The sequence below is a fragment of the Rickettsia canadensis str. McKiel genome (genome assembly GCF_000014345.1).
Lineage (GTDB): Bacteria > Pseudomonadota > Alphaproteobacteria > Rickettsiales > Rickettsiaceae > Rickettsia > Rickettsia canadensis.
The window spans coordinates 848871-906541 of the sequence record NC_009879.1; the positions used below are offsets into that span (position 1 = coordinate 848871).

Genomic DNA, 57671 nt, shown 5'->3' on the forward strand with positions numbered 1-57671 from the left:
TACTTCTTCAGGCGGCATACCGAGATCAGCTTGCATAACCATAAGCTTTAACTGCTCAATTGCCATAGCAGGACTATCAGCATGCAGTGTCGATATTGAACCGGGATGACCGGTATTAATAGCACGCAAAAAACTAAAAGCTTCTTTACCTCGAAGCTCACCAACTATAATTCTATCAGGTCTTAAACGCAAACAGGCTTCTATTAAATCTTGAGTAGTAACATTTGCTCGTCCCTGTCCTCCTTTGGAGGCAAGTAAATGTACTCTGTTAGGATGTCTTGATAGTACAACTTCACGAGCATCTTCTACAGTAATCAATCTTTCTATTACAGGTATTGCAGTAAGTGCCGCATTTGTAAAAGTAGTTTTACCGGTTGAAGTACCACCGCTAATTATAATATTTTTCTTTGAAATAACTGCATGTTTAATAAATTCTTTAATCTTTTTTTCAGCTAAGAAATTATTTAAAATTACTGTATCTTCATCGACTAAACTCTCTGTTGCAGTTTCATCAAATGCCCCCATTTTAGCGTACTCATCTAAAGTGAAATTCATACCGCTAGGCTTTCTGATAGCATAAATGATTTGTCCTATTTCACAAGCAGGAGGAAACACTATTTGAATACGGTAACCATTTGGTAAAGTTGCAGAAAGTAAAGGCTTTTCTTCTGAAATCATCTGTTCGGTAGATTGAGCAATTAAACGTCCTAATGAAAGTAGATGTTCGCTATCCAGTTCCGGTATTGGCTGAGAGTATATATCGCCTTTCCTTTCAACCCATACTTCTCCAGGCTTATTAACCATAATTTCATTAATACCGTCTTCAGCAAATAAATTTTTAAAAGGAAGTAAAAATGTCTCTAAGGCAGCAAATTCTAAATTCATTTCATTACCTTCGATTTTAATAAAATGGCTTTTGGGAATTTATAATCCTTATTAACGTATATTCTAACCGGCGTACCTTGATTAACCGTCGTTGTCGGTTTAAACTGCTGCTGAGTTATCATATTTTGTACAACATTTGTAACATCTGTAAAAGCTTTAGTAGAAGCTTGCTGTGCTTTCGTCGGAGTTGATACTATAGACGTAGTAGTAAGCAAACTTGAAGCTGCCTTATTAACTGCCTGTACTAACGTAGATAATCTCTGATCGGCAGTATTCGCTGACGAAGGATCTTGGGCTGTTGTACATGCTTGAGTCATAATAGTATAAGCGTTTGAAGTTTTATCGGTAATAGCAGCAAGTACGTTAGTACAAATTGTAACTATCCTCATATTTGGATCCATTGAGGTATTAGATGCAATAGTTTGAGCAGTATTTAATAATTGTGTAGCTGTAGCACTATTAGTTGCTGCAGCTTGCGAGTTTATAGGAGGCGGCACCAACTTATCAAGGACTTTAGCAAGACCTATATTAAAGCCAGATTGTAAAACTGCATTTACAAATTGTTCTTTATATTTATTATCGACTCTTCCTTGTATCCCAGGTCTACCTAAATTATCAACTGTAGGTGAATCAAATTCTATAGTATAACCATTGGTTAAATCTATTCTATCCCATATTATAGAAACTCTACCGTAACTATCTGATGAAGTTGAGGTTGCATATTTACCAAATATTTTTGATCCTTTCGGTATCAATATAACTTTACCTTTCTCAGAAAATACGTCTCTACTAATAATGGCTCTTATTTCACCGCCGAGATCACTATTTATTGCCGTCTCAAGCACTGCATCAATTAATTTACCGCGTCCGAGAACCAAAGACATATCACCGCGATCTTTAAATGTTGCTTCTGCCGTAATCTGTTCCGATGCTTTTTTAAGCTCTACACCACCAACCAACACTATAGCTGATTTTCTTTTTGCTTCACGACGTTTCTTTGCTTCATCAGTCTCAATTAGCGTTCCTGAGGTCGAAGGCAACGAAATCGGCGGCAAAGGAAGTGTTTTGTCTTTCTTCTCTTCTACAGGAGTAGTAGGAGGTAAAACTGGTGGCATCTTTACTACTGGAGGAGGCGGTGGAGGAGGAATGGGTGTCTCAAGCTTCGGCGGATCAGGTAACTTTGGAATCTCTGGAATATTATCCTCAACATCTGTAACAGGTTTTACAATACTACTCGACACCTGAGTCTTCGGTATCTCTTCTTTTATAGTACCGAAAAAAAGAGTATAAAAAATATATATAAAAATACCACAAATTACAACTACTATTGCAATACTCTTATTAAAGCTAACTGAAATTTTTGATAATTCTCTTTGTACTTCAGGCGAATCTGCTCCTGATAAAGAACCGGTATTAGTATTATTATTATTTTGCTCTTCAGCCATATCTAAATTATATTAGTTAAAGTGTTTTTTTATTATTTAAAAAATTGTCATACCTTGGCTTGCCTATATACTGTACAGACGTTTAAGATATCATTCTACATGAACAATCTTTCATAGAACAACTAGAGTGATCGTACTAAAACCTTACCATGTAGTTACTGTTTTTCTTAGGATAGTAAAATTTAATTACATATACTAAATCCCTTTCGTTACCCATCATAAGTTCTGTAGAAGCGATATCAAATTCATATGTTCTTTTATTAGTTATAATAGTCATATTTGTACGAATATCTTTTTCAAGCGGTTTTATAAATAATCTATTTGCCAGAGGAGTTATTTTCCATGCATAAGAATCCCCAAGAATTATATTTTTGATTTCTTCGTTTTTAGCAAATTCTATATGTGATTGAAAACCAAAATGCAACACTAACAAATAAACTTCATTTGGATTATATATATAAGTTTTTATCCTATTATCTTTAGTTATAGATAAATCATCTACATAATAATTATTACTACTATTACTATATGGATCCTCTTCTATAAGAGGACATTTAGCTTGAGATATAAAACTACTAAATAATCCAAACACTAAAAAACAAAATCTAACTATTGTCATCATCTACCCTATATCCGTTAACTTGGAATCCTACCGGATTTATATCAAGTTCTGAATCTGTTAATTGCATAGGTACATAAGCATAACTTACTACTGCTATTTTATTATAAACTAATTGGTTTCCTGATGTTTCATTTACGGAAAATCTAACTATATATTTATCTGCTGCGATTTTTGACCATGATTTTATTACTAAAAATGTAGTATTATCTTCTTTATATTTTAAAATAGGATCAAAATCTTTATTTCTTATATAGCTAAGATAATTATAATAAACACTGCTTGTTGACAATAATCTTATTGTTGTACGAGCTAAAGTAGTAAAATCAACCGGATTATATGTTTCTCGTGCCGTTATATATTTCTTGATAAAATACCTTGTAAGAGACTCATCTGCTGTTAATACCGGTGATGACATAGGTTCTACCACCGAGGCACGTCCGGTATTACTATTAAGCTGAATAACAAAAGGATCAAACTGTTTAGATTTTACTACAAATGCTATTACTAAAGTTGATATAACCATAAAAATGGTTAGTATTATTATTAATATGATAAGTAAGTTACGTTGAACAATTAACTTATCAGATCGCTCTTCATACCAATTCTGAGTAATTTTTAAAGGATTAGCCGATTTAATACTTTCTTGATTTTGTGTATCTCCAACACGTTGCGAGTTATTACTTGATTTAAAGAAACCAAATATATTATTCATATCAAAGGTATTTTATTAAATTGTTATTGTGTAAAACTATTGCGTTTATGCTATATTCACTGAATTAACTGGTCTTCTTATACAAGGATTTACGCTTAAACTCGATCGATCATCTATATCAGCAGAAACGCACGGACTTTTAATTTCATAAGGAGCTGAAGGGGTGCATGACAACAATTGAGCAAGCATAATTAATATTAATAAAAACTTTAATGATTTTAACATTCTAATTATACATTATTAAATTATCTTGTTACTGTTTTAAAATTACCTTACTATACAACACTTCACAAGCATTTTTTAAAAAAATTTATTTATAAATATAAAAAAATATTAAAAAGATTGTAAACTAGTGCGAATATAGCAAATTATTCTCAAATGATTTGGAGAATTGGAATGTAAAATGAGGAGCAAACACACACAGCTATACTTATTTTATAGTTAAGCATGTAAGTTCCACGAAGTTTTGTAGAACCGATTCTGCAAAACAGCATGAGTATACAATAATAACTATAATCAATAATTATTATTGTATAATTTATTTATTTTCATTTTAAAGTTAAATACAATTTGGTATTGTAACAATAATATAAACTTATTTTATATTTATATTATTAAATTAACAAATCATAATCATATTATAAATAATTATGATAGACTTAAAACAAAATAAAATTAGCTATTAATCAATAATAAATGTGAATAGCAAGTTACTTTTGTAATTTGTTATTACCTATTTAGTAATTATGGACCCATTAACCAACGCAATACAAGAATATATCAAATCTGGTGAATATTTTATTGATGCAAGACAATGGTATAATTTTAAGTATATCTTACCGTTAAGTCATAGAAGTCTTCTACTTTTAATATGCACGGTTTTTACCTTATTATTGATCTTAATTTGTATAAATATCAATATATTGCTACCAATAAACGAAAAAGTAAGTTATTTAATAAAAGATGATGCCGAGCAACAAGCTACCATTACTAATACTAAACATTCATCATTAGTAAACCCTTATATTGCCGTTGCAAATATTATGCTTCAGAATTATGTAAAACAACGAGAAGAATATAATTATGATACATTAAAAGAACAATTTATCTTTATCAAAAATACTTCTACGAGTATTGTTTATATGCAATTTGCTAATCTTATGAATATAGATAACCCATTATCACCGGTCATAAGATATCAAAAATTATATAAACGCTCAATTAATATATTATCAATTAACAATATAAATGATAATAAGGCAGTTGTTACTTTTGAATCATTGGCAAAGAACAGTACAGGTGAAATCTTAGAAAATATGCTGTGGGAATCAAGGATAGGGTTTATAATGGATGCTATAGGTATAAATATATCGCCAGATACAGCGTTTAATTTTACCATTACTAGTTATAAGCTAAAATTATTAAGGAATATAAATCAGAAATAATATGCAGCAACTAATAATATTTTGTACTTTTATACTACTTACATTAGATGTATTGGCTCTTACTGTATCACGACCTTTAGGTCGAGACCCACGTCTAAGAGTTATGACTTATAACCCTGATGATGTTTTTAAATTTACAGGATATTACGGCTATCAAGCCAGTATAGAACTAGCAAGAGATGAGGAAATAGTAAGTATTTCTATGGGAGATACTACTTCATGGCAAATAGTGCCTGCCGGTCATAGGATTTTCATCAAACCGATGGAACCGGATGCTACTACTAATATGACTTTAATTACTAATAAACGGACTTACTTCTTTGAACTATATGCTGCAGAAACACTCGATATGCGTGACCCTGAAATGGTCTTTAACGTAAAGTTTCTTTATCCGGATGACGAAAATGACAATATGAGCGGTCATATGCAAACATTTTCTGCTTCCTTTGCAAGTCCTGATCTTACTCATCCTGAAAAATATAACTTTAATTACTATATTAGCGGCAGCGAAGAAATAGCTCCTATTAAAATTTTTGATGACGGTGAGTTTACCTATCTTCAATTTAGGGATAAAAACGCTGAAATTTCCGGTATTTTTGCTGTAGATGATTCACTTCGAGAATCTTTAGTAAATTATCACCTTGCTCAAGATAATCCCAATATGGTAATTCTTGAACAGGTTTTTCCTAAGCTTGCTATACGTAAGGGTAAAAAAGTCACATGCGTATTTAATCAGTCTTTCAAAGCATACTAGTAATGTCGCATTTAATATATTTCTTTGCCTTGATTTTACTAACTAATGGCTTATTTATAATGCTTACAAGCCGTAATTATATTCATAAAATTATCGGGCTTGGGATCTTTCAAAGTTCGGTATTAGTATTTTATTTAAGTCTTGGAAAAATTAAAACAGGTGGTGCACCTATTTTACAAGAGGGTATTACTACTTACACTAGTCCTTTGCCTCATGTATTAATGTTAACTGCTATAGTAGTTGGTTTTGCTACTCTTAGCGTAGCTTTAAGTTTAATATATCAAATTTATAAACATTTTGGTACAATATCAGAAAGTACAATTAATCTTGATAAATGATTGTCTCAACTATGTCATTCTTGCGGTCGTTGATTTCATTCCTTCAAACAAAAGCAGGAATGGCATCGGTTCCATGCAACAATGCCTTACAGGAATAACATATAGTATAATATAAGTTTTGAATAAAGTTCCATGATCCTAGCTAACCATTTCCCTATCATACAAATATTACTTCCTTTATGCGGGGCTTTACTCTCAATAATATCTTTTCGCTTTACTACCTTTGCACGAGTAATTACTACAGTTTATATTTTATCTAGCCTTTTGGTCAGTATTTATGGATATAGCATTATACAAAATATGGAACTATCTTATACAATGGGAGAATGGAGTTCAAAAATAGGCATAGAATATCGACTAAATTCGTTAAACCAAGCTATTATTATTTATCTTAATCTTGTCTTATTATTCTTTTTAGTTTTTTGTCATAAGATTACTAATCAAACAATCTTAAAATACATTAACAACAATAGAAAATCTTTATTTTACGGTATATTATTATTTGCTCACACCGGCTATTTAGGAATGATTGCTACTCACGATTTCTTTAATCTATATGTATTTATAGAGATTTCGGCACTTAGTAGCTATATCTTAATAGCACAAGGAGCTAATCCAAAATCTTTAATTGGAGCTCTTGATTATTTAATCATGGGTAGTATCAGTGCAACTCTTATTATGATATCTATAGGATTTTTATTAAGCATTACGGGCAGCTTAAATATGTACGATGTTGCAGCTTATTTACAAGAACATCATAATTCTCGTATAACTACTATAGCTATCGGTTTTTTCTTAATAGGTGCTATTTTAAAAACAACTTTATTCCCTATGCATTTTTGGATGATGAGAGCTTATAATAACACGGCTTCAGTTATTTTAGTATATTTAGCAGGGATTTCTACTATAATAGGAATATATATAATATATAAATTTACTTATACTATTATAGGCTATGAGACAATTAAAACAGCTATTACAAATTTTATCAGACCTACCGCTTTAGCTACTCTTATTATAGCCCCGTATTTTGCTTACCAGGCAAAAAACTTCAAGAATATTATCATTTATTCATGTTTTACTCAAATAGGTTATGTATTCCTATTATATGTTACTGGGGGTAGTATAATACTTTTACCAAGTTTATTACTTGTAGATAGTATAAATAAAATAGCTCTTTTCTTGATAGATGCTTATAATGAAAGCTATAAAAGAAATCCTAACAAAGTTTTAATAATAATTGTTATTATTTGCAGCTGCGGCTTACCTATCAGCCCGTTATTTTTTATCAAAGTAAATATTCTTGAATTATTATTAACGCAAAATCTACTATTAGATTTTGTTATAATTGTACTCAGCTCTGTAGAATCATTATTTTACCATTATAAAATGGTGAAAGTTATTTTTTGGAAGAATTAATGAACCTTTGACATTCTGGTACAATAGATCATAATTAACTAGACAATAGACCAGTTAATTATATGTATAATTCTATTACCACATTCGATACTCAAACTCATTGTTCTAAATTATGAGATCGTGCTAGTAAAGGCAAAGAAATTCTAAAAAGTAGTGGCAAAATTGTTCAAATCAATACAGAATATAATATTGAAACTTCAAGAATAGCAGTAATCAGACTGCAAAAACTTGCTAAAGAAATTAATTTACAACCTTCTGCTTTTGAAGAGTGGTGATAGAAATGAAAGTAAAAATGTCATCTTTTGTTTTAGGTTCCTCAGTAACTCTTGCATGGTTTATGCCTTTGAAACAGCAAATTTAGAAATATTAGATAAAACTGTAGCAGGAAAAGTAATTTTCCCTACTATTTGGTGGCTTGTGATATGCAATGTTTTATTGTATGCTAAACGTGCAAGGACATCTTGCAACAAAACAACGGCATCAAGCAATTTATACTCTAAAAGATATATACATCAAAATTGATCAAATAACTTTAGAGCATGCTTGGTTTAAAACAATGGGCATACACAATACGAATTAACTCTTTATAACGCTAGCTATTTGGAATTAGCATTACATTATATGGAATACCTATAGCAACACTTGATAAATCCTTAAAGCGAGCAAGGCAATATTGTAGGAATTATCACGATTTAAACACCTGGTTAGCTTATCATGATCACACAATTTACTACTCCGAGTCTCTTAATCTTATCAACTTTGCTAGTTGGTGCATTAAATTTAACAAGTCCGTATGCAACTAGAAAAGATAGTCTGATACGTAATTTCTTACTTATTATTATCGCTATTTTTTTCTTCGTTAATATTTTAATTATTGATTGGTTATTTTTAAAAGGTATTAGAGCAGGATTTGAATTTAATATATTTGCTAATTATTCCATAGGTTTTCATCTTGAACCTTTAGGGCTTATATTCTTGAGCTTAATAGGCTTTTTATGGATTTGCGCTTTACTTTACACTCAAAAATATCTTGCTATTAATAATATAGAACACTCTTCTAGATTCTTATTTTTCTTTAACTTAACTATTCTGATCGGAGTTTTAATTGCTTTATCTAGCAATTTATTCACGATGTTTATTTGCTATGAGCTTTTAACTATTTCTACTGCTTTTTTGGTAGGACATACCAAAAATAATATAGTACTTAGCGGGTTATACCAATATCTAAAAATTCTGATGATTTCTGCCACAATATTATTTTTACCGGCAGTGATAATTATTTATGCTAAAACCGGTAACGGAGATTTTACAAGCAGTAGTCTAGTAGAAAATTATTTTTCTAAAAGGCAATCAATTATTTTATTATTAATGTTTATTTTTGGAATTGCCAAAAATGCAATTTTTCCAGTACATTTGTGGCTTCCTGCCGCTATGGTTGCACATTACCCCATTAGTAGTTTACTACATGCTGTAATTGTGGTTAAAACCGGATTATTTTGTATTTACAAAATCCTATTATATATATTCGGTTTATCATATTTACAAAGGGTATTTGCTGAGTTTAACTGGTTAATTTTTATACCGATAGTAAGCATATTTTACAGCTCAATCAAGGCACTAGGCACGAATAATATCAAAAAAATACTTGCCTATTCTACTATAAATCAACTAAGCTTAGCATTGCTTAGTGCTTTCATGTTAACACCTAAAGCGCTTGGGGCTGCAATCTTACATTTAGTTTCACATTCTTTTACAAAAATCTGCTTATTTTATAGTATGGGAAGTATTTATAGTTTAAAGAAAACTGATCAAGTACAGGATTTACATGGTACATTCAAAGAATTTCCTTTAATTTCTTTTATTATATCTATCTCTTCATTATCACTAATCGGTATACCTATCTTTAGCGGATTTATTAGCAAATTCTCAATATTACTTGCCGCAAGCGCACAGAATCAAATCATCGTTATGATTGTCGTAATAGCTAGTAGTATATTATCAAGCCTTTACCTTCTTAAAATATTAAGCTCTATTTATAAACCTTCTTTGATAGAATCCAGAGTAACAACTATACTTCCATATTCCATGCGAATCAGCATAATAATCTGTGCTTTAGCTATCACATTATTTTACTTTATTCAAATCTTAATAAGAAAATTTTTAGCTTATATTACATAAAACATATTTACATAATTTATGTATAATCATATAACATGTAAATATGGTAGTTATTTTTGAATATGGCACAAATTATTAGAGCAACAGAAGTTGTACGATCTTTTTCGGATATTATGAATAGAGTTTACTATAAAGGTGAGAGCTTTGACGTTCAAAAAGGTAATAATGTTGTAGCAAGAATTACGCCCACAGAAACCAAGCCTTCTATATACTAAAGTAAGGAACTTAGAGGAAGCCTTTAAAAATGGCTCCACCTTTGATCCTGAAGATGCTGATCAATTCTGAAAGATATTGAAGAAATAAGAAGCAAAACCAGAGTAGACATTAAAAAATTATATCAAAAATGGGATTAATAATTGATAACTCAATATTTATAGCTTTAGAACGAGGAAAAATCAATACTAAAGCTTGGTTAAATTATGATAAAGCTTTTATCAGTCCTATTACATTAATAGAATTGTTAATGGTAATTGATAGAGTAGATAACGACAATAGGCGTATAAAACATTTAGATTTTATAGAGTACGTAAAAAGCTTATTTATTATATTACCTTTTGGCATCAAAGAAGCATATACATACGCCCGCATTATTCATAATTTGTATGAAGCAAATATCGCTATTAGTACTCATAATTTACTAATTGCTACAACGGCCATTACAAATAATTGTAAAAAACTTTCAAAGGATTCACGGGCTAGAAGTGTTAACAGTTTGTTCTAAAGATTAAAATGTTTATTCAAAACACCATATTTGCATTGCCACTCGCTAATTTTGAACTTGCTTTTGACCTTACCCCTCAAAATCAATTAATAGCATTAGCATTCTTAATTGTTACCACTATCTTAAATCTTTATACAATTTCTCAAAATAGAAAATTTGAGACGCTAATAGGTAGTTTATACTGTTTATCATCTATTATATGTGTATTGGCAGCTGATTTTATTTCTATGATCATTGCGTTTGAATTCATGACGATTTTTGCCTGCATAATTATTTTTTGTTACCAATTAAAGATAAAACCGGTACGCCAATATTTTCTTACACATTTATTCAGTAGCGGGTTAATTTTAATTGGCATGACTCGTCTAATTCAAACAACAGGTAATACAACTTTTATCCCCTTAAATGAGTTAGTATACAATGCTGAATTACCTGCAATATTCATACTTGCAGGTTGTTTAATTAATGCCTCAGCGATTTTTGTAAACGGATGGGTTGTTAATTGCTATCCTATAGCTTCAAGTAGCGGTGTTGTATATTTAATTAGTTTTACTACTAAAGTTACTTTAATTATCATTTTAAAATTATTTAGTGGTCTTGAGATACTTAAGTTTTTTGGAATATCAATGATCATTTACGGGTTAGTATTTTCTCTAATTGAGAAAAACCTTAAACGATTGATATGTTATCTTACTGTATCACAGCTTGGTTTTATATTAACAGCTATTAGTATAAACTCACCTAGTATTGCTTATCTTATTACAAGTTTTATATTCATACATATATTATATAACGGACTATTTGCTTTATATTTCACTTATATAGAAGATGAGTACAATATTAAAAATTACCAAGATCTTAAAACTACCACCAATCCTATTTTACTAATTGGATTTATAATTAGTATATTAATATATACCTCTATACTACCTATTAGCTCTTCTTACATCAAAGATGAAATAGCTAATATTTTAAACGCAAATAATGTAATGCTATTTGCCAAGATAGTAACTTGTACCGTGTTATTTCGGTTGTTGTTGGAAAGTATAGGTGATTTATCATACCACGACTTAATCGCGATATCTAGAAAAAAAATAAACAATGATAATAAATATTTATGGATACTGCGATCAAGTCGTGGTATGATAAGTGTGGTCTACCTCTCTTTCTGCATCATAACTTTATGCGTATGTTTATTCTATCCTGTTCAAATACCACATACTGCTAACTTCAAGCTAGTCATTCCTGCAATCTCGCTATTATTAGCTTTAATATTTAGAAAAATACCACGTATTTCAACACAACACATCAATCTTGACTTATATCAATATATTGAAAAACTTATATATTTTAGTATCGCTAAATATAAAGAAACTGCAGACAATAACGAAGATACAGAAGAATATCTTAATTTTAAAGTTATTTGGGTTAACATTTTAAGTAAAATATTTGCTTGGCATAATCAACAAACTGCTATATTTATTGTATTATTTCTATTAATTAGTTTGATTTTAACATTGCAATATTAATTACATATGAAACCACCAGTAACAGATAAACAAAATTATAGCTTTGAGCTTCATGGACAAATAATAAACGATGATTATCACTGGTTGCGTGATCCTAAATGGCCAAAGGTAGAAGACTCTAAAATTTTAGATTATTTAGAAGCCGAGAATAAATATACTGAAAATTTCTTTGCTGATCTGCAAAAAGATAAGGAAAAGATTTTTGAAGAATTAAAAGGACGGATCAAATTAGATGACGAATCGGTTTATGTTAAGAAAAAAGATTATTACTATTATACAAGAGTAGAGGGGGATAAAAATTATCCGATATATTGCAGAAAATATAATAATATTAATGCTCCTGAAGAAGTAATATTAGATGCTAACCTTCTTGCTCCAAATGGTGGTTTTACTGATGTTGCCAAAGTTGCAATGTCACCTGATCACAATCTAATGGCTTATAGCGTTAATTTTACAGGTAACGAAAAATACGATATCAAAATATACAATCTTAAAGAACAAAAATACCTATCTGATAATGTAAAGGATATTGCTCCTACGATAACTTGGCATGAAAAATTAAACGGCTTTTTCTATATTACTATTAATGATAATCAACGTTGGGATAAAGTAATGTTTCATCGTTTAGGTGAAGATGTTTCTCAGGACAAATTAATATTCGAGGTAAAAAACCCTCTTCATTTCATTAGTAGCAAGAAATCAGCAAGTCGTGAATATATTTTTATAAACTCAGGTGATCATAATGAAAATGAAATTTACGTAATTGCTATGCAGGATGATCATTTCACGCCTAAACTAGTACGACCTGCACAAAATAAAATATTCTATGAAATAGAACATGAAAGCGATTATTTTTATATTAAAACTAATTATAAAGCTAAAAATTTCCATATTGTAAAGCTGCCAGTAAATAATTTTGAAAACACTAGCCTAGATGATATTTATATTACCGAAGAACAGGATAAATATTTAAAAAGCTTTAATATTACAAGTAATTATTTAATCTTAAATTATCGTGACCAAGGTTTACCGCTAATTAAAATAAAGCAATTCAAAAATCTACAAGAAAAAATAATTCATTTTCCCGACGAAATTTTCGAAGCAAGTAGTTTTTCTACAAACTTTGAGGAAGACGATATCAGGGTACATTACTCTTCTCTAGCAAGACCAAGTACCACTTATAGCTACGATTTTGACAACAATCAATTAACGATATTAAAGCAGCAGGAAATACCTTCAGGCTTTAATCCGGAGGAGTATAAAGTAGAGAGAATATTTGCAGATAGTGATGACGTAAAAGTACCGATTACTTTATTCTATAAAAAATCTTTATTTAAAAAAGACAACTCAAACCCTTTATATCTAATGGGATACGGAGCTTACGGAATTAGCATACCTGTCAATTTTAGAAATATGGCAGTAACCCTTGCCGATCGCGGCTTTATTTACGCAGTTGCTCATATTAGAGGCGGTGATGATCTAGGTCATGATTGGTATGAAGCAGCGAAGTTTTTAACTAAAAAAAGAACCTTTGAAGATTTCATAGCTTGTAGTAGAACTTTAATTCAAGAGAAATATACAAGCAAACAAAATATAGTCATAATGAGCGGTAGTGCCGGCGGTATGCTAATCGGTTATGTACTTAATGAAAAACCGGAAATCTATAAAGCGGCAATCGCTCATGTACCATTTGTAGACGTGCTAAGTACCATGCTTGATGAGAGTTTACCGCTAACTCTCTTGGAATATAATGAGTGGGGTAATCCGAAAGAAAAAGAATATTTTGAATATATTAAATCTTACTCTCCTTATAATAACATAAAAGCACAAAACTACCCTGCTCTATTCATTACTTGTGGCATATCCGACCCACGTGTAGGTTATTGGGAACCTGCTAAATGGGTAGCAAAATTACGAGAGCTAAAAACGGACAATAACCCATTATTATTAAAAATAAATATGTATACAGGACATACCGGTTCTGCCAGCCGTTTTGATTATCTGAAAGAAACAGCTGACGAATTAGTATTTATTTTTAGAGTGTTTAATGTGGAAATTTAAGAAGTATATGTCATTCATGTGTAGAGGCACGACGAATCCATTTATCCCCAACGTCATACTGTGGCTTAACCGTGGCATCCAGAAATATAACTTTCAGTGTATACTTTTGACATTTTAACTGGACCACGGGTCAAACCACGAGGTGACAATGGAAGAACTTAGTAACAATTACCTAATATAAACCAATGCATAAAAATTATCTAGAACAATTACAAAAATTACCGATTACTTTAATTGTACTAATTAGCTTAATTTGCTGCATTGGTTTCATTGTGCTGTATTCTGCAGCAAATAGCAATTTGCATCCTTGGGCTTACAAACAAATGATAAATTTTTGTATATTCTTGCCCTTAGCTATTATTATTGCATTAATTAATTTGCGGATAATCTTTAGATTATCGTATATCTTTTATTTTTGCGTACTGGCTTTACTAGTAGCCGTAGAGCTTTTCGGCTCGACTGCCATGGGTGGTAAAAGGTGGATCGATATCGGTATAGTTAAACTTCAACCTTCCGAACCAATAAAAATCGCTGTTGTATTAATGCTTGCTAGATATTTTCATTCACTAACAATTGACGATCTTACAAAACTTTATAAAGTTATTATACCGATAATAGGAGTTTTAATACCGACTTGTCTAATAATTAGAGAGCCAGATCTAGGTACAGGAATAATTGTTTTAATTGTTTCGGCAATTATATTATTTGCAGCAGGTTTTAGAATAAAATATTTTATCATACTAGGCCTTGCTGCTCTTGTTAGCCTGCCTATTGCTTGGAATATGATGTATGATTATCAAAAAAAACGTGTGCTGGTTTTTTTAGATCCGGAACATGATCCACTCGGTGCTGGCTATAATATTATTCAATCCAAAATCGCTATAGGTTCAGGTAGCTTATGTGGACGCGGTTTAAATCAAGGTAGTCAAAGCCATTTAGATTTTCTTCCCGAACATCAAACTGATTTTATCTTTGCTACCTTTGCTGAAGAATTCGGCTTTATAGGAGGAATGTTTTTATTAATATTATATTTTGCACTTATAACTATTTCTTTATCAATTGCCACAAATTGCCGAGAGATTTTTAGTAAATTAATGGTAATAGGTATCACTTCAATTTTATTTAGTCACGTATTTATTAATATAGCTATGGTGATGGGCTTACTTCCAGTAGTAGGAGTACCTCTACCGTTTATTTCTTACGGCGGGACAATGATTGCATCTATGCTAATCGGTTTTGGACTTGTAATGAATGCTCAGGTACACAGACATACAACTTTAAACTAAATGCAATTATATCTATAAAAAATTAATTTTTATAAAAAAAACTATTCTAGACTACAAAAAGGAGCAAAGAAGCTTAACAGAGCAATTATACATGTACTTTATTTTTAGTTTAACCAAGCCCATACTTATTGAACCACGTAAGTTCTGTAACTGAGATTTTTATAATCCAAATTCTTACCATCTTATCTTACTTAGAACTGATGTAGCTTCAGCAATAATAGATAGGATTTTTAATCCTTTGGTATTTTAACAACTATCATTTTGCTTTATTAGCTGCTTTAGCTTCTACTTTCTGCTTCAACTTATACTTTGATATTTTTGCTTATACATAGTTGAAAAACTAGTAAGAATAATGGCAAAAGTTAAATAATGAAGAAGCAGTTCAAATCCCGATTTCTACAACCTTTTAATCAATAGCAAACTACATAAGTAATTTGCTATTGGCAATAGATAAGGCTAATTAGCTCGAAAAAACTACATATAACTCGGTACCACAATATAGAATTGTTACGTAGATATCGAATCTTCACGACGAGCATTTGCTCAAAACTTGGCAATCTAGAAAAAGTAATAAAAAATGCTAAAAACTTTTGATTGGTGGGCGATGAGAGATTCGAACTCCCGACACTCTCGGTGTAAACGAGATACTCTACCAGCTGAGCTAATCGCCCATATTTTTTATTAATTAGTAAAATAACATTATTCTCATTAATAAGAAGTATGTATCAATACTTAGCAAATTTTTATTAGTTTTTGCTTTTAAATTAGCTATAAAGTATTATTTACTTTTATCCATACTTTGTATTTGTCTTGATAATCTGCTGATTTTTCTTGAGGCAGTATTTAATTTAATTATATTTTTTTTCACACCTTGCATTATCTTAGATTGAGCAACAGATAAAGCTAAGTTAGCATTTTCTTTATTACCAAGACTGATTTCATTTACAACTTTCTTTATAAAAGTTTTTATTGCACTAGATCTTTTCTTATTGATTAGAGTTCTTTTTACTGTTTGCCTAGCAGCTTTTTTTGCTGAAGAATGATTAGCCATTACTGAGTTCCCTTACATTTAATTTTTAGTATCTTCATTAACATCTTGCTTGATATTTCCTTTAGCATTAACATCTCTATCTATAAATTCAATATATGCTATCGGTGCTAAATCACCATAACGAAATCCAGCTTTTATTATTCTAGTATAACCACCAGGTCTATCTTTATATCTAGTACCTAAAATATTTATAAGCTTTTCTACTGCTTTTTTATCTTTTATTTTTGATAAAACGCTTCTTCTTACCGCCAAATCAGCTTTTTTAGCTTTAGTGATTAGAGTTTCAATGTAAGACCTTAATTCCTTAGCTTTTGGTAGAGTAGTTTTAATTTGTTCATGGGATATAAGTGCTACAGCCATATTAGCAAGCATTGCTTGCCTATGACTACTTGTTACATTTAACTTTCTACCTTTAATTTTATGTCGCATTTTTATTAGTCCTTAATTATCAGAATCTTCATAACGTTTAGATAATTCCTGAATATTTTCTGGTGGCCAATCTGGTACATCCATACCAAATCTTAAATTTAATTTTGCCAATATTTCCTTAATCTCATTTAAAGATTTTCTACCAAAATTTGGAGTTCTCAGCATATCGGCTTCTGTTCTTTTTACTAAATCCCCTATATATATTATATTATCATTTTTCAAACAATTTGCTGATCTAACTGATAATTCCAATTCATCAACTCTCTTAAGTAAATAAGGTGAAAATGGTAAAGCATCAGTTTTAACTTGCTTATCTTCTTCCTGTTCTTCAAAAGAAATAAATAATTGTAATTGCTCTTGTAAGATACGTGCAGCTAACCCTACAGCCATCTCAGGTAATAAATCACCGTTAGTTTCAACAAACATAATTAATTTATCATAGTCGGTAACCTGACCTACCCTAGTATTTTCTACCTTATAAGTAACACTCTTTACCGGATTAAATAAAGCATCTATAGCTATTTCACCAATCGGTAAATTATCCGCATAACTATTTGTGCTCAGTACGTATCCTTTACCAACCTTACAAGTTAACTCCATTTCAAGCTGCTTGTTCTTAGCTAGATTACAAATGACATGATCCGGATTCAGTATTTCTACATCATGCCCTGTTTCAATCATACCGGCCGTTACAACACAAGGTCCTATTGCTTTTAACTTTATGATACGTTTTTCCGCAACATACATTTTTACTTCAATACCTTTAATGTTTAAAATCATTTCCGATACATCTTCTTTTACACCAGGTATAGCAGAAAATTCATGTTCTATAGCAGGGATTTTTATAGAAGTGATAGCCGCTCCTTGTAAAGAAGAAAGTAATACTCTTCTCATAGCATTACCTAAAGTTAAACCAAAACCTCTTTCTAAAGGTTCAACTACAATTTTAGCTTTATTATTAGTTTCCGAAACATTTTCATAAGCGACTTTATTCGGCTTTATTAAAGCATTCCAATTTTTACTTAACGATAACATTTAATACCTATGATTCTCTTATACCCTTCTTCTTTTTGGCGGTCTTACTCCATTGTGAGCAATTGATGATACATCTAAAATTGATGTAACTACAAAATTTTGTCCGAATAAAGCTCTCATTGCCGATTCACGCTGAGCTCCAGGTCCTCCAATCCTAATAGAAATAGTTTTTAGTCCATATTCTTTTGCTTTTTCTGATGCTCTATCAATTGTTACTTGAGCTGCATAAGGTGTTGCTTTTCTTGCCCCTTTAAACCCATTACTTCCTGCTGATGCAGAAGAGATAGTATTACCTTGAATATCAGTAAATGTTACTATAGTATTATTAAATGATGCTCGGATATGCACAACACCAAGAGTGATAGTTTTTTTCTTTTTCTTAACTTTAATCGTCTGATTCATTTTTATACTCTATACCTAAACTATTATTTTACAGCTTTTTTCTTTCCGGCTATTGCAACAGCTTTACCTTTTCTAGTTCGAGCATTAGAATGCGTGTTCTGTCCTCTTACCGGCAATTTACGTATATGTCTAAGCCCTTGGTAACATCTTATATCTTTCTTCTTCTTAATATTAAGCGTAACTTCTCGCCTTAAATCACCTTCAACTTTATATTCACTTTCAATAATATTACGTAAGCTTATTAATTCTTGATCCGTAAGTTCTTTAACTTTTTTATCTTTCGATATTTTTGCTTTACTACAAATCTCTGCTGCCATAGTAGGCCCAAGACCGTAAATGTAAGTTAAACTCACAACTAAACGTTTATTATCGGGAACATTAACACTTGCAATTCTTGCCACAAATAATCTCCAAATTTTACTAGTCACTAAAAATAATATAAAAATCTTTAATAAAGTCAATTTATTTTTAGTATTTTCTGTATATCAATTTCTATTTCTTGTTCATTTTTACTTCCATTAACTATATAAAAATGACCACTATTTTTATAATAATCTATTAACGGATATGTTTCTGTTTTATATACTTTTATCCTTTTTTTTATTACTTCTTCAGTATCGTCTTTTCTATAATCAAATGTACTTGAACCACAAACATCACATACACTGTCAGTTTTAGGCTGTAAGAAGTAACTATTATATATTTTACCGCAATTTTTACAACTATATCTTCCCAAAACTCTTTTAATTAATAATTCATCTAAAATATCAAAATATATTATTTTAATTTTTTCTGTAATAAATGACTCAAAGAATTGCGCTTGCTCTAAATTACGCGGATATCCATCTAATATATAACCATTTTTATATTCAGAGGATAATAAAAAATTTTTGATTACTTGATTAACTATTTCATTAGGTATAAGCTCTCCTTGCCTAACATAATTATTAATTAATTCTGCTTCACTAGTTGATGTTTTTATAATTGTTCTAAATATATCACCAATTGCTATATGTGGTACATTAATTTTTTTAGCTATCTTTTTTCCTTGTGTTCCCTTGCCGGCTCCTGGAGGACCTAAAAAAATTACTATCACTACTTAAGCTCATTTTTAATTTTTTAATTTTACTTTCTTCATTAAACCTTCATACTTACTACTAAATAAGTGAGTTTGAATCTGAGTCATAGTATCAAGTACCACATTCACTACAATTAAAAAACTTGTACCTCCTAAAGAAAGAGAGATTACATACTTATTCATTAATAGCTCCGGAATTACACATATTACACTTAAATACATCCCCCCTATAACGGTAAGCCTTGTAAGTATATAATCAAAATAATCAGACGTATTTTTTCCTGGTCTTTTACCAGGAATATAAGCACCGTATTTTCTTAAATTATTAGCAGTTTCTTCAGAATTAAATACTATTGCAGTATAAAAAAAACTAAAAAATATAATTAATGCTACATACAATAAAATATATACGGGTTTGCCATGCCCTAAATAATAAGTAAGCATACCCATAGTTTCTGAATTACTATTAGAAAAATTAGCAAGCGTAGCAGGGAATAGTAAAATTGAACTAGCAAATATTGGAGGTATTACACCCGAAGTATTTAATTTAAGAGGCATATGCGTTGTTTCTCCCCCATAAATTTTATTGCCTACTTGTCTTTTAGGATACTGAACCAATAATTTTCTTTGGGCTTTTTCAAAAAAAATAATTATAGCTATTAATACAACTACTCCAATACAAACAGCGATCGCTATTAAAGGTGATAAGGCTCCTTTTCTTGATAATTCAAACATACTAATAATAGCACTAGGTACTCCCGAAACTATACCTATAAATATAATTAAAGATGTACCGTTACCTATTCCACGTTGCGTAATTTGTTCCCCTAACCACATTAATAGCATGGTGCCTACAACCAAAGTAATTACGGTTGTAACTCTAAAGAAAAAACCCGCTAAAATTACTACAGGACCGGTATTTGTTACAATTGACTCTAAACTTATAGCAACCCCATAGGCCTGAAAAGAAGCAAACAGAACTGTTAAATATCTCGATAACTGATTTACTTTCCTTTTACCAACTTCCCCTTCTTTTTTTAAATTTTCCAAAGGTTTATATGCAACTGACATTAATTGGATAATAATTGAGGCGGTAATATACGGCATAATTGCTAAAGCAAAAACAGACATCCTACCTAGCGATCCTCCAGATAGCATATTGAACATTCCGAGTATTCCGGATTGATTCTTTTCAGCTACACTACTTAAAGCAATTGAATCTATACCGGGTATAGGTATAAAAGAGCCAAATCTACATACTATAAGAATGAGAATAGTAAAAACAACGCGACTAACTAAATCATTGCCGGACTTTTGAGAAAAATTTTGACCCATATACTATAACAACTTGCCACCTGCTTGCTCAATGAAATCCTTAGCTTTAGAAGAATATGCATCTAATTTTAATGATAGAGGAGTAGCAAAATCATCACTACACAGAGATAATAATTTCACTAATTTCTTATTGTTTTTATTATTAACTACTCCGGCTTCTATCAATTTTTCCTTAGTAATAATATCAGCAACACTTAAACGCCCATCGGCTAATGCTACTTCAATATTGTAAATATTTACTATATTGTATTTTTTAGTTGAAATACAATTAAATCCTCTTTTAGGTAGTCTTTTTATTATAGGTGTTTGACCACCTTCAAAACCTTTTATTGCAACGCCGGATCTAGATTTTTGACCTTTAATTCCTCTACCGCCGGTTTTTCCTTTACCACTACCAATACCACGTGCTATTCTTTTCTTCCTTTTTTTAGCACCTATATTATTATATAATTCATTTAATTTCATTTAAAAACTCTAATTACATATTTTCTATTTTTAATAAATGCTTTACTTTTTCAACCATTCCTTTGATGGAATTAGTATTTTTAAGAATAACAGTCTTATTAATTTTGTTTAAACCAAGCCCAACTAACGTCAATCTTTGATCATACTTACGACCTATAGCACTTTTAACTTGGGTAATTTTTATATGATTGATATTATTATTCATAACTTCACCTTACTTCACAATGTTATTCATTAACTTAAACATCATAAGATTTTACAGATATTTCATTTACTCTTTTATCTCTTCTCATAGCAATAGATTTTGGTGATGCCAGTTTATTTAATGCATCAAATGTTGCAGAAATCATTGCATAAACATTCGTTGAACCTATTGATTTAGCAACAATATCATGAACACCTAAAGAATGAAAAATTGCTCTCATAGACCCTCCGGCTATAACACCTGTACCTGCTTTAGCTCTTCTTAAAATCACTTTAGCAGCTCCACTTTTACCAATAACATCATGGTGAATAGTCCTATTTTGATATAGAGGCACTTTCATCATCCTCTTTTTAGCAGCTTGCTTTGCCTTTCCTCGAGCTTCGTTTACTTCTTTAGCTTTTCCGTGTCCTGCTCCGACTCTGCCAGCTTTATCACCAACAACCATACAAGCAGAAAAAGCAAATCTTCTACCACCTTTTACGACTTTTGTAATTCTATTTACATCAACTAAAACTTCGCTTAAAGTCTCTTCATTTTTTTTAACTTTAGACATTACTACAACCTTATAACCTAAAATTTTATTTTCTCTCTAGCTGCATCAGCTAGAGCTTTTACAACACCGTGATACTTATATCCGCCTCTATCGAATACGACTTCTTTTATTCCAGCAGAATCAGCTTTTGTTGCTATTGCTTTACCTACTTTGATAGCATTTTCAATATTACAATGAGATTTTTTTAATTTTTTAATTTTTGCATCTAAAGTTGAAGCGGAGGCAATCGTTATAGACTTAGAATCATCTATAATTTGTGCATATATATGCCTACATGACTTAAATATTGATAATCTAACTCTATTAGATGTTTGAGATATTTTATGTCTTATTCTACTTCTTCTTTTTTCAAATTTTAGCTTAGCACTACGCATATTTAACTCTTAAATTTAATTTTTCTTACCTTCTTTACGTGGTATAAATTGATTTTCAAATCTAATTCCTTTTCCTTTATAAGGTTCAGGCGGTCTCTGTTTTATAATAATTGAAGCAAATTGTCCTAACTTTTCTTTATCTATGCCCTCAAGAATAATAATATTTTGCTTAGGCACATCTATTTTAATATCTGGAGGTATTTCAATTTTTGTATTATGACTTTTCGCAAGCATTAAATTTAAATATTTACCTTTTACCATTGCCCTATAACCGACACCGTTAACTTCAAGTTTAAGTTGAAACCCTTCTTTAACGCCAGTAACCATATTCGATATTATGCTCCTTGCAGTACCCCACATAGCACGTGCATTTTTACTTACGGCTAAAGGTTTGACTAAAAGCTTGTTTTCTGCCAATAAAACTACTATATTACCTTTAAAAGTTTTTGATAATTCACCTTTAGGTCCGGATATTCTTACTTCTAAATCATTTAAACTAACTTTCACACCTTCAGGTATAGTAATCGGCAATTTTCCAATACGTGACATTTTTTACCTTAAAATACTTTACAAATTACTTCGCCGCCGACATTTTTAATATGAGCTTCTCTATCAGACATAACACCGTAAGGTGTAGAAAGAATATATATACCCATATTATTATAATATCCTTTCAAATCTTTAATAGCAGAATATACTCTTTTTCCAGGCTTTGATACTCTATGAATTTCACATATAGAAGCATCACCATTAACAGAGTATTTTAAAGCTACCTCAGTATAACTAATATTATTTTTGTGAGTAATTATATAATCCTTTATATAACCTTCTTTTTGTAAAACATCTAAAATTGAAGTTTTAATTTTAGAACTAGGAAAAGAAACATTTATCAATTTACTTTTATAAGCATTTCTAATTCTAGTTAACATATCTGCTACATTATCCGTCATTGACATATTATTTACCTATCGACTTTTACCAACTTGACTTAACTACACCGGGAACTACGCCTCTACCTATTAATTCCCTAAGCTTATTCCTCGATATACCAAATTTTCTTGTAACACCTCTTGGTCTACCTGTCAACTCACACCTATTTCTTATTCTAGTAGGTGATGAATTTCTAGGTAATTGTGCCAGCAACATTACCAAAGAAAAACGCTCTTCTAATGAAATATTTTTATCATAAATTTTACTTTTTAGTGCTACACGTTTATTATGCAAACTTTGTGATTTTTTTTTCCTACTTTCGTTTTTTTTTATCAAACTTACTTTTGCCATTATATATATCCTAAAAATTATTATAAAAAGGGAAATTAAACCCTGACAATAAAAATTTACTTTCTTTATCCGTTTTAGCAGATGTAACAATTGTAATATCCATACCCCTTATTGTATCAATTTTATCATAATTAATTTCAGGGAATACTATCTGCTCTTTTAATCCAAAAGTAAAATTTCCTTTACCGTCAAAACTTTTATAAGAAAAACCGCGAAACTCTTTAACACGAGGTAATGCAACAATTACTAGTCTTTCTAAAAAATCATACATTCTGTCTTTACGTAATGTAACCTTACAGCCTATTTTCATATTTTCACGTAACTTAAAGGTTGCAATAGATTTTCTTGCTAACGTTACAACTGGCTTCTGACCCGAAATCAAAGTAAGATCATTTACTGCATTATTAATTACTTTAGAATCGGCTATTGCTTCCCCTACTCCCATATTTATAACAACTTTCTTAATTTGTGGTATTGCGTGTTTATTTTTATAAGAAAATTCTTTTTGTAAGTTTTCAATAATTTCTTGCTGATATAATTCTTTAAATCGTAACATTATTTACCTTCCTTACCGATAATTTCGCCTGACTTCTTTGCTACTCTAACCTTAGAACCATCTTCTAAGAATTTAAAAACTACTTTGGTAGGTCTACCGGTTTTTGGATCGATATGTGCAATATTTGAGATATGTATAGGTAATTCTTTAGTTCTTATTCCACCTTCACTCATTTGATTAGGCTTAGTATGCTTTTTTACTAAATTTACTCCAGCAACAATTACTTTACTGTCTTCAGGAAAAACTTTTAATATCTTACCTTTTTTTCCTTTGTGCTTTCCGGTAATAACAATAACTTCATCACCTTTCTTTACTTTTAATTTAATCATTTATAATACTTCCTCTGCAAGCGACATTATTCTAACATATTTTTTTGCTCTCAGTTCTCTTGTAACAGGGCCAAAAACTCTAGTACCGATGGGTTCGTCTTGTTTATTCAAAAGCACCAATGCGTTTTTATCAAATTTTATTGTACTACCATCAGGTCTTACTACTCCAGTCTTTGTACGAACTATCACACCTTTATAAACATCACCCTTTTTAACCTTACCACCAGGTATAGCTTCTTTAACAGATATAACTATAACATCGCCTAGCTTGGCTACCATATGGTGAGAGCCACCTAAAACTTTAATACACATAACTTTTTTAGCACCGGAATTATCTGCAACTTCCAAGATACTCTGCATTTGAATCATAAACTACTTCCAATTTTTATACACGAGAGATAAAATAAACAACCTACCTTATAAAGTCAAAGATTAAAAACTTTATTTTCCATTTACCACTATCCATGTTTTGGTTTTTGAGATAGGACGACTTTCAATTATACTAACTTTATCTCCTTCTTGATATCTATTTTCTGAATCATGAGCAGCATATTTTTTAGATACTTTCACGAATTTTTTATAAATAGGATGCTTGAATTTTCTTTCTACTTTTACTGTAACAGTCTTATCAGCTTTTGAACTTATAACCACGCCTTGTAACACTCTTTTTGGCATTTTAATATTCCTCACTATTAGATCTTTTTGTTAACTCAGTTTTAATACGTGCTATAGACTTTTTAACTAACGAAAACCTACTAGTATTTTTTAACTCACCTAAAGCTTGCTGAAATCTTAAATTAAATAATTCTTTCTTTAAAAGATTAAGCTTTTTATAAAGCTCTTCTATTGTTTCAGTAGATAACTTACTTCTTAATAATTTCAAATCATTCATAACGTCTCACTATCCTTGTTCTAACAGGTAATTTTGTACTTGCAAGTTCCAAAGCTCTAATTGCAATATTTTCTTCTACCCCTGCAATTTCAAACATAATTCTTCCAGGTGCAACTCTAACTGCAAAAAATTCAGGAGAACCTTTACCTTTACCCATTCTTACTTCGGCAGGCTTTTTAGAAACGGGGACATCTGGAAAAATGCGAATCCATAATCTTCCTTGCCTTTTCATACATCTAGTAGCAGCTTTTCTTCCTGCTTCTATTTGTCTTGCAGTAACACGCCAACTGTCTATAGATTTTAGACCAAATGATCCAAAAGCAAGTGTTGTCCCTGCTTTTGCTTTTGAAACAACTCTACCCTTATGAGCTTTTCTAAATCTTTGTTTTTTCGGAGCTAACATTTTAGTACTTAAAATTAATTATATCTTTTATTTGCTGTATATTCACCTTTATAAATCCACACTTTAACCCCTATCACTCCATAAGTAGTTATAGCCTCAGCTGTCGAATAATCAATATCAGCTCTTAAAGTATGTAACGGCATTCTTCCTTCTATATACCACTCAGTTCTAGCAATTTCAGCACCTCCAAGCCGTCCTGAACAACTAACTCTTATACCTTGTCCACCTTGTTTAAATGAAGCCTGAATTGCTGTTTTCATGGCTTTTCTAAAAGAAACTCTTTTTTCAAGCTGCAATGCTATAGTTTGAGCTACTATAGCAGCATCTATATTAAACTTTCTAACTTCATGAATATTTATATAAACTTCTTGTAAATAAGTCATTTTCTCAATAGCTTTTTTTAGCTTATCAATTTCATTACCACTTCTACCAATAATTACATTTGGTTTCTTGGCATTAATATTAATGATAATACTTTTGTTAGAAGGACGTTCGATTAAAACTCTGCTAATCTGAGCTTGATTAAAACTATTATTTATTAAATCTCTAATTTTTAAATCTTGTATAAAAAGAGTTTTATAATGTTTTTCTGCATATAATACGGAATCCCAACCTTTAATTAAAGTCGGCCCAACTCTAAAACCATGTGCACAAACTTTCTGCCCCATTCTAATTATCCTCTTTTTCTGTAACAGTTATATAAAGATTACTAAAAAACTTATTTATTCTAGTTGCTCTTCCTTTTGCTCTCGGCATAACTCTTTTCATTACTAAAGCCTTACCTACCGTCGCTTTAGTAACAACCAACCTATCTATATCTAGACCTAAGTTATTTTCGGCATTTGCAATAGCAGATTGTAAGCAAGTTTTTACAACTTTTGCAATTCTTTTAGGAGAGAAAGTCAACTGTACTAATGCTTCAGATACTTTCATATTTCTAATAAAAGCCGCAACTAAATTTAACTTTCTTGGACTTACTCTAATAGATTTAGCTTTTGCTGTAGCAAAATTTTTGTTTTCCTGTACCATATAAATTTTTATTTTCTTTTGACTTTCTTATCTGCTCCATGACCATAAAATGTTCTAGTAGGAGCAAATTCACCTAATTTTCTTCCAACCATTTCCTCATTTACAGAAACTGGAATAAATTTATTTCCATTATGAACAGAAAAGGTAAACCCTACAAAAATGGGTAAAATTGTTGATCTTCTAGACCAAGTTTTAATCATCTCAGATTTACCTGATTCCATTAATTTTTGAACTTTCTTGATTAAATAACCGTCTACAAAAGGCCCTTTCCATATTGAACGTGCCATACTAATACCTAATTAATTTAGAATCTATTTTCTTTTCTTTACAATAAATTTTGAAGTACGTTTATTTTTACGTGTCTTCTTACCCTTTGTCGGGAATCCCCAAGGAGTAACAGGATGGCGTCCTCCTGAAGTTTTACCTTCACCACCACCATGAGGGTGATCTACAGGATTCATTGCTACACCTCGAACATGCGGTCTCCAACCGAGCCATCTATTTCTACCTGCTTTGCCTAAATTAATATTTTTTTGATCCGGGTTAGATATACTACCTATAGTAGCTTTACAATCTAAAGGTATCAACCTAAATTCACCTGATCTTAATTTAATCTGAGCATATCCTGAATCTTTACCTACTAAATCTACTGAAGTACCTGCAGACCTTGCAATTTGACCACCTTTACCAACTTTCATTTCAACATTATGTACAGTAGTACCGATAGGAATAAACTTTAAAGGTAAACAATTTCCTATTTTTATATCAGCATCTTGACTTGATATTACTTTATCACCTACAGATAATTTTTGCGGTGCTAAAATATAAGAATATTGCCCATCTTCATATTTTATTAAAGCAATAAAAGCAGTTCTATTAGGATCATACTCTATTCTTTCAACAACGGCAGAAATATCTATTTTATTTCTTTTAAAATCAATAATACGATATAATTTTTTGTGTCCTCCTCCTCTATGCCAAGAAGTAATTCTACCATGATTATTTCGTCCACCGGTTTTAGATATACCTTTGGTCAAAGATTTAAACGGTCTGCCTTTCCATACACTAGTTTTATCAACTTGAACTAGCGCTCTAAGAGAAGGAGTAATTGGATTAAAGTTTTTTAAAGCCATTTATTTAATTCCTCCGGCAAAATCGATATTATTGTCTTTTTCTAATGTAACAATAGCTTTCTTTCTATTGATTTGAGTCCCTATAATTCCTTTAAATCTTTTGTTCTTACCTTTAACGTTTAAAATATTTACTTTTTTTACTTTTACTTTAAATATTTCTTCTATAGCCTTTTTAACAGTAAGTTTTGCAGCAAATTTATCTACATAAAAAGCATACTTATTTTGTTCTGAAAGAGCCGTAGTTTTTTCTGTAATAATAGGTTTTCTAATTAAATCATAATATTTATAAGAACTCATCTTAACCTCTCTTCTAAAACGTTCACTGCTTCTTGTGATAATAGGACATATTCATGTCGTATTATATCATAAACATTTGCTCCTATTTGTGGAACAATCACGGTATTATAAATATTTTTTGCAGCTAAAGAAAAATTAATATCTACTTCGTTTCCATCTATTACAAAGAAACTTTGCCCTTGAAATTTGTTTAATATATTTACAAGAAAAGAAGTTTTAGGCTTATCTAGCTTTAAAGAATCTATTACCAATAATTTTCCTTCAGCGAATTTCTCAGATAAAGCATGAATTAAACCCAGTTTTCGTACTTTTTTAGGTAATTGTGTTGCATGACTACGTACTATAGGTCCGTGAGCTAAACCACCACCACGCATTTGTACCGATCTAAGTGAACCTTGTCTTGCATTACCTGTACCTTTTTGCTTAAAAGGCTTTTTTGTGGTTCCTGATACTTCTGATACTGTTTTAGTTTTGTGGTTACCAGACATTGCTTTAGCTCTCTGCCAATCAATAACCTGCTTTATTATATCATCTCTGATAAATTCAACAGCAAATATATCTTTATTTAAGCTAATCTCACCAACTTCTTCATTAGCAAGACTTAATATTTTAGTCTTCATCTTTATTTAACCTTATACAGTTATATAAAACTTTTATATAACTAAATTATTGCATAGCATTTTGTTAACTTAATAATCTTTAACATTAACAAACATGTCTCAATATATATTATATAGTTATTGAAATCTTTTTTATTGCATCTTTTATTGAAAGATACGAATTTTTGTGACCGGGTATACTACCCTGAATCATAATAAGCTTACGGTCTTTATCAACAGCAAATATTTTCAAATTTTGAATAGTAACTTGGTTACATCCCATATGACCGGCCATTTTTTTGCCTTTAAAAACCTTTCCTGGATCTTGTCTTTGCCCTGTAGAACCGTGCGAACGATGGGATATCGAAACACCATGAGAAGCCTCAAGACCTCTAAAATTATGTCTTTTCATGCTACCGGCGAATCCTTTACCTATAGTAATTGCCGTTATATCCACAAACTGTCCTGCCATAAAATGGTCTACTTCTAGACTTGCTGCTACATCAATAAAATTCTCTTCAGAAATTCTAAATTCTTTTAATTTAGTTTTAGGAGATATTTTAGCATTAGCAAAAACCTGTTTCATAGGTTTGGTTACTCTAGATATTTTTTTATCTTTTACACCAATAACCAAAGCATTATATCCATGTTTTTCCAGAGTTTTATGCCCTACTACTTGACAATCATCAACTTTTACTAATGTTAAAGCAATTCTCTCTCCTTTATCATTAAAAACACTAGTCATCCCAATTTTTTGAGCAATTATACCGGTTCTCATTTATTCCCCACTCTCTAATTCAATCACTACATCAACACCTGCTGCTAAATCAACTTTACTTAAAGCATCAACAACCGCCGGATTTGGATCATCTATCACTAATAATCTTTTATGCTTTCTAATTTCAAATTGCTCTCTTGACTTCTTATGTACATGAGGAGACCTATTTACAGTAAATCTTTCAATTTTTCTAGGTAAAGGAATAGGACCATTAATATTAGCAAACGTTCTTTTAATAGCACTAACTATCTCCTTTGTAGCTTGATCAAGAATACGATGATCAAATGATTTTAAACGAATTTTAATTTTATTTTTCATTTAGCAAACCTATGTTTTAAACAGCAAGATGTTTAATAGACATCTTAAAATATAAATACCTATTATTAAAATAATAGGTATTTATAAAATCAATTAATTATTTATTTTAGTTACTACGCCGGCACCCACTGTTCTACCACCTTCACGTATAGAGAATTTTAACCCTTCCTGCATAGCAATTGGTTTAATTAATTCCACTGTAAAAGTAGCATTATCTCCAGGCATAACCATCTGCTTATCAGCAGGCAATTTTATTGTACCGGTAACGTCTGTTGTTCTAAAATAGAACTGCGGACGATAGTCATTAGTAAATGGGGTATGACGTCCACCTTCTTCTTTACTAAGCACATATACTTCAGCTTCAAACTTATCATGCGGTTTTATGCTACCCGGTTTTGCAAGAACTTGCCCTCTTTCAACTTCTTCTCTTTTTGTACCACGTAGTAATACACCGATATTATCTCCGGCTTGCCCTTCATCAAGCAATTTTCTGAACATTTCTACACCGGTACAGGTAGTTTTCTGTGTATCTTTTAGACCAACTATTTCAATTTCCTCACCTACCTTAATTATTCCTGACTCTACTCTACCGGTTACAACAGTACCTCTGCCTGAAATAGAGAACACATCCTCTATCGGCATTAAGAAAGGCTTATCCGTAGCTCTTACAGGCTGCGGTATATAGCTATCTACTGCATCCATTAACTCATTAATAGCTTTTTCACCTTCAGGTTTGCCTTCTAAAGCTTGAAGTGCAGAACCTTTAATAATAGGTATTTCATCACCTGGGAAACCATATTTTGATAATAATTCCCTTACTTCCATCTCTACTAGTTCTAATAGATCAGGATCATCCACCATATCTACTTTATTTAAGAATACTACCATAGCAGGTACACCTACCTGTTTTGCTAGTAATATATGTTCTCTTGTTTGAGGCATAGGACCATCAGCAGCAGATACTACTAATATTGCACCGTCCATTTGAGCAGCACCTGTGATCATGTTCTTTACATAGTCAGCGTGTCCCGGACAGTCTACGTGTGCATAGTGTCTATTTTTAGTCTCATATTCTACGTGTGCAGTAGAAATAGTTATACCTCTTTCTTTTTCTTCAGGCGCAGCATCAATTTGATCATACGCTGTAGCTTGTGCTCCACCTGTCTTAGCAAGTACTATAGTTATTGCTGCCGTTAAGGAAGTTTTACCATGGTCTACGTGACCGATCGTACCTATATTAACGTGCGGTTTAGTTCGTTCAAATTTTGCTTTTGCCATATTATCACTCTCTACAATTTTTTAGATTTAATACAAGTTAATTTTTTATAAGTGCATTTTTTGCTAAATTTATTTGTTACCACTCTCTCTGGAGCGGGTGATGGGAATCGAACCCACACAACCAGCTTGGAAGGCTGGAACTCTACCATTGAGTTACACCCGCATTGTGGCACTGTTAATAAAATAACTTCAAAGCTATTTTGTTAGCAGTGCTATATCAACTTTATTCAGATTTATAAATATACACAATTATGTTTTATTTTTAAATAAAATTAAACATATATACATGAAATTCTTTAAAATAAAATGATATGCTTCCCTGAACCATTTAAGTGGTGGAGGGAGAAGGATTCGAACCTTCGAACGCTTATGCGGGCAGATTTACAGTCTGCTGCCATTGACCACTCGGCCACCCCTCCTAAAGAACTTTACTGTATTAATATAGACTATAATGCACTGTAAAATACAATATTAATTAGTATTAGGACTTAATAAAACTTCTTGCCGAATCATCAAATAAACAATATAGCAGCTTGCACATTTATTTAGTTGTAACTTTCTATAATAAATAGTAGTTTCTGTCAAGAACAAATTACTAAAGGTTTTCAATAAGATGCAAAATAAAAAACTTGATTCTAAAAATTGTTATTATATGTATGGGAAACATCCTGTATTTTCTGCTCTAAACAATCCAAAACGTCAAATTGAAAATGTTTTATGTACTAGGGAAATTTTTGATGCAAACAAAAAATTAATAGGTACTAGATCTTATGAAATTGTTAATAACGATATTTTATCTAAATTACTAGAAAATCAAACACATCAAGGAATAGCCGCAAAAGTTAGACCAATTTTTTCTTACAATCTAGAGGACATAGATATAAAAAACCCAAAATGTAAAATTACAATTCTTGATCAAATAACAGACACACAAAATATTGGAGCAATTATTCGCAGTGCTGCTGCTTTTGATATAAATGCTATACTATTACCTCAAGATAATGCGCCAAATGAAAGCGGTGGCATAGCTAAAGCGGCGTGCGGTACTTTAGAATTAATACCTATCATTAAAGTTACTAACTTACGCTCATGTATGAATTATCTTAAAAAACACGGCTTTTGGATTATAGGTCTAACAGGTTCTGCAAATGACTACTTTACCAATAAATTCATTACCAATAAAATAGCACTAGTATTTGGTTCGGAAGATAAAGGCATGCGAAAATTAGTTGAAAAAACATGTGATTATTTAGCAAAAATCCCTATTTCTAAGAGAGTAGAAAGTCTTAACGTATCAAATGCCGCTTCTATAATTTTTCACTTATTATATTAGATATTACATCTAAAAATCTTTTTAATAAATCAAATATTGTTTTTTGTTTACTTCGATAATAAATATTTATTCTACTTAAGGAACTAGGTTCTATGAAAAAATTAATAAGATTTTTTCTGAAATAGTTATTCCTATTTTAACAAAATCTTATAATTTGTGGCAAAAAAGAACAAAAATAGATTAATTTAATTTTCCACACACAAGAAGCTAAATTTTAAATCATAACTTAGTTATATCAATTAATATGAGAGCAAAGTTATGAAAAGGCAAGCAAATAAACAAATTATCGAGAGTTTTGAAAAACAATTAGAAATATTTATAAACGAATTTGCAGAAGAAGAGATAACACAGGATATATAAACAATTTTTTAATAAAGTAATCAACAATCTTAAAAATGAAAGATTAATTAATAATACTATATTTGATATATATAAGGGTAAAGCAATAATTACTAAACCTATATATTCCAATTATATCGAATCTTCCAAACCTAAATATAACGAACATTGGCAAAAATTTATAGTTTTAATCGTAATCTTATGATAGAATGATAGAAAGCACATTAGTATTTATTGCCAAGAATCTAAAAAGTGTTTTTAAAAGATAAATTATATTATTACTAAATTAGCCAAGCAATTAGATTAAATGCAGTAAGTGATCATTTTATGAACAAAATAGATAATTATATAATAATTTAACAATTTATGAAAAATTATAGAACCGAAAGCGATTCTTTTGGAGAAATTCAAATAGAAGAAAAATATTATTGGGGGGCTCAAACTCAAAGATCTTTAGAAAATTTTAAAATAGGCAGGCAAAAAATGCCTGAAATTTTAATTCGTGCTCTTACTATTTTAAAAAAATGTGCAGCACAGGTTAATCATGAGTTTGGTGATTTAGAAGCTAAAATCGCTACAAGTATTGATAAAGCCACGACTAGAATTCTAAGTGGTGAATTTAATGATAATTTTCCTTTAGGAGTTTGGCAAACAGGTTCAGGTACACAAACAAACATGAATATGAACGAGGTTATTGCCTCTATTGCCAATGAAGAATTAACAGGCAAGAAAGGCGGTAAATCTCCGGTACATCCTAACGATCATGTTAATAAAGGACAATCATCCAACGACTCTTTTCCCACTGGTATGAATATAGCAACCGTACTTGCAACTAAGCAGCAACTGATACCGGCTTTGAATAATTTACTTACCTCTTTGCAAGACAAGTCAAAAGATTGGGATAAAATTATAAAAATAGGACGTACACACTTGCAGGATGCTACTCCTTTAACTCTTCAACAAGAATTCTCCGGATATATTACACAAATAGAGTATGCTTTAGAACGCATAGAGGATGCATTAAAAAAAGTTTATCTACTTGCGCAAGGAGGAACGGCAGTCGGTACAGGTATTAACTCACGGATAGGATTCGATATAAAATTTGCTGAGAAAGTAGCAGAGTTTACCAAACAACCTTTTAAGGCAGCTCCTAACAAATTTGAAAGCCTAGCTGCCCACGACGCACTAGTAGAATTTTCGGGGACTCTTAATACTATAGCAGTTAGCTTAATGAAAATAGCAAATGATATAAGGCTGCTTGGTTCCGGTCCAAGATGTGGTCTTGGTGAGCTGCATTTACCTGAGAATGAGCCTGGTTCTTCAATCATGCCAGGTAAAGTAAACCCTACGCAAGTCGAAGCTTTAACAATGGTTTGCAGTCAGGTGATGGGGAATCATGTTACGGTTACTATTGCCGGCTCAAACGGACAGCTTGAACTTAACGTATTTAAACCCGTAATAATATATAATATCCTACAATCTATTGAGCTACTATCCGATAGCATCAATAGCTTTGTTACTCACTGTATTAAAGGTTTAGAACCTAACATAGCACGTATTAATGATTTACGTAATCAATCTCTAATGCTTGTTACAGCTCTTAATCCACATATCGGCTACGATAATGCTGCAAAAATAGCTAAAGAAGCACATAAACATGGAATAACTTTAAAAGAAGCTGCTAAAAAACTCAATTTTTTATCGGAAGAAGAATTTGACAAAATAGTAGTGCCTGAAAAAATGGTTGGGCAATACTAAATTCTCTTTATCTTTACATTATATTATAATATAGACTAGTATTAAACTAGTTTATTTTGTGTATACTCTTCTGAAATGAAGAGTTAGATATGAAGTTCAACTTGGAACAGAGCAAGGCATCTGTAAGCTGAAGAGTCAAGCGTATACTCAATTGAGCATCTGAGGACTTACAAAGACGACATAGCCAATTTTTCAACTTAAGTATATTATATATAATACAACATATACCTAACCCAATCAATTTATTTGAAGCACAAACCCATTCTCAAACCTAATACAATGTGTACGAGATGACAAATAAATGACTATCTGGAAGTATAATATGCCAATTGCCAAACTGATGTCTATAACAGAAAGACCTCAAAATTTGCTGAATTTAGTAAAGGCAAGACATTATAATTATTGTATGAAGCATGGAGCTACAGTACCATATCTTTGGAAACTTGAAATAACTAATATACTTAGTATTAGAAAAACATAATAGATTATATGTAGCCGATACCGTTAAATTTATAGATTTATATAATGCTCTACCTCTTAACATATAAAATTTTAATTTTTCCATACATGACATTACACAAGCTGCAAGAAGCAACAATCTTACTATATATGATACAACTTATTTAATGTATGAAGGACTGCCCATAGCTATAACAATAAAGCATTAACCAAAGCATATCATAATAACGACATTCTGCTATTAGAAAAAAATAATACGCATTTTTCATAAAAGACTATGGAAATTTTAAAATCTTTTATTATACTTAAACATAAATTATATAAATAAATTATCATGGTTTTAAATATAAAAGCTCCTGAAAATATAGTATTAAAGCCGACTATTACGGTTTTCGGCGTTGGAGGTGCAGGTAGTAATGCGGTAAATAATATGATTAGTACTAATCTGCAAGGTGCTAATTTTGTAGTAGCTAATACCGATGCACAATCGCTTGAGCATTCTTTATGTACGAACAAAATACAACTTGGTATTTCTACGACTAGAGGTCTTGGGGCAGGAGCTTCTCCTGAGATCGGAGCACTCGCTGCACAAGAATCAGAAAATGAAATCCATAGTTACCTAGAAAATAGCAATATGGTATTTATTACAGCAGGTATGGGAGGTGGGACAGGTACCGGTTCTGCACCGGTTATTGCACGCATTGCTAAAGAACTAGGCATCCTTACGGTCGGAGTAGTAACTAAACCTTTCTACTTTGAAGGTGGTCATCGTATGAAAACTGCCGATAAAGGGCTTATTGAATTACAGCAATTCGTTGACACTTTAATTGTAATACCAAACCAAAATTTATTTCGTATTGCCAACGAACAAACGACGTTTACCGATGCGTTTAAAATGGCAGATGATGTATTACATGCAGGTGTTAGAGGTGTAACAGATTTAATGATTATGCCCGGACTTATTAATCTTGATTTTGCTGATATTAAAGCAGTAATGAGTGAAATGGGTAAAGCAATGATGGGTACGGGTGAAGCTAGCGGCGAAGATAGGGCAATTAAAGCAGCAGAATCTGCAATTTCAAATCCTTTACTGGATCATAGCTCAATGTGCGGTGCAAGAGGAGTATTAATTAATATTACCGGCAGTGCTGATATGACCTTATTTGAAGTTGACAATGCTGCTAATAGAATTAGAGAAGAAGTCGACAACCCGGATGCTAATATTATTTTCGGTTCAACATTTAATCCAGAACTAAAAGGGATTATCAGAGTATCAGTAGTTGCTACCGGCATTGATGCCGATAAAGTACCGACATATAAACCTGCAATAGCTAAAACTACCAATACAGTTGCTGAAGAAGCATATAACAAAGTTATAGCACAACCTACTCAAATAGAAGAAATCCCTGATTTTAACAGCTACAGTACCGAAAATATTGAAATTACCGATTCTCCAATAAATAAAAATTTTATTGGAAATGAACATGAACTAGGATTACATGTAAACACTTTCAACAAATCTGAAGAGGCGTTACCAAAACCATCATTTTTAGGAAAAATATGGGGTTCTCTGCGTACTTCACATAATCAAACTTTAGAACGCAAAAATGTTGTTGTTAGTACGCTAGATCAAGATAATAAAGAGTCTGATATTCATGACATACCGGCTTTTTTAAGAAAGAAACGGCATTAGAATAGATAAAACATTTAAATGTCATATTCATGATTTATCTTTATATGATCAAAAAGATTTAAAGTTTTTTATAAGAACTGTAAGAGCTATGGGAAGGTTTATTTGAAGAAACATTGGAAGATAAACCTGTAAATATTTAAGACATTGACTGAGTAACATATTATACCAGATTAGATTTCACCGAATTAAATAATCACAATAATTATGTTTTTATATTTCCTAAAAGGATAAACCTTGAAGAACAAGTTACTATAAATGTATTTAATACTTTATTGGTGCTTATAATAAGTGTAATTTTTTTGAATCTAATAAAGGATCAGAAGTATATTTTTTATATTACCTAATAATGCAAAACTTGCTATGAAAGTTTTTAGTGAAAATAATCAGCCTATATTAAAAGAAAATAAATTTGAAAATGTTATATTATTTTTAAGTATAAAAATAAACAAAAATGGTAACGTTGACTGTAGTGAAGGCTTTAGTGCTGATATAGCCGTGGCAAAATAAATTCTTCATTATATAACTCCTTTAGGTGAAATAATGGATTTTAATTAAACAAATAACCATATGCCAAGTAAAATTATATTATTTCTTATCAAGATATTCCTCCCATACCGGCAATGATCAAAAGCGATATATAATTCATTTACTTATCGAGTCGAATGAAGAAAAGCTAAAAGTAGAATTGCAAGCAACAAAAAACGCAATGCAAGATTGTAAAAATGTTTGGTTCGGTGGTAAGCTGGAAACAAAAGTCTTAGAAGGATTGGGATATCATTATTATGTCATCAATCAGGTGAGCGATCAGACTGCTAGTACAATAATGGCATACCCAAACTTAAAGGCAACAATACAACCGACAAGTGTATTTTTAGGCGATAAAACATTTATAAGATATAATAGCAAACGACCAATTGTTAGTATATGCTCCAAAAGATATTGAACTACATTATGTTATTTGGAATCACGATAAAACAATTAATTCTACAATAGTAATTTATACTATTCTTCAAAAAAATTTAATCTCCTATATAGCATTGCTAACTAAGTATAGATATCGTCATGAGCTAAGCAACTGAAAGGAGCATGGTAATCCAGAAAAATAATAAAATTCTGTAAATCAGAATTTTTACTGAGTTGCTTCGTCAAAACTTCCTCGCAATGACGTTCAATTCTTATAGTTAGCAATACCAACTTACTAGAAATCTTCCCCTACAGCTTCAACTGCTTGCACTTCCGGCACAAAATGTTTAAGCATCGATTCAATACCATTTTTTAAGGTAATCGTAGAACTTGGACATCCAAGGCATGCACCACGAAGAACTAATTTCACTACACCGTTTTCAAAGCATTTATATATTATGTCACCACCGTCTTGAGCAACAGAAGGACGAACTCTAGTTTCAATAATTTCTATGATTTGTTTCTCTATTTCTAAAAGCCCATCAAGGTTATGCTGTACATTATCTGCTTTTGTGCTTTCTTCAAATACCGGAAATCCTGAAACAAAATGATCCATAATAACCATTAAAATTTCAGGCTTTATAACTTGCCAATTACTTTCAGGTTGTTTAGTTACTGTTATAAAATCACTACCGAAAAACACTGATTTTACATTATTAATATGAAATAGCGATTCTGCAAGTTTGCTTTTGCCTTTTACTTCAGCAAGCTCACTAAAAAATATAGGCCCTTCACTATTTATTTCCTGTCCAGGGAAAAATTTTATTGCATCGGGATTTGGAGTATCTTCAGTTTGAATAAACATAATTAAAGCACATGAATAAATTTTTTAACTATTATAGAATAATCTACGATTGAGGTAAATATCTAATTAATATATAAGATTGAAACAAAACCCTGATACAACAAAAAAATAAGTCTAACCTAAATAAACAGCTGCATAAACCTGAAATACTACCAAGCAGTATAGTACTAAAAGCAATAGAGGTAATTAAAGCAATTTGGGTTATACAATATTTAGAACTACAACACATCTTAATTGATAGGAAAAATAGCGACATAGTCGACCATTCAGTAAACTCTTAGAAAAATACTGACAAGTAAAGGCTTATAATATTTTGACTATAAAAATAGAGAAATAAAAAAGAGAGGATAGATAAAGCATGATAAATTAGTACCCTTTTATATATAGGAATAGTCATATAGTCGATATAAAATCTGTATAAAGCCTCCAACTTATAAGCAGCACAATTATTAGCCATTTAGATTGGTTGATAAAGTCATAAAAAGCATGCCAAAATCTATCAAAATTATTAACAATGATATATTTAAATTTAAGCGGATAGATTATAATTAAGTAATGATGGTATACATAAAATTGCCATAGCATGATAAACATATTGCCAAGATATGATAGTTGATAAATATAATGCTCCTGAACACGCTATAAGTATAGCTATACTAAAACCTGTAGTAGTACAAGCTGCATCTCACTTATGCCCCAATTTTTATTTGTAATTAGTAACGTCTGCAATGATTAAAGTAACATATCATAAATAGAAGAAAAATACTACAGCTACTAAACATAAAGCAAATGGTATAAAATAAGTGTTAGGGTTAAAATTTGTTAAAACATATATACAAAAAATGCAACTAACCAAAGCAAGCAATATTTATATCCTCACTTACTTCAGAGCAAAACTTACTTTTTCAAGTACAGCTACACATAAAAATTTAAATATATGAATAAAATTAACTAAACTAAAGCCCTATAGGGATTTCAACTGAATTCTTAAAGCCAAAAAGAAAGGGTTGAACCGGGAAATAAATAAATTAAACCTCCGGGAAAAAATTATTAATATAAAGAAAATATTAGATATATATTGAAATCGTGAGAAATTTCAATTTATGAATTTGTCCTCCTTATATAAAAGGATGTGATTTCATCCTTATAAAATCTAGGTTATTCCAAAGCAGAAATCTAGAAAAAATACCCTGAATATTACTACAAATAGTAAAATAAACATATAAAAAACGAGTTTTTATATGTTTTACTGGATTCATGCTTTCTCAGGAATAACATCAGAGCCATACAAATACATCCTACAAACTATGAAACTTTCTTTCTTTTATTACCGTAACTGTTACCGTCAAAAGTTTTTTTTCGGTTATTATCAAATGAATTAAACTTTTTGCTATCACTATCAGCCCTTGTACTAAATGATCTTTTACGATTATTTTTACCATTTCTAAACTCACTGCGTGGTGTAGATTCTCCTTTATTCACTAGACGATCAATTGCACGCCATCTAATAACATCCTCAGGAGAAATAAAAGATAAAGCATGCCCGGTAGCCCCTGCTCTACCCGTCCTACCTATTCTATGTAAATAATCTTCAGGACACATAGGTAAATCATAATTAATAACATGCTGTGTATGAGGAATATCAAGCCCTCTAGCAGCTACATCAGTTGCTACCATTATTCTATGGTTCGACTTACGAAACGATAAAATCACTCTTTCACGTTGACGCTGACTTAAATCACCGTGTATAGCTTCCGCTTTATGATTCTCATATTTTAACATATTAGCTAATTGATCGGCAGAGCGTCTAGTCTTCACAAAAATAATTACCGATCCTTCCCTATTATCAAGTTGTTTAGTTAATTCACTAAATTTTTCTTTATCAGCAATATGTATTGATTCCTGTTTTATTTCTGCAGCTGCTTTATTATTAGCACCTACCGTAATACGTACAGGATTATTTAGATATTTTTGAGAAAGAGTAATAATATGTTTTGGCATAGTAGCAGAAAACATTAAAAATTGTCTTTTTTCCGGTAAAAATTTATTGATTTCTTCTAACTGTTCTTTCATCCCCATATCAAGCATTCTATCCATTTCGTCAAGTACGGTTATGCCTATGCGATCAATTTTTAGACTTCCCCTATTTAAGTGATCGATAATACGCCCCGGGGTACCGATAATCACTTTCGGATTCTTTTTTAATTGCATAAATTGTTTAGGCATTGGTTCACCGCCTATCAAAACTGCACTATTAATTTTATAGTATCTAGTTACTTTATTTAAAGTACTGTATATTTGTGTTGCTAATTCTCGAGTTGGAACAAGAATTAAAGCAGTAGTTTTATTTTTAATAAATGAATCAATTACCGGTAATAAATAAGCAAGGGTTTTCCCTGAACCTGTCTGACTAGAAGCAAGTATATCCGAACCTATCATCGCAATCGGAATCGATTGCTTTTGTATTTCAGTCGGCTCAGTTATATTCATTGTCTCAAGAGCAATAATTAATTCTTCAGATAAATTAAAGTTTTTCATTATATAATCCAATATAGTTTTTCAAAATATGCACATTATTGATGAGAACTATTACATAACCCATTTCTAAAGATAATTAAGACATCAACTCTGCCCTCTTATCCTCACAAACTTAACTATGTACATGTACAATGCGTCAAGTAGAAGTATCGTATTCCCTTTATAAGATAAGTTATGCAAGAGGTCTATTGTATAAACAATAAGTTATAATAAATTAAAATATGACTTACATAATTATCCTGAATTAAAAAATATGCTTAACTAGATTACAAAACACCCACTAAATATATAAAACGATTTAATAAATAATGTAACTATTTTAGAATCTTATTCAAGCCAGAATAATATCATTAGATTTAGGGCATTTTCATGCCCTCTAGTAAAAATAATTTATTATACTTAAAATTATATAGGTTATTATAAGACAAAACAAAATATTTACTATTTTGATAAAGATGACTAGACTACCCTAAACTTGTAAAATAAATTATAAAAAATTTTGGATAGCTGATTTTGGTATTATAAATACATTTATTTAATTCTGAGGTTCACAGCATAGGCTTTTCCTTGCTTTTCTTCAAGATCAAAAATTACACCTTGTCCTTCCTCAAGGCTATATAAACCTGCTGCATCTACAGCTGATTTGTGTACAAACACATCTTTGCCGCCGTGTTCCTGCTCAATAAATCCAAAATTCTTCGTAGAATTATACCACTTAACTTTACCTACTATATTTGTAGCCATAAAAACCTTTATTAGATAGAAATTACTTATTTGAACTCAACTCGCACTTATAATAACTAACACTTAAATTTTACTTTAAGCCTTACTTAATATAAGAACCGATAAAAATTCATTATGTAAAACTACCTTACCTTACAGCATTTGTCAATAAACATGTCAATAACATGCAAGAGAAAGTATTACTTTCTGAAGCTAATCTAGCATATTATTACTATTTTGTCACTATTTAAGTTCATTATCTAACAAATAATAGTAAAAATGAGCTTATTCTTTAACTTTTTCATATTATTATAGTGCTATCTCATATTTATTTAATGCTATATAACCTAGACTCTATGGAGATTTCTAAAAAGATTTAATTTTGGCTCTTTTTGCTGTAAATTATAAGATTTTTTTGAAATAGGAATAATTATTCCTACAAAAATTTTATTAGTTTTTACTAAACAATAATTTAACATAAAAATATATTTACATTTACTGTGCAGAACCTAATAAAAACACTTGCTTTTTTTCATTTTTTTTATTAAGCTATCCACTTAGCAAATGCAATCTTAATATTCACAGCTGCCCGCGTGATGGAATGGTAGACATAACGGACTTAAAATCCGTGGAGCGTAAGCTCTTGCCGGTTCAAGTCCGGCCGCGGGTACCATTAATAAAATGCACAAGTCACTACTTTCAAAAGTTAAAAAATTATTTGTTAATTTTTTAGTTTTTTCTTTTTTATGGAAGATATTAAGTTCTTGAAAATAAAAGTTTGAAATTTGCGTTTACACTAAAAAGCTACTCGATAAACTCGAATATCTAAACACTAAAGTAAAAAATGCCGTTGATATAGAGGAAATCAAAAAAGGTATCTATTACGCGCTCAAGTATCATGGGTTCACAAATGTATTAGTCAGGTTACCATTATATTCACATCCAATTGAGTCGGCAATTATGTTTGTTGAATTTGTAGCATATGAAGCCCTACTAACCTTTACACTGCTATTAAGCTACAAACTGCTCTACTTCTTCATGACACTATAGAAGATATAGAACTGACTGCAGAAATGATCACCACAATTTTTAAAATAGAATTAGCAAGACATGTATAGTGGGTTACTAGGGTAAAACCTTAAGGAAAAATCAGTACAGAAGAAAGCTTGAATTTATTAATTCAGCAAAAAAGATATAAATGGCACTCATAAAACTTTTTGATAGAGTCTTAATATACAGACTTTAGGAGCTAAATCACCTAAAAAAGTAATAAAAGCAACTCTAATACATGGTATATTAGCTTTGCTACATATTGAGAAATTCCTGTTTTAACTCATCGCTTAATTGAATTATGTAACGCAAATTTAGGTATATCTCACTTTAAACCAATACAACAAAATGTATTTTTAGAAAAACATATTTTCCTTTTATTTTTAGCTTTTTTCTCTAGCTTGTAAAAATGTGGCACCCCTACATTGCACTCAATATTATAGGAATAGTGATAACTGATATTTCTAAGTTACCAAAATATTTGGTAAAATACATTAAACTGAATTAAGTAAGAATACTCATAAAAGTTCTCGATAAAGCATATAAAAGGCTGGCATAAAACGTTTAAAAACTGGATATACTTTAAAAGTATAGGTATAACAGCTGAATAATTAAGAAAAAATGAATTAGTATAATTTGTAATATTAATAAATCAAAGAAGTAGTTATTATATTTTATGCCAAATATTACTATATTAACTCTTAAAAGAGTTAAGGGATAGATATAATAACTTCAATAACTCCATATTATAAAACTAAATATTTGAAATATTGAAACAATAAAATTTTGATGAATAATTTGTTCACTGGTAAAATTAAAATTATTTTTCATAATATTCCCACGGTGACATTAGATAATATAAAAGCATACATGCAATACAGCTAATGAATGGCTATTACTCACTTTTTCTTTCCATACTACACTATTTTCTAATTGTTTTTTTATTCACTTCAACTTTTTCTACAGCTTGTTCTCATTTTTTCAATTGACATTTTACGTCAATGAATTCTTGAGTTTCTCTCAAATGTGTTCTAGCAACCGCTCCTACAATAGTAATCACTACTCCTATCCCCAAAAAGCTATACGCCAATTAAGACCATATTTTGTAGCAAAATATAATAAGCAATAGCCCCCACAAAACTTCTAAAAACTGTAAAAATTGAAATTATAGCCACTGCTGGGTATTGTATAGGATGTGAAGTTATTTCAGTAATATAAAGTTCAGCACCTATTATTTTCCCCATACAACATACCTTGTACAATTTGACAAATGGTAATTAAAAGCAGCAGCTGCTCCTATTTAAGGATACGTAGAAAAAGTAGCCATTACTACAAAAAATAAAAACATCATGGCTATAGTTATAACTAAGTAGTTTTCCGTCCGATATTATTCCCCTACCCAACCAAAATATTATAAGCTCCTACAGGTCTTAATAGATATATTGAACAAAAAACAGCAGCCGTATAAAGTGCTGCAACATGTGCATCAGCTTTTAGATTTAAAAGTACTGCCATTGTACAAGAGCATAAGGTCACAATATTCAAGAAATGTGCCTATAGATAATAATACTATCGCTTCTTTTTAAACTTGTTTGTACTTGAGCCAAGCATGATTTCTTTACAAAAAATAAAATTGTAAAGAAACTGATACTGTTTTATATAATCAATAGGACATTTCATTTGATACGATAAATAAGAAAATGAAGTGCAACTTAAGACACTTCCGTGTATTGATAGAAAAAAGTTATAATATATCACAATATTTTTTATAGTTGTAGTTGTAATATATAGAATATATAGGTTTAACTATATCACCGAGCAAACGGTAAAGTTAAAAGCAAGAAACAAAATAACATAGTACTTTAAAATTTACTTTACTTTATTTAGTAGCATGATAAATATTTGATAAATACATTAATTGCACTTACGTATGGAAAATAAAGAAGAAGAATCAAATATATTACCTGAGTTTATAATTGATGAAGAGTAAGAAAAGCTATTAAAAGCTAAAAACTCTAAAAAGAACTTAAGTTAATATTAATAACGTTTACAATCATTTTAACTAGCTTTTTAACTTTTTGTTATTTCTTATAGAAGAAAAAGCAGAGTATAAATTACAACAAGAAGCAGAAGCAAAAAAAGTAGATAAAGCTGAATTAAATAAGATGTGAGCTTATAAATACGAATTTAGGATAATTATAATTACTTATCCTAAATTCGAGTTATGACATTTCACAAGCAGCAATCATCAAATAATCTTGAGGAGTAAGATTTTCAGCACGATAATTATCATTGATGTTCAGCTGAGTTAGTACTTCATTTTTAACAGGTACAAAATTCTTCAATGAAGATTTGATCATTTTACGTCGTCCTGCAAAAGCAAGTTTTGTTATTTGCTCAACCTTAGTTATCAGAGCAATAGACGGCAGATTTTCTAAAGGTGTTAGTTTAACTATGGCAGAATATACTTTAGGAGGTGGATAGAAAGCAGTCGGTGCTACTTCAAAGCATTTTTCTACTTTAGCTATTAACTGACATATTACCGATAACCTGCCATATGCTTTAGTTGACGGCATAGCACAAATACGTTCTACTAATTCCTTTTGTAACATTAGTGTCATACTAGTAATTAGCCGTGCTTCTTTCAGCCATCTAATTACTAATTCCGTACCTATATGATACGGTAAATTAGAAATTATAGTGACTTTATCATAGCCTAAATCAGTTAAATTTATTTTAAGAGCATCCTGCTTAATAATATTTAGATTAGGATAATATTCTTTAATCTCATTGAGTAATGGAATAAATCTCTCATCTGTTTCTATAACAGTTAAAGATTCAGGATTTTTCTGTAATATCGATCTAGTTAACCCTCCGCTGCCGGGTCCTATTTCTAAGACTCGGCTATTTTCTTCAAGATTACTCACACGTACGATTTTATGACATAAACTACTGTCAAAAATAAAATTTTGTCCGTGCTTTTTAAGAGGATTAATGTGATGTAAGGCTGCATGTTTTGCAATTGAAGGGAGCATAGAGTGATGTTGTTCTCAAAAAAAATAGTTTTGTTGTATTGATCAGAAATACTATATGTACCTATTAAGGTTATTTTTCTAGATTCCCGCTTTCGTGCGAATGACATTGACCATAAAACAATTAAGACGGCAACATTATTTTTATAGATGCCTTTTTACGCATATTTTCAAATATTTTTTGTGCTTTTTGTGAAATCTTTTTATTGGTTAGGTAGTTTACTACATAATTATTTTCATCTTCATTAAGATTTAGGATTTTTTTGCTGCACACTAATATTATTTCAAATTTGTTATTTACTTCAAAAACATTACTTGCTTTATTAGGAGTTAAGTCCTTTATAATAGTTTGTTGTACATCTTCTATTTTACTAAGCTTATTGGTAATAATTTGCATAGTAGCAAAATTATCATAAAGCGATTGTTTGACGTCGGTGCATTTTTTTAATCGATTTTTTAAATTATTCATCTGCGTAAACGCTGTATTGCCGCTATGTTTAGATGTAAATACTTGCATTGAAATTTCTACGTCTTTTTGATCGCTAGATAAAATTGCGACATCTATTTCTTTATTACTTACTTGCACCGACCTTGATAAGCTTGACAAAATATTCATTTTAATCAACTCAGATTTAATTTGAGCAATAAAACTACCAGGATTGACCGATCTACTTTTTAGATACTGAAGAAGAGAGCCGTGAGGCATTTTATTACGATCTTCAATAGATTTAATAGCATTATCTATTTCTTCTTGCGTGATTTCCCTATCTCCGGCATATTGAAAAAGTAAAGATTCGTCAATTAAGCTCTTGATTGCTAAGTCACTTAGCTGCTTATCTTGAGCAGGCGTTAGACTCTCAACATTATTTAGTGCGATAATCATTTTTTTTCTAGCCAGGAACTCATTAAGAGTAATAGGTTCATCATTTACAGATGCTACTATATTCGGTCGCGAAGCTTGTGCTACATTAAAAGTAAAAACGATACCAATTATAAGTAATAATTTTTTCATATTTTTTCAGACTCACATAATGCAATAGTTAGAACAATTTTCATCCTGACTATCGATAAAAGGTTAAATAATCAAGGACTTTATTGTATGGATCGATGTCATTCCCATGAAAACGGGAATCGAGCTCTTTCCGATTGTCATACCGTGGCTTGACTACGGTATCTAGACAAAAATAAAGACTAGACCCAGTGCTCAAGTCACGGGGTAACACATTTTTCTAGATTCCCGCCTACGCGAGAATAACATATGGCACTTTTTCTAGCCATTTGAAACTTACATGTTTAATACTTTTAAACCGATGGAAATAGTAGGTGAAGAAGTAGTTTTTTTGATTCCTCTACTTCCGTCTGCTAAATAATCGGAATAAATCTTTGCAGTAATTCTAACACAATCTTTAGCATATGTCACTCTAATAGTTCGAGTAAGTAAATTTGGAGATCGTTTAGAGAGATCAATACGTGCACCAAAGCCTACAATCCAATTTTGTGCTAGCTGATAATTTATGTCTCCATAAAATTGCCGCACTCTATTACTTGAAACCTTTATACTTTCTACAGAATAATATTTTTTAAGATTTATAAGCTGAATAAAATTACCTAGAAAGTTAATTTTATTATAGTTAAAATTTCCTCCTACTTCATCTCTGATCGGTCTGAAATATTTATTTTTTCGGAACACATAAAACAATTCTAAATTATTAGAAATACTCACTAAGATTTGACCGACATTTTCTGTATCATCAGCAGATAAATCTATACTATATCTTGTATTACGGGATTGTCCTAAAAATAATTTTAAATAATTTTCTTCTTTAGAAATACTAGTATTTAAGCCGTAACTTAGTCTATTACCGAAATCATGGCAATCAATACCACTATAACGATTCGATAAAAAGATATTTTTTTCGGATAATTCATATTTAGCAGGATCAATTATAACAAATTTTTTGTCTTTCTTAGATAATTTACGTCCCATAGTAAAAGAAACTACCGGCTCAATAAGTAAATTTATCGTTCTTGTTATATTAGCTACTAACGGATAACGCCACAAAGTTTGTAATTCCGGTATATTTCTTTGGAATGATTTAGTGTCTTTTGTTTTATCTAAATAGACTCGTCTTGCAAGGTAAAAATCACCTCTATCCCTAGCGGCAAAATCAAACATTTGTCCTGAGGAAGTGATAAAATTATGAAGAATAGAGAATTGCAAAGAAGTTCTAGCAAGTTGTTTTCCTATTCTTTCTTTGTACATTAACATATTATTTTCAACAACAATGAAACTATTATCACTATCATTTAAATTTATCACATTTTTTGTATTGATTTGCGGTAATACTAGCGGATTAGTATACTTACTATCATTACTACCTAAGCCTTGAAAACTTAAGCATGCTGCCGAAAAATAATCAGCCTCATGAATTTTATTTAAGAATATTTTAGAAGTTAGATATGAAGCGTAGTTATTATAATAATTTTTCAAATACGCTTTATCCGATGTACGTTCTATCCTAAAACGGTAATCATAAACTTTATCGGTACTAATAAAATTGCCGCTTGCTATATAATGATAAGAAGAAACTTTTTTATTTTTTACTATACTTCCGTCTTTTTCTATAAAATAGGGTAATTTACCATAACTACTTTGAAAATTCATATTATCGCTATTATTTGGGCGATAACGTAATTCTAGCTCAAAAGTTTGATATTTACTAAAAATTCTTGGAGTAAGAGTAAAATCGATATTAGGTTTTACACGTAGATATAGAGGTATACTAAACCCTTTGTTTTTTACGTCTGGTACTAATAATCCGGAAGTTGCAGGAGCCGTAGGAGTCGGATGGAAAAAATACGGTAAGAAAAAAATCGGTACTCCATATACTTCAAAAAACACATTTTTATAAACTACCCTATGCTCTTCAGAGTGAATATAACTGTCCTTAGCAGCAATTTGCCAAATAGGGTTTCTATTACAAGTAATAACGCAAGGAGTAAATGCGGCATGGTGCAACTTAAGATTATTTTCATCTATTCTTTCAGCAAGTTTAGCAATTAAAAGATTATTATCACCTGAAAGCAAAATGAATTCCGATATGATACCCTTTTTAAATTCATCTTTTAAAACTGCTTTATCACCCTCTATTATTCTATTTTGTTTATCCTTAATTCGTATATTACCTTCTGCCCATAAAATATCGTTTTTTATATCATAAAGTAAGTTATCTGCCGTTAATAAATACACATCCGTGATAATTTTTATACTACCTTTAGCATATATCAAATCCTGACTTTCGTTATACTCTATAAAGTCGGCTATCATATTGCTTATCTTAACATTTTTATCATTCTTAAAATTATCAGCAGAACTTATCAGAGGAGATATTGTAATAATAAACAAGCATATTATTCGCAGTAGCATTTATATTAATAACTAATATTTTAATAGTAAAAAATAATAGCAAGCTATTAGTAATATATCAAATAATAAAAATTTTTGCTTGCTCTTTTGCAGTGCAAGGTTATTCTATGGAGAGATATATGTTATATAATTTTGTTGATGTCATTCCTGCATGACTTTGGTAACCACCATGATGTCATGCCGTAGCTTGGATTCAGGCGGTATCCATTAAAAATTTTAAAAAGACTGAATACCAGGATCCAGTCACAGTATTACAGTAACAAAACTAAATCTATGCGGCAATAACACAAGAGTCATGATAAAATGCTAGACAATTTCATTGTGAATCAAGCAACTAAAGAGTTTTCAGTTAGTGAGATTTCTAATAAAATTAAAGAATTATTAGAAAATAATTTTGGCTATATTAAGATAAAAGGAGAAATTTCAGGTTTTAAAATAGCAAGCTCAGGGCATGCTTATTTTAACTTAAAAGAAAATACTGCTATTTTAGCCTGTACTTGCTGGCGTCCTACTCTTGCTAAAATCAAATTTCCTTTAAAGGACGGCATGGAAGTAGTGATTAGTGGTAAACTCTCAAGTTATGCAGGTAATTCACGCTATCAATTAGCGGTAGATAATTTGCAACCCGCAGGACTTGGGACTATGCTACAAATCCTAAACGAGCGTAAAACACGCTTAGAGAAAGAGGGACTATTTAACAAGAGACGTATTCCTATACCTTTCTTGCCTACGAGAATAGGAGTTATAACCTCAATAACCGGTGCTGTTATTAAAGATATTATTCATCGTATTCGTGAACGTTTTCCGACTCATATAATAATATGGCCGGTTAGTGTACAAGGAGAAAATTCCGGCAATGAAATTGCCGCAGCAATTGAAGGATTTAACAAATTAGAAGAGGCAAATAAACCAAGTGTTATAATTGTTGCTAGAGGTGGTGGCTCTATAGAAGATCTTTGGTCATTTAACGATGAGATATTAGTACGCGCCGCCTATAACTCAAAAATTCCTATTATTTCTGCAGTAGGTCATGAAGTGGATTATACTTTAATAGATTTAGCAGCCGACAAAAGAGCTCCAACCCCTACTGCTGCTGCAGAATTTGCTGTACCGGTACGATCTATTTTAAATAATACCCTACAATCTTATGAAAAAGTATTATTAAATAATACTAAACAGTTAATTAATTATCACGAACAAAATATAGCAAATTACGATAAAATACACAGATATCTCACTAACTATATAAATCATAGACAACAATTACTGGACGAGACAGGTTTTAATTTACTAGATGTTTTACCGTGCTTTATTGAACTACAAGAAACAAAGCTTAAATTTTGTTCTAAAGAAAGAATTAACCCTGCTAAAATAATTAATTACAAAACATTAGAATTAACACATCAAACAGCTTATCTATCAAAATCGGCAAATAATACTTTGAAAAACTTTGAGTATAAATTAGAATTAAATAGCACGTTACTTGCAAGCCTTGATTATCATAACGTATTAAAACGAGGTTTTGCTATAGTTAAAGGAGCAATGGGTAATTTTTTATCTTCTAAAATTACTGCTGCGGATGAAAAAATTTTTAATATTAAATTTTCTGACGGCGAAATTAAAGTAGTTCGTAACTAATAATGTCATCCCATGGCTTTTTGACTACGGATCCAGGAAAATAATTCATGGATCCCGTAGTCAAAAAAGCCATGGGATGACATTATTAACTTTAAAAAATACAAATTATGAAAATTTTAAAGCTTTTCATTTTTATACTGCTCATTGCTAAAAATTTTTATGCTTTAAGCATAAGTACAAACGAACAACAAGCAACTTTAGAATGTGAAGAAGAACAAGCCGATAAAAAAACTTTGATAAATGCATCGTATATAAATGAGCCTTAACAATACTTAATTGCTAATTCAAACGATCGTACTACCGTTTCCAGTATCCAGTATGGATATAGAATTAATTAACGCTATTGCCACAAAAATAGGTATCAACATTGAGTACAATCAAAATAGCTGGTATTATCAAAATCAATTAGATATCCAAAGCGGCAATGCCAATAATGGCTGCAGGAGCTACTTATACTACTGAGAGCAGTAAATAACTACGCTCATTTAAACCGTATCATCTCAAAGAAATATCATTACTTATTATTGAATCACTTACCAAAAAGTGAAATTTTCAAAATGTTAATGCACTAATAGCGCAACACTAGTAAACAAAATAATAAAGGAAGAAATTAACGGTTTTATTAGTGATAGAATAGCTTGTTCCGTTAATATATTAGGAAGCGAGATAGGACAGAACATAGTAAAAATTCTCTTAAATATAAAAACTCTCCTATATATTTGATGTTTAGCAAAAAAACCGTATCTTTAAATAGAGTTGAGCAATTTAATTTTGCGATAGACAATATTTCATGCAAGTAACGAGTACAAAAAAATCATTAATGCATATATATCCATATTCTATTACCTAAATCTATAGATTCTCGTTTGGTGTCATATTATAAGCCTTACTTTGCTGCCTTACTTGTGCTTTTTCAGGAATTATTTTGAGTAGCAGAAAAATAGTACTTTATACGGTATATTTTTATCTTCGGTATTACCGTCCATTAGTAGATGTATAATAGTAAACAATGATACCGGAAATTTAAACTTCTATTTTACTCCTTCTGATTTCTATTATATATTGTAGTAGTTTTGCTTGGTTTTACTTTTATAAATTATTAAGCTATTATAATAAACAGATTGCTGAAGATAATTATTTAGAATAATTATTAAATAATATAATAGTAGCAATTTGCGATTCATCGGACAAACAACTTTTAGAGGAGTTGTGATGGTTATTATTAAAATTGAACCTCTAAGTTTTGGTGGGACCATTTTTTTGCTTTTATTACAGCTAATTGCGGTGCAACATTACGAGATTTTATTACGAAAGAAAATTCAATTAAGAGGATACCAAGAGGAGTGAGTATTGAAATAACTATATTATGAGGCATAGCCTTTAGCGTATTATTAGATATGTACAAAGTTAATCTGCACAATAAAATATTCAATGATTATAGTAATTTCCGGAGTATTCATTACTAGTCTTTTAGATTATCATTTTTCATTTTAGTTTTCTTAAGTGGAGATTCCATAATAAAAATACAAGATGAGCAAAACAAACATGAAAATAGCTACTTGGAATATTAATTCCATCAAAACAAGACTTAATTTATTGCGTAATTTTTTGTCTAAAGAAAATCCCGATATTTTATTATTACAAGAAATAAAGTGCGAAACCGAAAAATTCCTGTTTGATGAATTATCCGATTTACCTTATAATTTGTACGTTCACGGACAAAAAACATATAACGGTGTTGCTATAATCTCAAAATTTCCTGCCAATGAAATAATTAAAGACTTTCCGAATAATTACTGCAGTGATCAAGCAAGGTTCTTAGAAATAAAATTATCACTACCTATAGGGTTGTGTAATATCATCTCGCTCTATGCTCCTCACGGTTCATTTGTCGGTAGCGATAAATTTGTAACAAAACTAGCATTTTATGAATCTCTAATCAATTATCTATCAACTAAAAAATCTTTTGATGAAAAAACTATCATTGGTGGTGATTTCAATATTGCACCGTTTGATATAGACGTATATTCACCTAAAGCATTAGCTGAAACTACTTGTTTTACTAAGGTTGAACAAAAAAAATTACGAACTATTCTAAATTCCAGATTTGAGGATTTATACAGATTGATGTATCCGAATAAACAAGAATTTTCATGGTGGGATTATAGAGCTGGATGTTTTGAACAAAATAAAGGTATGAGGATTGATATGATCCTTGGTTGTAATAATACTATTGACTATTTAGAAAATTGCTATATGGATTATAATTTAAGGACTCAAGAAAAACCTTCAGATCATATACCGGTAATTGCTAATTTTAAGGAATAATATGTCTTCAAAATTTATAAAATTTTATGAAAAAACATGACATTTGTCAGTACAAACGGCAACTTTATGTTTTACGTACAAGCTCATAAGATTTTCACCTGCAAATCTTCGGCTTCTGTTTCCATGAATGCTTTTACTGTTAATTGCTATTGCTCCTTTGTAGCTAGCTTTATATAATATATTAAAACACACCTATTATCATAGCAAATATACTAGGTTTATCATGGCATTACTAGTTTTAATAACTATCCTAATGTATTAAATATAATGACTAAACAAATCATTGCTTTGGTTGGAAGGCCTAATGTCGGCAAATCAACGCTTTTTAACAGATTAAGCATACGTAAAAAAGCTATTGTTCATAATCTACCAGGCGTCACTAGAGATAGAAAATATACAGATGGCAAAATCGGCTCTTGTGAATTTTTGCTAATTGACACTCCAGGACTTGAAGAGAATCCTAATAGTATGAGTGTACGACTAATGGAGCAGACTACTAAAGCAATTTTAGAGGCAGATTTAATTTGCTTTATGGTTGACTGTAGAAGTGGAATATTGCCTGATGATAAGTTACTTAGTAGTTTTATTAGAAAGTATAATAAACCTGCAATACTGGTAGTTAATAAATGCGAAAAAGCTTTTGACTTTGATAAAGAATACTACCAATTAGGCTTTGATAGTATGGTAGCTATATCTGCCGAGCATGGTACAGGCTTAATTGATTTATATGACGAAATTATTGCCAAGTTACCTAAAGAAAAATCAATCGAGACAAATATAGCGGATCCAGTTAAAGGAGATTGTGTGCAAATAGTAATTAGCGGTAGACCTAATGCCGGGAAATCTACTTTTATAAACGCTCTTATTAACGATGAAAGGTTATTAACCGGTCCTGAAGCAGGTATTACTCGCGAATCGATTGAAATTGATTGGCAATATAAAAATAATCATATTAAATTGATCGATACAGCAGGACTCCGCAAGAAATCCACTATTACAGAGTCTTTAGACAAATTATCGGCATCAGATGCTATTAATAGTATTAAATTTGCTAATACCGTCATTCTAATAATTGATGCTTTATCTCCTTTAAAACAGCAAGATTTAAATATTGCAAGCTATGTAGCCAATGAGGGCAGAAGTATCGTTATAGTAGTGAATAAATGGGATTTAGTTAAAGAATCTGAAAAAGAAGCATTTCAGGAAGAATTTTATTATCAGATAAATACTCATTTACCTCAGATTAAAGGCGTCTCTGTACTGTTCATTTCAGCGATCAATAAACAAAATATTGAGCAAGTTTTAGATGCTTGTCTTACAATTTATAAAAATTGGAATAAGAAAATAACCACTAGCAAATTAAATGAATGGCTTAATTTTACTACGGAAGCACATCCACTGCCTTTACAAAAAGGTGGCAAAAGAGTACGTATAAAATATATGACTCAAATAAAAACTCGTCCCCCTACTTTCAAATTATTCTCCAATAATCCAGAAAAAATTACCAATAGTTATACTAGATATTTAGTAAATAATATGCGTGAAGCTTTTGACATGCCCGGCATTCCTATCAGATTCGCTTACGTCAAAACAAAAAACCCGTATGTGTAGTGTAAAATTAACTAATTTACAAAAATAATTTTACGTATATACTTGTGTATACAATAATCAAGTGTATTATTATTATGCACAGTCAAATTAAAAAATGGGAAAATAGTTTAGGCATTAGAATATCTCTCAGCACTTAGCTAAGAAATTACATGTTAGTGAAGGTACATTAGTTAATTTAAAATTAATTAATAATTTATTAGTACAGAAAAATCTGAATTGAATATATTACTAGATAATATTACTGCTTCTAATCATCATCATGAATTATTCAGTAATAATAAGACTAAAGGTAATGAAACATAGTAACTTATATACCTGAAACAGGTGATGTAATTTGGCTTGATTTTGAACCACAAAAAGGTAAAACAATTCAAAAGATGTGTTCGGCAGTTGTCCTTAGCCCTTATAAATATAATCTAAAATGGTCTTGCTTTATTTGTTACTATTACTAACCAAATCAAAAATTATCCATTTTTTAGAAGTGGTAATAGATTTTGATTTTTAGCAAATAAAGGGAGAGGTATTATGTGATCAAGTTAGATCAATATACTACAAAGCACGTAAAGCAAATAAAATTTTAACATTAAATTAAAATACTTATATTATAAATGAAATAATATATAAATTAACTTATATAAACACATTCATTCTATAGTCAATAGAAACTTTTTTTCTTTAGGTAGATTGTTTAATTGTCTATTTAGCATAATTGATATATAATAGTATTATTATTTTATAGTGTATCAAAAGCAATAATGTTATAGAACTTGTTAGTTACTTACAAGCTGTAAATTAGATAAGTTCTCTATTCCTACTACACTTTCGTTTTTTTATATGTATAATTACCAGCAGTAACAATATATAAATACTCTAACTGCAAATTGACAAGCACAGTATGAATTGATTTGGAGCATCAGGATTTTTTACTTCAAAACCATATTTTGTACCGTGCTTAATAACTAATAAAGCTAATTCTGCTCCTATTTGTGTTTCGCAAAACAATATTCTGCATCTGTTTTTAATTTACGTATTAACTCCTCTATTACAAACCATTCAAATAACAGACCGCGTTTTGGATAAAAATATAATAATCATGCATACAGTATTCAACTATCCCGTATATAGACTTTCAGTGCTTTCACGTGAAGTTTTGGGATATTTTCATACCAAGGTTTTAATAACCGCATCATGAAAGTTTGCTCTAATATCTCAGTATGACGTCTAATAGTCATATCTGTTAAACTAAGCGACCTTCCAAGCTCACTATAATTTAATAATTATCCATGGTTATGAGCAAGCATCATCCATAATTGCCTTATTACATGTGCATTAAGAGATATTTCTAAATTAAGTAAATAACGCTCGATAAAACTAGTAATATAACTACGCCATCTAAGACTTTGAACATAATTGTTTACTTGAATAATTAGCAAGAACCCTTAAATAAGGCAAAATTTTAGGTTGTTTTTGAATTTCATCAATCACTATTAAAACGTTTAAAGGAGCAAGAGTTGTTTTAAGATTCTTAAATTGATTTAAGTACACCCGGATATTCAAGGTCAAAACATTAACTCTTCACACTTTCTTGAAGCTGTTTAATATAAGAGTGAGATAAAGTAATTTAGCCACATTGCCTTGGACCAAAAATTTCACAAATCGGGTATATCTTAAAAGAACCTTTGATATTTACTAAATAATAATCTCTTGCTATCATCCTTGTAATTTCATAATGATACTTTAAATTTACAAAATATTTTAATCAAAAAATCACAAGATTTTTTTACTTTAATTGTGCTATAATTTGCGTGCCTCCTACACCCCTCTACCGGTTTGTTTATTTCCTATCTCTCTTTGTCTTTCATTTAACACCTTACTTGTATGCGGTCCTATCGGTTTTTTATCTTTACTAAAATTACTTTTTCCTAAATTAACTATAGTGTCTGCTACTACTCCTAGGATTTTCAGATCTGATAATAGTTTTAACTCTGGTACTATAATTTTACCGTATTCATGTTTGCTAAATTTATCGGATATTTTAATTAATTCAGGTGCATGTTTGTTTGTCGGCTATCTTTACTTTACTAATTTTTCATCGCCTAATTTTCATTTTTGATCTATAGGCGTTTTGCTTAAAAACTCATCTAATACTGATCCTAAAAAACTACTTGCATGCTTTGTTAATAGTTCAGTAAGGTCTTGTGCAATGAGGGTTTAAATCACATTTTAGTGTCTCAGAATTATAGATCTACCCCTCACGTAGATAATTCTCTGATAAATTTAGGGCTTATTCCATCTAATACATTTATTTTTTCTGTTGCGGAAACCTGAGAATTCTTTGTTATTTTATTAAACTGCTTGTTTAAAATAGTGGTAAGAATATATGGGATAACGTTAGATTGCAAGATCGCTTCTTTTGAACTAGCTGAAGTAGTTTCATAATGTAAAACAGAAACACATGTTTTTACTGCATCTGCTATCATTGTGCAACCAGCTTAATAGAACCTGCATACCACCCCCCGGGCAGCAGCATTTTTGGCATTTCTTAAGTAATTAAGTTCCGATGCAAGATCAGATAAACTTGAGCCGCTTCCCATGTAAATTGCAATACACTAGCATACATAACTGCTTGGATCACTCTTTGCACTATACCTAAATTATCTTTATGTTTATTTAACTCATCATATTTTTCCAGTTTCAATTCCAATCATTGCCCTTCATCCTGTTTCAAGATAATCAAGGTTTTTATATTAAGTTGTTGC

At 30.6% G+C, this 57671-nt stretch carries 63 protein-coding genes, 4 tRNA genes and 6 pseudogenes (1 of these 73 only partly in view); 25 read left to right on the forward strand and 48 right to left on the reverse strand.

What is annotated here, in order from left to right:
* The 5 genes from virB11 to A1E_RS03720 all read right to left on the reverse strand — a co-directional run.
* Nucleotides 1-885: the 5' portion of a P-type DNA transfer ATPase VirB11 gene (gene virB11 / locus A1E_RS03700; protein WP_012148953.1), read on the reverse strand. Its footprint begins 120 nt before the window's first position; only the first 885 of its 1005 coding nucleotides appear in the window; its start codon is at nt 883-885; the stop codon falls past the left edge of the window.
* A complete protein-coding gene (locus A1E_RS03705) occupies nt 882-2330 on the reverse strand; it encodes a TraB/TrbI/VirB10 family type IV secretion system protein (protein ID WP_012148954.1) in 1449 nt (482 codons plus the stop codon). Before A1E_RS03705 ends, virB11 begins: the two co-directional genes overlap by 4 nt.
* Before the next feature lie 136 nt (nt 2331-2466).
* Complete coding sequence (locus tag A1E_RS03710) at nt 2467-2949, reverse strand: TrbG/VirB9 family P-type conjugative transfer protein (protein ID WP_012148955.1); 483 nt, start codon at nt 2947-2949, stop codon at nt 2467-2469.
* Nucleotides 2936-3664: a VirB8 family type IV secretion system protein gene (locus A1E_RS03715; protein WP_012148956.1), complete on the reverse strand. Its 729-nt coding sequence runs from the start codon at nt 3662-3664 to the stop codon at nt 2936-2938. Before A1E_RS03715 ends, A1E_RS03710 begins: the two co-directional genes overlap by 14 nt.
* 45 nt (nt 3665-3709) lie before the next feature.
* Nucleotides 3710-3889 carry a DUF2706 domain-containing protein gene (locus tag A1E_RS03720; protein WP_041405251.1) on the reverse strand — a complete coding sequence of 60 codons (180 nt, stop codon included), beginning with the start codon at nt 3887-3889 and terminating at the stop codon, nt 3710-3712.
* A 521-nt stretch (nt 3890-4410) separates the two neighbouring features.
* On the opposite strand from A1E_RS03720, the gene A1E_RS03725 reads away from it, so the two are divergent.
* The 11 genes and pseudogenes from A1E_RS03725 to rodA all read left to right on the forward strand — a co-directional run bounded on the left by A1E_RS03725 (nt 4411) and on the right by rodA (nt 15395).
* Nucleotides 4411-5109: a VirB8/TrbF family protein gene (locus tag A1E_RS03725; protein ID WP_012148957.1), complete on the forward strand. Its 699-nt coding sequence runs from the start codon at nt 4411-4413 to the stop codon at nt 5107-5109.
* Nucleotide 5110: 1 nt separating this feature from the next.
* A complete protein-coding gene (virB9, locus tag A1E_RS03730) occupies nt 5111-5863 on the forward strand; it encodes a P-type conjugative transfer protein VirB9 (RefSeq protein ID WP_012148958.1) in 753 nt (250 codons plus the stop codon).
* A gap of 2 nt (nt 5864-5865) precedes the next feature.
* Complete coding sequence (locus A1E_RS03735; RefSeq protein WP_012148959.1) at nt 5866-6201, forward strand: Na+/H+ antiporter subunit C; 336 nt, start codon at nt 5866-5868, stop codon at nt 6199-6201.
* A gap of 132 nt (nt 6202-6333) precedes the next feature.
* Entirely contained in the window at nt 6334-7620 is a 1287-nt protein-coding gene (locus tag A1E_RS03740) for a proton-conducting transporter transmembrane domain-containing protein (RefSeq protein WP_012148960.1), read from the forward strand.
* A 330-nt stretch (nt 7621-7950) separates the two neighbouring features.
* A complete protein-coding gene (locus tag A1E_RS06930) occupies nt 7951-8142 on the forward strand; it encodes a hypothetical protein (protein WP_012148961.1) in 192 nt (63 codons plus the stop codon).
* A 192-nt stretch (nt 8143-8334) separates the two neighbouring features.
* Nucleotides 8335-9798, forward strand: a complete 1464-nt coding sequence (locus tag A1E_RS03750) for a proton-conducting transporter transmembrane domain-containing protein (RefSeq protein ID WP_012148962.1) — start codon at nt 8335-8337, stop codon at nt 9796-9798.
* 62 nt (nt 9799-9860) lie between these two features.
* Nucleotides 9861-10151, forward strand: a pseudogene (locus tag A1E_RS03755) (antitoxin).
* On the forward strand, nt 10142-10519 hold the full coding sequence (locus tag A1E_RS03760) for a PIN domain-containing protein (protein WP_012148964.1): 378 nt from the start codon (nt 10142-10144) through the stop codon (nt 10517-10519). Before A1E_RS03755 ends, A1E_RS03760 begins: the two are co-directional and overlap by 10 nt.
* Nucleotides 10520-10527: 8 nt before the next feature.
* Nucleotides 10528-12048, forward strand: a complete 1521-nt coding sequence (locus tag A1E_RS03765; RefSeq protein ID WP_012148965.1) for a proton-conducting transporter transmembrane domain-containing protein — start codon at nt 10528-10530, stop codon at nt 12046-12048.
* Nucleotides 12049-12054: 6 nt separating this feature from the next.
* Complete coding sequence (locus A1E_RS03770; RefSeq protein WP_012148966.1) at nt 12055-14109, forward strand: S9 family peptidase; 2055 nt, start codon at nt 12055-12057, stop codon at nt 14107-14109.
* Nucleotides 14110-14294: 185 nt separating this feature from the next.
* On the forward strand, nt 14295-15395 hold the full coding sequence (gene rodA, locus A1E_RS03775; protein WP_012148967.1) for a rod shape-determining protein RodA: 1101 nt from the start codon (nt 14295-14297) through the stop codon (nt 15393-15395).
* Between the two features lie 595 nt (nt 15396-15990).
* Here rodA and A1E_RS03780 read toward each other — a convergent pair.
* The 32 genes from A1E_RS03780 to A1E_RS03935 all read right to left on the reverse strand — a co-directional run bounded on the left by A1E_RS03780 (nt 15991) and on the right by A1E_RS03935 (nt 31634).
* Nucleotides 15991-16066 (reverse strand) — tRNA-Val (locus A1E_RS03780).
* 107 nt (nt 16067-16173) lie between these two features.
* On the reverse strand, nt 16174-16446 hold the full coding sequence (gene rpsT, locus A1E_RS03785; protein ID WP_012148968.1) for a 30S ribosomal protein S20: 273 nt from the start codon (nt 16444-16446) through the stop codon (nt 16174-16176).
* 18 nt (nt 16447-16464) lie between these two features.
* Entirely contained in the window at nt 16465-16875 is a 411-nt protein-coding gene (gene rplQ / locus A1E_RS03790) for a 50S ribosomal protein L17 (RefSeq protein WP_012148969.1), read from the reverse strand.
* A 12-nt stretch (nt 16876-16887) separates the two neighbouring features.
* Nucleotides 16888-17910: a DNA-directed RNA polymerase subunit alpha gene (locus tag A1E_RS03795; RefSeq protein WP_012148970.1), complete on the reverse strand. Its 1023-nt coding sequence runs from the start codon at nt 17908-17910 to the stop codon at nt 16888-16890.
* An 18-nt stretch (nt 17911-17928) separates the two neighbouring features.
* Entirely contained in the window at nt 17929-18312 is a 384-nt protein-coding gene (gene rpsK, locus A1E_RS03800) for a 30S ribosomal protein S11 (RefSeq protein ID WP_012148971.1), read from the reverse strand.
* 23 nt (nt 18313-18335) lie between these two features.
* Complete coding sequence (gene rpsM, locus A1E_RS03805; protein ID WP_041405289.1) at nt 18336-18713, reverse strand: 30S ribosomal protein S13; 378 nt, start codon at nt 18711-18713, stop codon at nt 18336-18338.
* A gap of 56 nt (nt 18714-18769) precedes the next feature.
* Nucleotides 18770-19408, reverse strand: a complete 639-nt coding sequence (locus tag A1E_RS03810) for an adenylate kinase (protein ID WP_012148973.1) — start codon at nt 19406-19408, stop codon at nt 18770-18772.
* Nucleotides 19409-19423: 15 nt separating this feature from the next.
* Nucleotides 19424-20725 (reverse strand): preprotein translocase subunit SecY, encoded by a 1302-nt coding sequence (secY, locus tag A1E_RS03815; protein ID WP_012148974.1) that lies wholly within the window; start codon nt 20723-20725, stop codon nt 19424-19426.
* 3 nt (nt 20726-20728) lie between these two features.
* The gene (rplO, locus tag A1E_RS03820; RefSeq protein ID WP_012148975.1) at nt 20729-21190 is read right to left on the reverse strand and encodes a 50S ribosomal protein L15; all 462 of its coding nucleotides are present in this window, start codon (nt 21188-21190) and stop codon (nt 20729-20731) included.
* 13 nt (nt 21191-21203) lie between these two features.
* Entirely contained in the window at nt 21204-21395 is a 192-nt protein-coding gene (gene rpmD / locus A1E_RS03825; RefSeq protein WP_012148976.1) for a 50S ribosomal protein L30, read from the reverse strand.
* Nucleotides 21396-21429: 34 nt separating this feature from the next.
* The gene (rpsE, locus tag A1E_RS03830; RefSeq protein WP_012148977.1) at nt 21430-21948 is read right to left on the reverse strand and encodes a 30S ribosomal protein S5; all 519 of its coding nucleotides are present in this window, start codon (nt 21946-21948) and stop codon (nt 21430-21432) included.
* 17 nt (nt 21949-21965) lie between these two features.
* A complete protein-coding gene (gene rplR / locus A1E_RS03835; protein WP_012148978.1) occupies nt 21966-22322 on the reverse strand; it encodes a 50S ribosomal protein L18 in 357 nt (118 codons plus the stop codon).
* A 15-nt stretch (nt 22323-22337) separates the two neighbouring features.
* Nucleotides 22338-22871 carry a 50S ribosomal protein L6 gene (gene rplF, locus A1E_RS03840; protein WP_012148979.1) on the reverse strand — a complete coding sequence of 178 codons (534 nt, stop codon included), beginning with the start codon at nt 22869-22871 and terminating at the stop codon, nt 22338-22340.
* 8 nt (nt 22872-22879) lie between these two features.
* Entirely contained in the window at nt 22880-23278 is a 399-nt protein-coding gene (rpsH, locus tag A1E_RS03845; RefSeq protein ID WP_012148980.1) for a 30S ribosomal protein S8, read from the reverse strand.
* 19 nt (nt 23279-23297) lie between these two features.
* Complete coding sequence (gene rpsN, locus A1E_RS03850; protein ID WP_012148981.1) at nt 23298-23603, reverse strand: 30S ribosomal protein S14; 306 nt, start codon at nt 23601-23603, stop codon at nt 23298-23300.
* Nucleotides 23604-23613: 10 nt separating this feature from the next.
* Nucleotides 23614-24159 carry a 50S ribosomal protein L5 gene (rplE, locus tag A1E_RS03855; RefSeq protein WP_012148982.1) on the reverse strand — a complete coding sequence of 182 codons (546 nt, stop codon included), beginning with the start codon at nt 24157-24159 and terminating at the stop codon, nt 23614-23616.
* Nucleotides 24159-24488 (reverse strand): 50S ribosomal protein L24, encoded by a 330-nt coding sequence (rplX, locus tag A1E_RS03860; protein ID WP_012148983.1) that lies wholly within the window; start codon nt 24486-24488, stop codon nt 24159-24161. Before rplX ends, rplE begins: the two co-directional genes overlap by 1 nt.
* The gene (rplN, locus tag A1E_RS03865) at nt 24489-24857 is read right to left on the reverse strand and encodes a 50S ribosomal protein L14 (protein WP_012148984.1); all 369 of its coding nucleotides are present in this window, start codon (nt 24855-24857) and stop codon (nt 24489-24491) included.
* A gap of 72 nt (nt 24858-24929) precedes the next feature.
* The gene (rpsQ, locus tag A1E_RS03870) at nt 24930-25163 is read right to left on the reverse strand and encodes a 30S ribosomal protein S17 (RefSeq protein WP_012148985.1); all 234 of its coding nucleotides are present in this window, start codon (nt 25161-25163) and stop codon (nt 24930-24932) included.
* Between the two features lies 1 nt (nt 25164).
* On the reverse strand, nt 25165-25380 hold the full coding sequence (gene rpmC / locus A1E_RS03875; protein WP_012148986.1) for a 50S ribosomal protein L29: 216 nt from the start codon (nt 25378-25380) through the stop codon (nt 25165-25167).
* Nucleotides 25373-25783 (reverse strand): 50S ribosomal protein L16, encoded by a 411-nt coding sequence (rplP, locus tag A1E_RS03880; RefSeq protein WP_012148987.1) that lies wholly within the window; start codon nt 25781-25783, stop codon nt 25373-25375. The genes rpmC and rplP overlap by 8 nt, the downstream gene beginning before the upstream one ends.
* 14 nt (nt 25784-25797) lie before the next feature.
* Entirely contained in the window at nt 25798-26451 is a 654-nt protein-coding gene (rpsC, locus tag A1E_RS03885) for a 30S ribosomal protein S3 (RefSeq protein ID WP_012148988.1), read from the reverse strand.
* A 1-nt stretch (nt 26452) separates the two neighbouring features.
* Complete coding sequence (gene rplV / locus A1E_RS03890; RefSeq protein WP_012148989.1) at nt 26453-26812, reverse strand: 50S ribosomal protein L22; 360 nt, start codon at nt 26810-26812, stop codon at nt 26453-26455.
* Nucleotides 26813-26820: 8 nt separating this feature from the next.
* A complete protein-coding gene (gene rpsS, locus A1E_RS03895) occupies nt 26821-27099 on the reverse strand; it encodes a 30S ribosomal protein S19 (RefSeq protein ID WP_012148990.1) in 279 nt (92 codons plus the stop codon).
* Between the two features lie 24 nt (nt 27100-27123).
* Nucleotides 27124-27945 (reverse strand): 50S ribosomal protein L2, encoded by an 822-nt coding sequence (gene rplB / locus A1E_RS03900; RefSeq protein ID WP_012148991.1) that lies wholly within the window; start codon nt 27943-27945, stop codon nt 27124-27126.
* The gene (gene rplW, locus A1E_RS03905; protein ID WP_012148992.1) at nt 27946-28242 is read right to left on the reverse strand and encodes a 50S ribosomal protein L23; all 297 of its coding nucleotides are present in this window, start codon (nt 28240-28242) and stop codon (nt 27946-27948) included.
* Nucleotides 28239-28862: a 50S ribosomal protein L4 gene (gene rplD / locus A1E_RS03910; RefSeq protein ID WP_012148993.1), complete on the reverse strand. Its 624-nt coding sequence runs from the start codon at nt 28860-28862 to the stop codon at nt 28239-28241. The genes rplW and rplD overlap by 4 nt, the downstream gene beginning before the upstream one ends.
* A gap of 109 nt (nt 28863-28971) precedes the next feature.
* A complete protein-coding gene (gene rplC / locus A1E_RS03915) occupies nt 28972-29619 on the reverse strand; it encodes a 50S ribosomal protein L3 (RefSeq protein WP_012148994.1) in 648 nt (215 codons plus the stop codon).
* Nucleotides 29620-29937: a 30S ribosomal protein S10 gene (gene rpsJ, locus A1E_RS03920; protein WP_012148995.1), complete on the reverse strand. Its 318-nt coding sequence runs from the start codon at nt 29935-29937 to the stop codon at nt 29620-29622.
* A 93-nt stretch (nt 29938-30030) separates the two neighbouring features.
* Nucleotides 30031-31215, reverse strand: a complete 1185-nt coding sequence (gene tuf, locus A1E_RS03925) for an elongation factor Tu (protein WP_012148996.1) — start codon at nt 31213-31215, stop codon at nt 30031-30033.
* Between the two features lie 89 nt (nt 31216-31304).
* Nucleotides 31305-31378: transfer RNA gene (locus A1E_RS03930), tRNA-Gly, on the reverse strand.
* Nucleotides 31379-31548: 170 nt separating this feature from the next.
* Nucleotides 31549-31634, reverse strand: a tRNA-Tyr gene (locus tag A1E_RS03935).
* A gap of 194 nt (nt 31635-31828) precedes the next feature.
* On the opposite strand from A1E_RS03935, the gene rlmB reads away from it, so the two are divergent.
* The 6 genes and pseudogenes from rlmB (at nt 31829) to A1E_RS06935 (ending at nt 37740) form a co-directional block, all read left to right on the forward strand.
* On the forward strand, nt 31829-32548 hold the full coding sequence (rlmB, locus tag A1E_RS03940; RefSeq protein WP_012148997.1) for a 23S rRNA (guanosine(2251)-2'-O)-methyltransferase RlmB: 720 nt from the start codon (nt 31829-31831) through the stop codon (nt 32546-32548).
* Nucleotides 32549-32806: 258 nt separating this feature from the next.
* Nucleotides 32807-33257: pseudogene (locus tag A1E_RS03945) on the forward strand (hypothetical protein).
* On the forward strand, nt 33254-34645 hold the full coding sequence (fumC, locus tag A1E_RS03950) for a class II fumarate hydratase (RefSeq protein WP_012148999.1): 1392 nt from the start codon (nt 33254-33256) through the stop codon (nt 34643-34645). Before A1E_RS03945 ends, fumC begins: the two are co-directional and overlap by 4 nt.
* A gap of 793 nt (nt 34646-35438) precedes the next feature.
* Complete coding sequence (gene ftsZ, locus A1E_RS03960) at nt 35439-36797, forward strand: cell division protein FtsZ (RefSeq protein WP_012149001.1); 1359 nt, start codon at nt 35439-35441, stop codon at nt 36795-36797.
* A gap of 188 nt (nt 36798-36985) precedes the next feature.
* A pseudogene (locus tag A1E_RS03965) lies at nt 36986-37352 on the forward strand (hypothetical protein); the annotation flags it as partial.
* A gap of 97 nt (nt 37353-37449) precedes the next feature.
* Nucleotides 37450-37740 (forward strand): ecotin family protein, encoded by a 291-nt coding sequence (locus A1E_RS06935; protein WP_231259278.1) that lies wholly within the window; start codon nt 37450-37452, stop codon nt 37738-37740.
* A gap of 255 nt (nt 37741-37995) precedes the next feature.
* On the opposite strand, the gene A1E_RS03975 is transcribed toward A1E_RS06935, so the two are convergent.
* The 4 genes and pseudogenes from A1E_RS03975 to A1E_RS03985 all read right to left on the reverse strand — a co-directional run bounded on the left by A1E_RS03975 (nt 37996) and on the right by A1E_RS03985 (nt 41847).
* Nucleotides 37996-38565 (reverse strand): NifU family protein, encoded by a 570-nt coding sequence (locus tag A1E_RS03975; RefSeq protein WP_012149004.1) that lies wholly within the window; start codon nt 38563-38565, stop codon nt 37996-37998.
* A gap of 43 nt (nt 38566-38608) precedes the next feature.
* Nucleotides 38609-39640 (reverse strand): annotated as a pseudogene (locus A1E_RS07490) (MFS transporter).
* 230 nt (nt 39641-39870) lie between these two features.
* On the reverse strand, nt 39871-41103 hold the full coding sequence (locus tag A1E_RS03980; protein ID WP_012149005.1) for a DEAD/DEAH box helicase: 1233 nt from the start codon (nt 41101-41103) through the stop codon (nt 39871-39873).
* Between the two features lie 531 nt (nt 41104-41634).
* Nucleotides 41635-41847 (reverse strand): cold-shock protein, encoded by a 213-nt coding sequence (locus A1E_RS03985; RefSeq protein ID WP_012149006.1) that lies wholly within the window; start codon nt 41845-41847, stop codon nt 41635-41637.
* 566 nt (nt 41848-42413) lie between these two features.
* On the opposite strand from A1E_RS03985, the gene A1E_RS03990 reads away from it, so the two are divergent.
* Nucleotides 42414-42499 (forward strand) — tRNA-Leu (locus A1E_RS03990).
* A 1456-nt stretch (nt 42500-43955) separates the two neighbouring features.
* On the opposite strand, the gene A1E_RS05110 is transcribed toward A1E_RS03990, so the two are convergent.
* Entirely contained in the window at nt 43956-44120 is a 165-nt protein-coding gene (locus A1E_RS05110) for a hypothetical protein (protein WP_012149008.1), read from the reverse strand.
* A gap of 686 nt (nt 44121-44806) precedes the next feature.
* Between A1E_RS05110 and A1E_RS06940 the strand changes: the two are divergent.
* Nucleotides 44807-45047, forward strand: a pseudogene (locus tag A1E_RS06940) (hypothetical protein).
* Between the two features lie 51 nt (nt 45048-45098).
* On the opposite strand, the gene rsmA reads toward A1E_RS06940, so the two are convergent.
* From rsmA to A1E_RS04010, 3 genes are all read right to left on the reverse strand, one after another.
* Nucleotides 45099-45911, reverse strand: a complete 813-nt coding sequence (gene rsmA, locus A1E_RS04000) for a 16S rRNA (adenine(1518)-N(6)/adenine(1519)-N(6))-dimethyltransferase RsmA (RefSeq protein WP_012149011.1) — start codon at nt 45909-45911, stop codon at nt 45099-45101.
* Nucleotides 45912-46032: 121 nt separating this feature from the next.
* Nucleotides 46033-46920 carry a SurA N-terminal domain-containing protein gene (locus tag A1E_RS04005; protein WP_012149012.1) on the reverse strand — a complete coding sequence of 296 codons (888 nt, stop codon included), beginning with the start codon at nt 46918-46920 and terminating at the stop codon, nt 46033-46035.
* 273 nt (nt 46921-47193) lie between these two features.
* Nucleotides 47194-49335 carry an LPS-assembly protein LptD gene (locus A1E_RS04010; protein ID WP_041405252.1) on the reverse strand — a complete coding sequence of 714 codons (2142 nt, stop codon included), beginning with the start codon at nt 49333-49335 and terminating at the stop codon, nt 47194-47196.
* Here A1E_RS04010 and A1E_RS06945 point away from each other — a divergent pair.
* From A1E_RS06945 to A1E_RS07495, 6 genes and pseudogenes are all read left to right on the forward strand, one after another.
* Nucleotides 49298-49490: pseudogene (locus A1E_RS06945) on the forward strand (hypothetical protein). The gene A1E_RS04010 and the pseudogene A1E_RS06945 overlap by 38 nt on opposite strands.
* A 148-nt stretch (nt 49491-49638) precedes the next feature.
* Nucleotides 49639-50973 (forward strand): exodeoxyribonuclease VII large subunit, encoded by a 1335-nt coding sequence (gene xseA / locus A1E_RS04015; protein ID WP_012149014.1) that lies wholly within the window; start codon nt 49639-49641, stop codon nt 50971-50973.
* Between the two features lie 107 nt (nt 50974-51080).
* Nucleotides 51081-51239 (forward strand): hypothetical protein, encoded by a 159-nt coding sequence (locus A1E_RS06950; protein WP_012149015.1) that lies wholly within the window; start codon nt 51081-51083, stop codon nt 51237-51239.
* Nucleotides 51240-52518: 1279 nt separating this feature from the next.
* Entirely contained in the window at nt 52519-53301 is a 783-nt protein-coding gene (gene xth / locus A1E_RS04020; protein WP_012149016.1) for an exodeoxyribonuclease III, read from the forward strand.
* Between the two features lie 267 nt (nt 53302-53568).
* The gene (gene der, locus A1E_RS04025) at nt 53569-54912 is read left to right on the forward strand and encodes a ribosome biogenesis GTPase Der (RefSeq protein WP_012149017.1); all 1344 of its coding nucleotides are present in this window, start codon (nt 53569-53571) and stop codon (nt 54910-54912) included.
* A 368-nt stretch (nt 54913-55280) separates the two neighbouring features.
* On the forward strand, nt 55281-55364 hold the full coding sequence (locus A1E_RS07495; protein ID WP_408005604.1) for a hypothetical protein: 84 nt from the start codon (nt 55281-55283) through the stop codon (nt 55362-55364).
* A gap of 654 nt (nt 55365-56018) precedes the next feature.
* Here A1E_RS07495 and A1E_RS07500 read toward each other — a convergent pair.
* From A1E_RS07500 to A1E_RS06960, 3 genes are all read right to left on the reverse strand, one after another.
* Nucleotides 56019-56144, reverse strand: coding sequence for a hypothetical protein (locus A1E_RS07500; RefSeq protein ID WP_410524327.1), 126 nt, complete (start codon nt 56142-56144; stop codon nt 56019-56021).
* Nucleotides 56145-56189: 45 nt separating this feature from the next.
* Complete coding sequence (locus tag A1E_RS06955) at nt 56190-56345, reverse strand: hypothetical protein (RefSeq protein ID WP_155799171.1); 156 nt, start codon at nt 56343-56345, stop codon at nt 56190-56192.
* 819 nt (nt 56346-57164) lie between these two features.
* Nucleotides 57165-57392 (reverse strand): hypothetical protein, encoded by a 228-nt coding sequence (locus A1E_RS06960; RefSeq protein ID WP_012149019.1) that lies wholly within the window; start codon nt 57390-57392, stop codon nt 57165-57167.
* Nucleotides 57393-57671 lie beyond the last annotated feature (279 nt).

Coding starts and splice junctions, on each gene's coding strand:
- A1E_RS03705 (WP_012148954.1), bottom strand. CDS start 2,330: ATGGCTGAAGAGCAAAATAATAATAATACTAATACCGGTTCTTTATCA.
- A1E_RS03710 (WP_012148955.1), bottom strand. CDS start 2,949: ATGACAATAGTTAGATTTTGTTTTTTAGTGTTTGGATTATTTAGTAGT.
- A1E_RS03715 (WP_012148956.1), bottom strand. CDS start 3,664: ATGAATAATATATTTGGTTTCTTTAAATCAAGTAATAACTCGCAACGT.
- A1E_RS03720 (WP_041405251.1), bottom strand. CDS start 3,889: ATGTTAAAATCATTAAAGTTTTTATTAATATTAATTATGCTTGCTCAA.
- A1E_RS03725 (WP_012148957.1), top strand. CDS start 4,411: ATGGACCCATTAACCAACGCAATACAAGAATATATCAAATCTGGTGAA.
- virB9 (WP_012148958.1), top strand. CDS start 5,111: ATGCAGCAACTAATAATATTTTGTACTTTTATACTACTTACATTAGAT.
- A1E_RS03735 (WP_012148959.1), top strand. CDS start 5,866: ATGTCGCATTTAATATATTTCTTTGCCTTGATTTTACTAACTAATGGC.
- A1E_RS03740 (WP_012148960.1), top strand. CDS start 6,334: ATGATCCTAGCTAACCATTTCCCTATCATACAAATATTACTTCCTTTA.
- A1E_RS06930 (WP_012148961.1), top strand. CDS start 7,951: ATGGTTTATGCCTTTGAAACAGCAAATTTAGAAATATTAGATAAAACT.
- A1E_RS03750 (WP_012148962.1), top strand. CDS start 8,335: ATGATCACACAATTTACTACTCCGAGTCTCTTAATCTTATCAACTTTG.
- A1E_RS03760 (WP_012148964.1), top strand. CDS start 10,142: ATGGGATTAATAATTGATAACTCAATATTTATAGCTTTAGAACGAGGA.
- A1E_RS03765 (WP_012148965.1), top strand. CDS start 10,528: ATGTTTATTCAAAACACCATATTTGCATTGCCACTCGCTAATTTTGAA.
- A1E_RS03770 (WP_012148966.1), top strand. CDS start 12,055: ATGAAACCACCAGTAACAGATAAACAAAATTATAGCTTTGAGCTTCAT.
- rodA (WP_012148967.1), top strand. CDS start 14,295: ATGCATAAAAATTATCTAGAACAATTACAAAAATTACCGATTACTTTA.
- rpsT (WP_012148968.1), bottom strand. CDS start 16,446: ATGGCTAATCATTCTTCAGCAAAAAAAGCTGCTAGGCAAACAGTAAAA.
- rplQ (WP_012148969.1), bottom strand. CDS start 16,875: ATGCGACATAAAATTAAAGGTAGAAAGTTAAATGTAACAAGTAGTCAT.
- A1E_RS03795 (WP_012148970.1), bottom strand. CDS start 17,910: ATGTTATCGTTAAGTAAAAATTGGAATGCTTTAATAAAGCCGAATAAA.
- rpsK (WP_012148971.1), bottom strand. CDS start 18,312: ATGAATCAGACGATTAAAGTTAAGAAAAAGAAAAAAACTATCACTCTT.
- secY (WP_012148974.1), bottom strand. CDS start 20,725: ATGGGTCAAAATTTTTCTCAAAAGTCCGGCAATGATTTAGTTAGTCGC.
- rplO (WP_012148975.1), bottom strand. CDS start 21,190: ATGAAATTAAATGAATTATATAATAATATAGGTGCTAAAAAAAGGAAG.
- rpmD (WP_012148976.1), bottom strand. CDS start 21,395: ATGAATAATAATATCAATCATATAAAAATTACCCAAGTTAAAAGTGCT.
- rpsE (WP_012148977.1), bottom strand. CDS start 21,948: ATGTCTAAAGTTAAAAAAAATGAAGAGACTTTAAGCGAAGTTTTAGTT.
- rplR (WP_012148978.1), bottom strand. CDS start 22,322: ATGCGTAGTGCTAAGCTAAAATTTGAAAAAAGAAGAAGTAGAATAAGA.
- rplF (WP_012148979.1), bottom strand. CDS start 22,871: ATGTCACGTATTGGAAAATTGCCGATTACTATACCTGAAGGTGTGAAA.
- rpsH (WP_012148980.1), bottom strand. CDS start 23,278: ATGTCAATGACGGATAATGTAGCAGATATGTTAACTAGAATTAGAAAT.
- rpsN (WP_012148981.1), bottom strand. CDS start 23,603: ATGGCAAAAGTAAGTTTGATAAAAAAAAACGAAAGTAGGAAAAAAAAA.
- rplE (WP_012148982.1), bottom strand. CDS start 24,159: ATGTTACGATTTAAAGAATTATATCAGCAAGAAATTATTGAAAACTTA.
- rplX (WP_012148983.1), bottom strand. CDS start 24,488: ATGATTAAATTAAAAGTAAAGAAAGGTGATGAAGTTATTGTTATTACC.
- rplN (WP_012148984.1), bottom strand. CDS start 24,857: ATGATTCAAATGCAGAGTATCTTGGAAGTTGCAGATAATTCCGGTGCT.
- rpsQ (WP_012148985.1), bottom strand. CDS start 25,163: ATGCCAAAAAGAGTGTTACAAGGCGTGGTTATAAGTTCAAAAGCTGAT.
- rpmC (WP_012148986.1), bottom strand. CDS start 25,380: ATGAATGATTTGAAATTATTAAGAAGTAAGTTATCTACTGAAACAATA.
- rplP (WP_012148987.1), bottom strand. CDS start 25,783: ATGTTAGCTCCGAAAAAACAAAGATTTAGAAAAGCTCATAAGGGTAGA.
- rpsC (WP_012148988.1), bottom strand. CDS start 26,451: ATGGGGCAGAAAGTTTGTGCACATGGTTTTAGAGTTGGGCCGACTTTA.
- rplV (WP_012148989.1), bottom strand. CDS start 26,812: ATGGTACAGGAAAACAAAAATTTTGCTACAGCAAAAGCTAAATCTATT.
- rpsS (WP_012148990.1), bottom strand. CDS start 27,099: ATGGCACGTTCAATATGGAAAGGGCCTTTTGTAGACGGTTATTTAATC.
- rplB (WP_012148991.1), bottom strand. CDS start 27,945: ATGGCTTTAAAAAACTTTAATCCAATTACTCCTTCTCTTAGAGCGCTA.
- rplW (WP_012148992.1), bottom strand. CDS start 28,242: ATGAGTTCTTATAAATATTATGATTTAATTAGAAAACCTATTATTACA.
- rplD (WP_012148993.1), bottom strand. CDS start 28,862: ATGAAGACTAAAATATTAAGTCTTGCTAATGAAGAAGTTGGTGAGATT.
- rplC (WP_012148994.1), bottom strand. CDS start 29,619: ATGAGAACCGGTATAATTGCTCAAAAAATTGGGATGACTAGTGTTTTT.
- rpsJ (WP_012148995.1), bottom strand. CDS start 29,937: ATGAAAAATAAAATTAAAATTCGTTTAAAATCATTTGATCATCGTATT.
- tuf (WP_012148996.1), bottom strand. CDS start 31,215: ATGGCAAAAGCAAAATTTGAACGAACTAAACCGCACGTTAATATAGGT.
- rlmB (WP_012148997.1), top strand. CDS start 31,829: ATGCAAAATAAAAAACTTGATTCTAAAAATTGTTATTATATGTATGGG.
- fumC (WP_012148999.1), top strand. CDS start 33,254: ATGAAAAATTATAGAACCGAAAGCGATTCTTTTGGAGAAATTCAAATA.
- ftsZ (WP_012149001.1), top strand. CDS start 35,439: ATGGTTTTAAATATAAAAGCTCCTGAAAATATAGTATTAAAGCCGACT.
- A1E_RS03975 (WP_012149004.1), bottom strand. CDS start 38,565: ATGTTTATTCAAACTGAAGATACTCCAAATCCCGATGCAATAAAATTT.
- A1E_RS03980 (WP_012149005.1), bottom strand. CDS start 41,103: ATGAAAAACTTTAATTTATCTGAAGAATTAATTATTGCTCTTGAGACA.
- A1E_RS03985 (WP_012149006.1), bottom strand. CDS start 41,847: ATGGCTACAAATATAGTAGGTAAAGTTAAGTGGTATAATTCTACGAAG.
- A1E_RS05110 (WP_012149008.1), bottom strand. CDS start 44,120: ATGGGGAAAATAATAGGTGCTGAACTTTATATTACTGAAATAACTTCA.
- rsmA (WP_012149011.1), bottom strand. CDS start 45,911: ATGCTCCCTTCAATTGCAAAACATGCAGCCTTACATCACATTAATCCT.
- A1E_RS04005 (WP_012149012.1), bottom strand. CDS start 46,920: ATGAAAAAATTATTACTTATAATTGGTATCGTTTTTACTTTTAATGTA.
- A1E_RS04010 (WP_041405252.1), bottom strand. CDS start 49,335: ATGCTACTGCGAATAATATGCTTGTTTATTATTACAATATCTCCTCTG.
- xseA (WP_012149014.1), top strand. CDS start 49,639: ATGCTAGACAATTTCATTGTGAATCAAGCAACTAAAGAGTTTTCAGTT.
- A1E_RS06950 (WP_012149015.1), top strand. CDS start 51,081: ATGAAAATTTTAAAGCTTTTCATTTTTATACTGCTCATTGCTAAAAAT.
- xth (WP_012149016.1), top strand. CDS start 52,519: ATGAAAATAGCTACTTGGAATATTAATTCCATCAAAACAAGACTTAAT.
- der (WP_012149017.1), top strand. CDS start 53,569: ATGACTAAACAAATCATTGCTTTGGTTGGAAGGCCTAATGTCGGCAAA.
- A1E_RS07500 (WP_410524327.1), bottom strand. CDS start 56,144: ATGACTATTAGACGTCATACTGAGATATTAGAGCAAACTTTCATGATG.
- A1E_RS06960 (WP_012149019.1), bottom strand. CDS start 57,392: ATGATAGCAGATGCAGTAAAAACATGTGTTTCTGTTTTACATTATGAA.